The 57,671-nt window shown below is 52.2% G+C and carries 42 protein-coding genes and 1 tRNA gene (1 of these 43 running past the window's edge); 22 read left to right on the top strand and 21 right to left on the bottom strand.

Translation table 11 applies throughout. The features are described from left to right. Positions 1-1,227: the 5' portion of a M28 family peptidase gene (locus H7U12_RS15715; protein ID WP_186639720.1), read on the bottom strand. The gene continues 240 nt to the left of window position 1, outside the view; the window shows 1,227 of its 1,467 coding nt (coding positions 1-1,227); its start codon is at positions 1,225-1,227; the stop codon falls past the left edge of the window. A 274-nt stretch (positions 1,228-1,501) separates the two neighbouring features. Between H7U12_RS15715 and H7U12_RS15710 the strand changes: the two genes are divergently transcribed. Continuing rightward, a complete protein-coding gene (locus H7U12_RS15710) occupies positions 1,502-3,505 on the top strand; it encodes a tetratricopeptide repeat-containing sensor histidine kinase (protein WP_186639718.1) in 2,004 nt (667 codons plus the stop codon). A 2-nt stretch (positions 3,506-3,507) separates the two neighbouring features. Here H7U12_RS15710 and pbpC read toward each other — a convergent pair whose 3' ends face one another. The 3 genes from pbpC to H7U12_RS15695 all read right to left on the bottom strand — a co-directional run bounded on the left by pbpC (position 3,508) and on the right by H7U12_RS15695 (position 12,249). Beyond that, the gene (pbpC, locus tag H7U12_RS15705) at positions 3,508-5,862 is read right to left on the bottom strand and encodes a penicillin-binding protein 1C (protein ID WP_241749465.1); all 2,355 of its coding nucleotides are present in this window, start codon (positions 5,860-5,862) and stop codon (positions 3,508-3,510) included. 166 nt (positions 5,863-6,028) lie between these two features. After that, the gene (locus H7U12_RS15700; protein WP_186639716.1) at positions 6,029-11,467 is read right to left on the bottom strand and encodes an alpha-2-macroglobulin family protein; all 5,439 of its coding nucleotides are present in this window, start codon (positions 11,465-11,467) and stop codon (positions 6,029-6,031) included. A gap of 323 nt (positions 11,468-11,790) precedes the next feature. Next, entirely contained in the window at positions 11,791-12,249 is a 459-nt protein-coding gene (locus H7U12_RS15695; protein ID WP_186639714.1) for a hypothetical protein, read from the bottom strand. Positions 12,250-12,703: 454 nt separating this feature from the next. Here H7U12_RS15695 and H7U12_RS15690 point away from each other — a divergent pair, with 454 nt between their 5' ends. After that, complete coding sequence (locus H7U12_RS15690; protein ID WP_186639712.1) at positions 12,704-13,840, top strand: glycoside hydrolase family 26 protein; 1,137 nt, start codon at positions 12,704-12,706, stop codon at positions 13,838-13,840. Between the two features lie 227 nt (positions 13,841-14,067). On the opposite strand, the gene H7U12_RS15685 is transcribed toward H7U12_RS15690, so the two are convergent. The 5 genes from H7U12_RS15685 to H7U12_RS15665 form a co-directional block, all read right to left on the bottom strand. Beyond that, the gene (locus tag H7U12_RS15685; RefSeq protein WP_186639710.1) at positions 14,068-14,277 is read right to left on the bottom strand and encodes a hypothetical protein; all 210 of its coding nucleotides are present in this window, start codon (positions 14,275-14,277) and stop codon (positions 14,068-14,070) included. A gap of 211 nt (positions 14,278-14,488) precedes the next feature. Next, positions 14,489-15,415, bottom strand: a complete 927-nt coding sequence (locus tag H7U12_RS15680) for an alpha/beta hydrolase fold domain-containing protein (RefSeq protein WP_186639708.1) — start codon at positions 15,413-15,415, stop codon at positions 14,489-14,491. Positions 15,416-15,644: 229 nt separating this feature from the next. After that, positions 15,645-16,664: a YsnF/AvaK domain-containing protein gene (locus H7U12_RS15675; RefSeq protein WP_186639706.1), complete on the bottom strand. Its 1,020-nt coding sequence runs from the start codon at positions 16,662-16,664 to the stop codon at positions 15,645-15,647. A 71-nt stretch (positions 16,665-16,735) separates the two neighbouring features. After that, positions 16,736-17,209, bottom strand: coding sequence for a YsnF/AvaK domain-containing protein (locus H7U12_RS15670; protein ID WP_186639704.1), 474 nt, complete (start codon positions 17,207-17,209; stop codon positions 16,736-16,738). 372 nt (positions 17,210-17,581) lie between these two features. Beyond that, positions 17,582-18,856 (bottom strand): DUF2382 domain-containing protein, encoded by a 1,275-nt coding sequence (locus tag H7U12_RS15665; RefSeq protein WP_186639702.1) that lies wholly within the window; start codon positions 18,854-18,856, stop codon positions 17,582-17,584. Between the two features lie 559 nt (positions 18,857-19,415). Between H7U12_RS15665 and H7U12_RS15660 the strand changes: the two genes are divergently transcribed. The 5 genes from H7U12_RS15660 (at position 19,416) to H7U12_RS15640 (ending at position 23,696) form a co-directional block, all read left to right on the top strand. Further along, positions 19,416-19,628 carry a hypothetical protein gene (locus H7U12_RS15660; protein WP_186639700.1) on the top strand — a complete coding sequence of 71 codons (213 nt, stop codon included), beginning with the start codon at positions 19,416-19,418 and terminating at the stop codon, positions 19,626-19,628. 239 nt (positions 19,629-19,867) lie between these two features. Then, entirely contained in the window at positions 19,868-20,278 is a 411-nt protein-coding gene (locus tag H7U12_RS15655; protein WP_186639698.1) for a hypothetical protein, read from the top strand. 281 nt (positions 20,279-20,559) lie between these two features. Next, positions 20,560-20,838 carry a hypothetical protein gene (locus H7U12_RS15650; RefSeq protein ID WP_186639696.1) on the top strand — a complete coding sequence of 93 codons (279 nt, stop codon included), beginning with the start codon at positions 20,560-20,562 and terminating at the stop codon, positions 20,836-20,838. A gap of 309 nt (positions 20,839-21,147) precedes the next feature. After that, on the top strand, positions 21,148-22,482 hold the full coding sequence (locus H7U12_RS15645) for an NAD(P)/FAD-dependent oxidoreductase (RefSeq protein WP_186639694.1): 1,335 nt from the start codon (positions 21,148-21,150) through the stop codon (positions 22,480-22,482). Positions 22,483-23,096: 614 nt separating this feature from the next. Next, positions 23,097-23,696: a hypothetical protein gene (locus H7U12_RS15640; RefSeq protein ID WP_186639692.1), complete on the top strand. Its 600-nt coding sequence runs from the start codon at positions 23,097-23,099 to the stop codon at positions 23,694-23,696. Positions 23,697-24,117: 421 nt separating this feature from the next. Here the strand turns inward: H7U12_RS15640 and H7U12_RS15635 are convergent, their stop codons facing one another. The 6 genes from H7U12_RS15635 to H7U12_RS15610 all read right to left on the bottom strand — a co-directional run bounded on the left by H7U12_RS15635 (position 24,118) and on the right by H7U12_RS15610 (position 28,713). Continuing rightward, the gene (locus H7U12_RS15635) at positions 24,118-24,609 is read right to left on the bottom strand and encodes an ankyrin repeat domain-containing protein (protein WP_186639690.1); all 492 of its coding nucleotides are present in this window, start codon (positions 24,607-24,609) and stop codon (positions 24,118-24,120) included. A gap of 922 nt (positions 24,610-25,531) precedes the next feature. Continuing rightward, on the bottom strand, positions 25,532-25,783 hold the full coding sequence (locus H7U12_RS15630) for a hypothetical protein (protein WP_186639688.1): 252 nt from the start codon (positions 25,781-25,783) through the stop codon (positions 25,532-25,534). A gap of 193 nt (positions 25,784-25,976) precedes the next feature. Next, entirely contained in the window at positions 25,977-26,306 is a 330-nt protein-coding gene (locus tag H7U12_RS15625; protein ID WP_186639686.1) for a hypothetical protein, read from the bottom strand. 957 nt (positions 26,307-27,263) lie between these two features. Next, positions 27,264-27,770, bottom strand: coding sequence for a YcxB family protein (locus tag H7U12_RS15620; protein WP_186639684.1), 507 nt, complete (start codon positions 27,768-27,770; stop codon positions 27,264-27,266). Positions 27,771-27,901: 131 nt separating this feature from the next. Further along, entirely contained in the window at positions 27,902-28,210 is a 309-nt protein-coding gene (locus H7U12_RS15615) for a putative quinol monooxygenase (protein ID WP_186639682.1), read from the bottom strand. 431 nt (positions 28,211-28,641) lie between these two features. Beyond that, positions 28,642-28,713: transfer RNA gene (locus tag H7U12_RS15610), tRNA-Arg, on the bottom strand. A gap of 179 nt (positions 28,714-28,892) precedes the next feature. Between H7U12_RS15610 and H7U12_RS15605 the strand changes: the two genes are divergently transcribed. After that, positions 28,893-29,312 (top strand): organic hydroperoxide resistance protein, encoded by a 420-nt coding sequence (locus H7U12_RS15605; protein WP_186639680.1) that lies wholly within the window; start codon positions 28,893-28,895, stop codon positions 29,310-29,312. Between the two features lie 159 nt (positions 29,313-29,471). Here H7U12_RS15605 and sucC read toward each other — a convergent pair whose 3' ends face one another. Continuing rightward, entirely contained in the window at positions 29,472-30,668 is a 1,197-nt protein-coding gene (sucC, locus tag H7U12_RS15600) for an ADP-forming succinate--CoA ligase subunit beta (RefSeq protein WP_186639678.1), read from the bottom strand. A 486-nt stretch (positions 30,669-31,154) separates the two neighbouring features. Here sucC and H7U12_RS15595 point away from each other — a divergent pair, with 486 nt between their 5' ends. Then, the gene (locus H7U12_RS15595; RefSeq protein WP_186639676.1) at positions 31,155-31,844 is read left to right on the top strand and encodes an ABC transporter ATP-binding protein; all 690 of its coding nucleotides are present in this window, start codon (positions 31,155-31,157) and stop codon (positions 31,842-31,844) included. 281 nt (positions 31,845-32,125) lie between these two features. Here the strand turns inward: H7U12_RS15595 and H7U12_RS15590 are convergent, their stop codons facing one another. Further along, positions 32,126-33,355 (bottom strand): MFS transporter, encoded by a 1,230-nt coding sequence (locus tag H7U12_RS15590; protein ID WP_186639674.1) that lies wholly within the window; start codon positions 33,353-33,355, stop codon positions 32,126-32,128. Between the two features lie 121 nt (positions 33,356-33,476). Between H7U12_RS15590 and H7U12_RS15585 the strand changes: the two genes are divergently transcribed. From H7U12_RS15585 to H7U12_RS15555, 7 genes are all read left to right on the top strand, one after another. Continuing rightward, positions 33,477-33,785: an HNH endonuclease gene (locus H7U12_RS15585; RefSeq protein ID WP_186639672.1), complete on the top strand. Its 309-nt coding sequence runs from the start codon at positions 33,477-33,479 to the stop codon at positions 33,783-33,785. A 117-nt stretch (positions 33,786-33,902) separates the two neighbouring features. Then, on the top strand, positions 33,903-34,976 hold the full coding sequence (locus H7U12_RS15580; protein WP_186639670.1) for a DUF6687 family protein: 1,074 nt from the start codon (positions 33,903-33,905) through the stop codon (positions 34,974-34,976). A gap of 129 nt (positions 34,977-35,105) precedes the next feature. Further along, positions 35,106-35,504, top strand: a complete 399-nt coding sequence (locus tag H7U12_RS15575; protein ID WP_186639668.1) for a hypothetical protein — start codon at positions 35,106-35,108, stop codon at positions 35,502-35,504. Positions 35,505-35,608: 104 nt separating this feature from the next. Continuing rightward, positions 35,609-36,460, top strand: a complete 852-nt coding sequence (locus tag H7U12_RS15570) for a universal stress protein (RefSeq protein ID WP_186639666.1) — start codon at positions 35,609-35,611, stop codon at positions 36,458-36,460. A 4-nt stretch (positions 36,461-36,464) separates the two neighbouring features. Next, a complete protein-coding gene (locus H7U12_RS15565; RefSeq protein WP_186639664.1) occupies positions 36,465-37,376 on the top strand; it encodes an EamA family transporter in 912 nt (303 codons plus the stop codon). A 467-nt stretch (positions 37,377-37,843) separates the two neighbouring features. Beyond that, on the top strand, positions 37,844-38,695 hold the full coding sequence (locus H7U12_RS15560) for a M28 family peptidase (RefSeq protein WP_186639662.1): 852 nt from the start codon (positions 37,844-37,846) through the stop codon (positions 38,693-38,695). 283 nt (positions 38,696-38,978) lie between these two features. Continuing rightward, on the top strand, positions 38,979-39,941 hold the full coding sequence (locus H7U12_RS15555; RefSeq protein WP_186639660.1) for a WD40 repeat domain-containing protein: 963 nt from the start codon (positions 38,979-38,981) through the stop codon (positions 39,939-39,941). A 94-nt stretch (positions 39,942-40,035) separates the two neighbouring features. On the opposite strand, the gene H7U12_RS15550 is transcribed toward H7U12_RS15555, so the two are convergent. From H7U12_RS15550 to H7U12_RS15535, 4 genes are all read right to left on the bottom strand, one after another. After that, complete coding sequence (locus H7U12_RS15550) at positions 40,036-41,094, bottom strand: NAD(P)-dependent alcohol dehydrogenase (protein ID WP_186639658.1); 1,059 nt, start codon at positions 41,092-41,094, stop codon at positions 40,036-40,038. Between the two features lie 196 nt (positions 41,095-41,290). Further along, the gene (locus tag H7U12_RS15545; protein WP_186639655.1) at positions 41,291-42,226 is read right to left on the bottom strand and encodes a pyridoxal-phosphate dependent enzyme; all 936 of its coding nucleotides are present in this window, start codon (positions 42,224-42,226) and stop codon (positions 41,291-41,293) included. 209 nt (positions 42,227-42,435) lie between these two features. Then, a complete protein-coding gene (locus H7U12_RS15540) occupies positions 42,436-44,043 on the bottom strand; it encodes a catalase (protein ID WP_186639653.1) in 1,608 nt (535 codons plus the stop codon). An 839-nt stretch (positions 44,044-44,882) separates the two neighbouring features. Then, positions 44,883-46,145: an exonuclease SbcCD subunit D C-terminal domain-containing protein gene (locus H7U12_RS15535; RefSeq protein ID WP_186639651.1), complete on the bottom strand. Its 1,263-nt coding sequence runs from the start codon at positions 46,143-46,145 to the stop codon at positions 44,883-44,885. Positions 46,146-46,291: 146 nt separating this feature from the next. Here H7U12_RS15535 and H7U12_RS15530 point away from each other — a divergent pair, with 146 nt between their 5' ends. The 6 genes from H7U12_RS15530 (at position 46,292) to H7U12_RS22995 (ending at position 56,663) form a co-directional block, all read left to right on the top strand. Continuing rightward, a complete protein-coding gene (locus H7U12_RS15530; protein ID WP_186639649.1) occupies positions 46,292-46,918 on the top strand; it encodes a hypothetical protein in 627 nt (208 codons plus the stop codon). 240 nt (positions 46,919-47,158) lie between these two features. Then, positions 47,159-48,709: an amino acid permease gene (locus tag H7U12_RS15525; RefSeq protein WP_186639647.1), complete on the top strand. Its 1,551-nt coding sequence runs from the start codon at positions 47,159-47,161 to the stop codon at positions 48,707-48,709. Between the two features lie 210 nt (positions 48,710-48,919). Beyond that, the gene (locus H7U12_RS15520) at positions 48,920-51,976 is read left to right on the top strand and encodes an amidohydrolase family protein (protein ID WP_186639644.1); all 3,057 of its coding nucleotides are present in this window, start codon (positions 48,920-48,922) and stop codon (positions 51,974-51,976) included. Between the two features lie 58 nt (positions 51,977-52,034). Then, a complete protein-coding gene (locus H7U12_RS15515; RefSeq protein WP_186639642.1) occupies positions 52,035-53,351 on the top strand; it encodes an amidohydrolase family protein in 1,317 nt (438 codons plus the stop codon). 329 nt (positions 53,352-53,680) lie between these two features. Beyond that, positions 53,681-56,608, top strand: coding sequence for a PAS domain-containing sensor histidine kinase (locus H7U12_RS15510; protein WP_317170780.1), 2,928 nt, complete (start codon positions 53,681-53,683; stop codon positions 56,606-56,608). After that, positions 56,562-56,663: a hypothetical protein gene (locus H7U12_RS22995; protein ID WP_369426490.1), complete on the top strand. Its 102-nt coding sequence runs from the start codon at positions 56,562-56,564 to the stop codon at positions 56,661-56,663. Before H7U12_RS15510 ends, H7U12_RS22995 begins: the two co-directional genes overlap by 47 nt. Positions 56,664-57,671: the final 1,008 nt, after the last annotated feature.

The raw sequence follows: 57,671 nt of genomic DNA, 5'->3' as shown, positions 1-57,671 counted from the left end.
GCCCGATGAGCCTCCGGTGGGTATTCCGTGCAACATGAACGGCTGGTGGTCTGAGTGCAGACCCGCGCGCGAACTGAAACTGTTCTTGAAAGTAGTATCAATCTTGGCCGCAATGGCCCCGATGGACTGGAACAGTTCCCGGCAGGACTCCTGGCTGGCGTTGTAGCCTTTGGGGTCGTTGGTCATGTCATAGTTGAGCATGAAGGACAGTTGGTTCACGCTCTTGTTTTTGAGCGCTTCCTCTAAATAGGCCTCAGAACCCAGCAGACCTTCTTCCTCGCCCATGAACATCACAAACTCGATGGTGCGTTTGGGGCGTAGTTTCAGCGTCTGGAACGTACGGGCCATGTCCATCACTGAGAACGACCCGATGCCGTTGTCAATAGCGCCCGAGGCCAGATCCCAGCTGTCCAGGTGTCCGCCTACCACCACTTTTTCGTTGGGCAGCTCCGCCCCTTTGAGCGTGGCGATGACGTTACGTGCCTTGATTTTTCCTGAGTTATTCGTCATGTCGATCTTCGCGCTCAAGGCACCTTTCTGCAGCTGTTCCTTCAACTGCATGCCGTCTTCGCGGCCAATGCACACCGCCGGGATGGAGATGAGTTTGCCAGTGACTGAAGCGGTGCCGGTGAGCAAGGTGCCTCCCGCCACGGTGTTGATGATGATGATGCCTTTGGCCCCGTTGTTGATGGCCAGCGCTGTTTTCTCAGAGCGGTGCAAGCTGCGGGTGCCTTCCGGCGAGCCGGGTAAAACCCCTAAATACACCAGCGCAATCTTGCCTTTCACGGCGTTGGGCTTGGCCGCGTAATCCACTTCCAGACCATTTCCCATGTCCACTACCTGCCCGGTGAGGTTGGCTTTCACCGGCGAGTGCGCCAGCGAAACGGATTTTATATTTTTTAACTGTTTGGCATCTGGCCCCACCTGTAAGGCCAGCGTGCCACGGCTCCAGCTTTCCACCTCAAACGGCTGGTAACGCACCTCAGAAAAGCCATAAGATTTGAAAAGGTTATAGGCAAACTCCTCGGCCTTCTTCCCGTTCTCGGAGCCCGTCATGCGGTGACCAATGGTTTCTGAGGCCGTTTTCAACGAACTGTAAGCTTTTGAGTTGGTTTGCACCTCGGAGTTGATCTTCTGGAAAACCTCCGGCCAGGCTTTGTTTTCCTGCGCCTTCGCCTGCCCCGCGAGCAAGGCGGCCATAAGGCCCAGCGTAAAATACTTTTTCATGAACACGAGTTTGGTAGAATACTTTCAGCCGATAAGATACTGATTGAAGACCAGAAGACCAATGTACTTGCAAACCGCCGTGGGCAACGAAGCGCGTTTTAGAGCAGTTTTCGGGAAAACGGTCCCTAAACGGAATCGTCATGTTTCGAGATGAAAGTGAAGCGATTGTGAAAATATTTAGATAAATTGAATCTATACGAGACAGGCATTGTCCTTTCCTATATATTTCAACAGCCGCAGCTGTAACAGGCCCAACGCTGATTTTTATATCTGTATGAGGTTTCTCTTGATACTAGTGCTCCTGCTGCCGGGGCGTCTGTTTGCGCAACAGAACCAAGTGGAGGAGTTAAAGCAGCGATTGGCCGCTGCCTCCAGCGATACTGCCCGGGTGAACATTGGCTGTGCCCTCAGCCGCGAATACATGCTCTCTGATGTACTCAAGGCCATGCAACAAGCCCGATCCTCCCAGGAACTAGCCAAAAAAGCGAAGTACCTGAAAGGGGAAGCGGAAGCCATCGGGCTGATTGGCCACGGACACCTGGTCTTGGGCGAGTTTGACAAAGCCTTTCCCTATTTCTACACTTCCCTCCGGATTGCCAGTCAGCTGAAAGACACCACTTTGCTGGTAACCACCTACAACAATCTGGGCGTTCTCTGTTACAGAACCAAAGACGAGAAGCGCGCCCTGCAGAACTACCACCTGGCGCAGTCTCTTGCTCTTAAAACCAATAACCAGAACGGCTTAGGCAGAGTCTACAACAACCTGGGCAATATCTATGAGACCAGGAAAGACTTCGCTACCGCTCTCACCTATTATCAGAAAGCCACGAATATCCATCGGCAGTCCGGTAACCGGAAAAGCTACGGCGTTGGGTTGGCCAACATCGGGATCGCCCATAATTTCATGGGCAAACCGGCCCAGGGCTTGCCCTATCTACAAGAGGCTCTTCAGATAGACGAGGAACTAGGCAACAACATGAACAAAACCGTGACGCTGGGCGGCATCGCCAATATCTACCAGAGCTTGAAACAGCCCCAGAGAGCCCTGCACTATGCGCGGCAAAGTTATGAGGTGGCGGTGGGCACGGTTTCCAGCAAGAAGATCATGGCCGCGGCCCAGCGGCTCGCCGATCTTTACGCATCGGTGAAAGATTTTGAGAACGCGTACAAGTACCAGACCATTTTCACCCAGGAAGATCTGAAGCTAAACCTGGATCAGCAGAACCGCAAAGCCGCCGAGATCATCTCCAAATTTGAGAACAGCCAGCAGGAGCTGGAGAATATCAAGCTGAAAGCCCAACAACGCATTCAGGCCCTGGACATCGCGCAGCAGCAGAAGACCATGTGGTTTGAAGGCGCCATCCTGCTTTTGCTTCTGCTGTTGGTCATCGGGCTTTACCTGAGCAAGCAGAAGTTCAAGAACCTCTCACGGCAGCTACAGGAAGCCACTTCGCTCTTGCTCCAGAAAAACCAGGAAATCACTGCCCAGAAAGAGGAAATCACCAAACAGGCCGCTATCCTGGAAAGCAACAATGCGCAGTTAGACCGCCACAACAGCTTTAAAAGCAAAGTGTTCTCCATTGTCTCCCATGACCTGCGGTCGCCGTTCAATTCCATCCAGGGAATTCTACAGTTGGTGCAGAACCGTTCCCTCAGCGAAGGCGAAGTGAAGCGCTTTTTTGCTTTACTGGGCAAGAACATGGAAGTAGTGGTGAAGATGATGGACAACCTGTTGTTCTGGTCGAAGGCCCAGATGCAGGGTTCCAGCCTGGAGTTGCACCCAGTGCGCCTACATGACATGGTCAATGAAACGTTGCACGTACTGGAAGCGCAGGCTTCGGCCAAAGAGGTACGGCTGTTCAATGGGGTTAATCAACAACTCACCATCAACACCGACAAAGAACGCCTCTCCTTTGTCTTACGGAACATGGTCGCCAATGCCATTAAGTTCAGTTTTGCGGGTGGGGAGGTGACGTTGGAAGCCCACGAACAGGAGAAGGGCATTTCCTTCGTGGTTACTGACGCCGGGAAAGGAATCTCGGAATCCAACCTGGCCAAACTGTTTTCCGGCAAGCGGTTCACGACTCCCGGCACCGCCCTTGAACAGGGCACTGGCTTGGGCCTGTTGCTGAGCAAAGAATTGGTGGAGAGCCTGAACGGCAAGATCACGGTAGAAAGCGTGCAGAACCAAGGCAGTACTTTCACCATTTACCTGCCGTGCACAGTCCGGCAAGAAGATGCTGAAGTGGTGCTGGAAGAGGAACTGGAAACGTCGTAAGCTTAGTCTAGGAACCGGACGGTGACATAGCTGTCCGTGTTGCGGCCCTGATCATCCAGGCAGGAGATCTTGAGTTTGCCGGCGTGCTCGGGCTCAAAGAAAACGGGTGCATTACCACGCGAGGCGCTCAGGAATTGGTCGTTGACGTACCAGTACACTTTTTTGACTTCGTTGTGCGGGTTGCACTGCAGCATCAGTTTCTGGTGATCTGCTTTCTCCAACAGGTATTCCATGCCCGCCGTGGGCGACGAAATAAGCGGAGCATATTCCTGGAAAATGCGGCTACAAGCAGGATTATGCGGCGGCAGGCTGACGTAGGGCAAATGCTGCGAAACAAAATACGTGAGAATTTCCGGGGAGTGGTTGGGGTACCATTGCAGCTGATAATCCCCTTCGGGCAGACAACTGGTGCAGTAGGCAAACTTACCGTCTAAGGAAACCGGCACTTTCTTTAAGTGCGTGCACTTTGTAGCCGGAGAAATACCAGGCAAATAGGTGTCCGTCACCAGATCCTGGCAGAAACTATTGCCGGGTAAGCCGCTCGCTACGCACACGCTGCGGGTCCCGATGCTGACCGGGGGAGCAAACCAGTGGTTGGGACTGTTGTAATCAATGGTGTTGAAGATGGAGAACAGGAGCGGTGTGGCGGTATCGGTGCCGTTCAGTTCGGGAACTCCTTCGCCGGAGAAATTGCCTACCCACAAGCCCACGGTATACTTCTGATTGTAGCCAATGCTCCAGGCGTCTTTGCGTCCGTACGAGGTTCCCGTTTTCCAGGCGATTTTCGGTAAATGGGCACTATTCACCGCATTGTGCGGCAGATCGGGGCGTTGGAGCTGGGTCAGGATCTGGTTCACCATAAACGCCGCTCCCGGTGACAAGAGTTGCTTTGCGGCCGAAAGGCTGTCTTGCTGCAACCAGCGCACGGGAACATATTTCCCCTGTCGGGCGAAGGAGGCATACAGGGCGGTCAGTTCTTCCAGTTTCACGCCGCAGCCTCCCAGAATCAATGACAAACCCAGCTGGTCGCCGTTCTTCTTCATTTGCGAGAACTCGGCCTGTTTCATTTTCTGCACAAAGCTGCCGACCCCAATCCGGTCCAGCAGTTTCACCGCCGGGACATTCAGCGAAGTGGCCAGGGCTTGCTCCACGGTGATGTTGCCGCTGTACGTGCCAAAATAGTTCTCGGGTCGATAGCCTGCATAATCAATGGGTACGTCTGAAATGGTGGATTTAGGCGTGATCAGTCCTTGTTCAAAAGCCGAGGCGTACAGCAACGGTTTCAAGGTGCTGCCCGGCGACCGGACGGCCCGCACGCCGTCCACCTGTCCGCCGTGCAGGGCATCGGAGAAATCGGCGGAGCCGAGGTAGGCTTCCACGGCATTGGTTTGGTTGTTGATCACCAGTACGGCGGTGTTGTGGATGTTACGGTACTTGAGCTGCTGAAGGTAATTATAAGCCAGTTGCTCCACCTTTTCCTGCACCGCCAGATTGAGGGTAGTTCGGATGATGGCCTCCTGTGGGTGCTGCCGGTACATGCGGTACGCGAAGTGCGGGGCTATCTTGGGGGCATCGAGCCGTTGGGCGTTCAACGGCTCCTGCAGCGCGTCTTCCAACGCCTCCTTCGGGAAAGCCTCCTGCCGGGCGAAGTACTGCAGCCACTTGTTTCTGAACGCCACTATTTTCTGGTTCTGCCAACCGATGCGGAGCGATGAGGGTTTGTTTGGTATAACCGTCAATGCCACCGCCTGCGCCAAACTGAGCTGCCTGGGCGACTGCTGAAAATACAGCAACGAGGCTGCTTTCACGCCTTCAATGTTGCCGCCGTACGGTACCAGGTTCAGGTAGAGCTGCAGAATCTCGTCTTTGCTGTAGCGCCATTCCAGTTGCAGCGCCCGGAACATCTCGGTGAGTTTATGCCAGTACGTCCGCTCGTTGGGGTACAGCAAACGGGCTACCTGCATGGTGATGGTAGACGCCCCCGAGGTGGTTTTCCCCTGAACCAGGTTCTTTCCCAAAGCCCTCAGCATGGCTACCGGGTTTACGCCGGGATGAAAATAGAAGTACTTATCTTCCTTGAGCAAAACCGCTTTCTGGAGTACCGGACTGATTTCATCGGGTTCCAGTTGCATCCGCCACTTATCGTCTTTGCTCAGGTAGGAGTGGAGAATGGTACCGTCGGCCGCGGTGATGACGGGCGAGTAGGAGAGGTTCACTTCGAGAGGAAAGAGCAAGTTCAACAGCAGGAAGCAGACGAAAACCGCCACCAGACCAACTCCCCCAAAGCGCAGCCAAGCCATGCCTTTGCAGGGTTGGCGCGGGTGCTGGGATGTGGGAAGCAATCTGGTGAGCAGCATTCTTTCTCTAAATGTATTTAGGTAAACCTTTGTCTTCTGCTGTTTTAAGCCGATTTTCTGAAAAGTAGCCCGAAAGCAGCTTCGCAGAAGTCAGAGCATTAACTCGTGTTCAGTGTCTTGGTGTCACGTTCCGTTTCGGGCACATTTACGGAAAACAGCCCTAAAACTAGCGCACCTTCACCACGCCGGCACCGTGGTAGGAATGATACTCGGCGTTGTACATGGCATCTGCTCCCACCGGGCCCATCTGGAAATCACCTTTGGAGACGGCCCGCACCTGATAAAAGAAGTACTGGGATTTGGGCTGGGCCGTGGTGTACAGGTTAATGCGGTCATCCCGGATGTCCAGGTGCTCAGGGGTGGCGGGCACCATAGCCTGCAACCAGCTGAACTCACGGGAAGTCATCAGGCGGGGGTTCTCAATCTCGAAACCGGCGGGCAGCAGATCAGTGATAGCCACGTTGGGAATGCTGCGGCCATCCAGGGTCTGCAGCGCTATTCGTACCACCACCAGGTCATTCTGTTTGAACGTGCGATTGGTGATCTCTTTTCCATCCCGGTTGAAGTAGGTTTTGCGCACCTGCAGGAAATTGTCTTCCTGTGGATAGCTGCCGCTCTGGCTGATGCCTTCGGTCTCCCAGAAGTAATACAGCGTTCCCTGGCCTTTGCTCTGTAGCGTGATAGGCGCCGACTTCAGTTGAGAGGTCAAGGCCAAGTCTTTGCCGTTAAAGCTGCCCACTGGCTTACCTTTCTGCAGAATCTGGGCCGTAATGTTTCCGCCGCTTCTCTTGGCCTGTTTGCCCAGGGCCAGTAAGGCGAAGGCGCGTTCCTGGGTGTTGTACCAGCGGGAAGACCGAAGCTCCTGCGAGAGGTGCCGCACCAGAATAGGAACCTGCGGATGATCGGGATTGGCTTCCAGGAGGCTGTTCAACGCCAGGGCCATGTCCCGGAGCGGAGAGTAGAAAGAACCGTCCAGCGCCCGCACCGAGGTTTCTCCCGCAAAGGAGCGGGGCAGCAGTTGCCGGGAGCTCTGGTGTCCGCCGTTCAGGGCGTAGGTGCTGGCGAGCACATAGCGGGCATCGATGGAAAGCAGCTCGGGTTTGGTTTTGTAGAAGTTCATGGTTGACCAATCGGGTTTACCCGCCAGGCTGAGCACGTACAACGAGTAAGCCGTCTCATGGGCCGCGATCACCTTTTTCTGCAGTTTGCGGGAAACGTCGTAGAAACGGTACTCTTCGGTGCCTTTGGCTTTCACCATCCGCTGGAGATACGATTGCGCGCGATTGAGTACCTGTTGGTTCACGGCGTAGCCAGCCTTTTGCGCTTCCAGCAGGAAATGAAGGGCGTAGGCGCTGCTCCACCAATCGGTGTCTGAGCCACCGGGCCAATAGGTGAAGCCCCCGTCGTACTGCTGCATGCCTTCTATTTTGGTGATCGCTTCCTGTACCAGGTAGGTGGGGTTGAAGCGACGGCCTTTCTGCCCCTGGTTCAGTGATTTTGCTAAGTCAGTATAATACAGCAGCGGGAACGCGGTGGAAGTGGTTTGCTCTAGGCAGCCGTGCGGGTAGCGGAGGAGAAACGTAATGTCATCCGTAAACTGCGCGAGAGGGGAGGAACTCACCACTAACTTAGAAGAAACCGACGAAGGCAGAAAATCATGGGTAGGGTTGATTTGCGCCGAAGCTCCGTTTTTGAGGGAACCTGCGCCCGTGATCTGGGTCAACGGGGCCGTGGGCCGAACGGTGATCTCGGTGCTGTTGCTGAACTGTTCGCCCAGCGCTTTCACCACTACCTTTACCGAGGCTTGCCCAATGGCGGGGGTGGCGACTAATCTGTAGAGCACCTGCTTCTCGGCATTCGCGCCGGAGGTTGATGAAACCGTGGCTGGCCCCACCACTTTCAAAGGTCCGGTGACGGAGAGATAACTGCTGAACGGAGCGCTTTTTGCGGTAGTGTTGCTGATGGTCACGGGTACCAACAGCGTGTCTTTGGGACTCAGGAACCGGGGCAGCGCCGTACTGATTACCACCGGATCGGCTACCCGCATGATCTTCTCCCCGGACCCGAACGCGTTTTCTTTGTAGGCCACCGCCATGATGCGCACCGCCCCCGAGAACTCCGGAATTTTCACTTTCACGGTGGCTTCCCCCTTGCCGTTGGTTTTCAGGCGGCCGCTCCACAGTGAAACCAGCTTCACCCGTTTGGAGGTCAGCGGATTGATGCGTTTCTCCAGGTCATAGCCGTCACCGCCCACGCTGGAGCGGGTGCCGCGAAGTTCTGGGAAAAGGAAGGGGTAAAGGTCAAACGCCTGCACCTCCAGCGCCCGTTTTTGGTAAAAGAACGCGTGCGGATCTGGCGTCTGGAAGTCTTTCAGCTGCAGAATGCCTTCGTCTACCACCGCTAGGGTGACCTCGGCGTTTGGAGCTGTTTTGATGTAAACGGGCTGTAAACGGTTAGAGCGGGAGGTCTCCGGCGCGGTGATGGCCACCTCCAGTTTCGTTTCCTTTTTGGTCACCTGAACCGGTTTAAAGCCGCGGGCGATGGTAAGCGGCATCTGGTTGTCTTTCACCTCGCGCAGGGCTACCGCCGAGATGTAGATGGTAGGCAGGTGTTCGTCCCGGATAGGCAGTTTCAGCGAAGCCGCTTTTTTATCAGTTTTCAGGTAATGGTAGCTAAGCACCTTGTTCTGCTCTACGGTCACCAGAATCTTGCCTGCAAACGGAGACTTGAACAACACCTTGGCAACTTCCCCCACCTCGTAGCTTTCCTTGTCCAAGGCAATGTCCACTTCGCCCTCGGTGTTGACTTCAAAAGAGGTGCTCTCCGTATCGCCCCAGCCATAGGCGTAGAATTCCTGGGCCACGTAGTTGTAGGCGCCGGGGCGCATCACCCGCAGCTCATACTCACCGGAGGTAGACGGCAGAAACTTCACGGCGGTGCCGCCTTTGTCCACGGAAAGAACCGTGTTGAGCAGTACGCTTTCGCGCCGCTGCGATTTGTAGTTATAGTCTTCGCTGCGTCGCTCCATCACGGTTTCATAGGTGTAGCGCACCAACTGCACCTGTACTTTGGTGGCGATGGGCTGCCCCTGCGCATTCAAGGCGATGATGGGGACCTGCATTTCCTGGCGGGTGCTCACATACGAATCAAAATTCTTCAGGCCGTAAAACGCGTATTGGGTGCTCACGTTAATGCGGTTCAGGCGGTTTACGGGGCGGCCCGTCTCGTCAAAGACGGTGGTGAACAAAGAACCCTCCAATAATCCGATGTCCTGAAAGTCGTTCAACTCAAATGTTTCCTGACCTTTCCCTTCGGCATTGGTTTCGCCCTGCCGAACACTATTCTGGAGGTTGGCGTCTCTGGCGTTGTTCAGTTCAAAGGTGTAGTCGGGGTACTTGGGCGCTTCAAAGGTTTTCTTCTTCAGGCTGAGTTGAACCTCATAGGTACGTCCGCTGGCGGGCGGCCCGAAGAGGTTTTGCGAGGTGAGGTTCACGCTGACTTTTTCGCCCGCTGAGAAATCAGTTTTGTTCAGAACAGTGGTCACTTTCAGGCGGTCAGGCATGAATTCCTCTACGCCAATCTTGCGGGTGTTCAGCAGTACATCGTTGCCGGAGTAGACTTCCAGGGTGTAGGTGCCCGTCACAACCGAGGTGCTCAGCACAAAGGTGGCTTCGTAGGCACCTTCCTTGTTCAGGGTGCCTTTCTGGCTCCGGTATTCTTTGCCGTTGGGCAGCAGCAGTTTCACTTTCAGGGGCAAGCCGCTCACAGTTTTCCAGGAGGGCGTCCGCACCACGGTATTCACGTGCACGGTATCGCCGGGGCGGTACAGGTCCCGATCTCCGTAGATGAACGCATCGTAGTTCAGGTCCGCCAGGCGTTTGCCACCCACATCAAAGCGCGAGGTGTTGACCTCGGTCTGGGAATAGGGCAGGTAATTGAAGTCATCGCCCTGGCGCACAGTAATCAAGCCGAGCTTAAACCCGGCAGCTGTTTTGTGCATGTCCGGGAAGCGGGCCACGCCGTCTTTATCCGTGGTGGCTTTGTGCACCACCTGGTTGTTGGTGCTGATGAACCGAACCTCCACCTCGGGCAGCGGCTGGGCAGACCGGATGGAATTGGCGAACACCAGCACTTCGTTTTTGCCCTGTTTGGCAATGAGCCCGATGTCGGAAACCGACACGATTTTGGAATCCTTGAGCCAGTTCTTCTCGGTGCTGGCGACGGTGATCACGTAGAGGCCTTTGAAGTGGCTGTCAAAATCCAGGTCTGCCAGGTCCAGGTTCAGCAGGTGGTTTTTGCCCTGTTTTTGCAAACGGCTGGTTTCGTATTCCCGCTCAAAAATGGTTTTCCCGTTCGACTCGTTCACATCGTAATACGCGTTCTCGTAGTACTCCTCGGTTTCCTCGTCGTAGTGTCCGTCAAACGTTTGCCCTTCCTGCAAGTAGCGCAGAATGTTGTTTTCAAACACCTTGCTGATGGTCACTTTCACGCGGGGCACCTGGTTTAGATTGAGCGCGATGTTTCTAGCTCCCTGGCTGCTCAGGTAAATGCTTTTCTGGTGGATGAAGGAAACGGTAGGTTCCTGGGAGGCAAAGGTCACCGGATGTTCGTAAGCTTTCCCCATAGATTTGCCTACCACGCCGCTCAAGTCACCTGAAATGGCCAGCTTGTATTGTTGGTTCGTGGCAAAATTGCCGCTGATGACCAGGCCGTTTTCCAGCCGCTCCAGATTGTATTCCCTGCCCGGGTTCAGGGAAACCAGGGCATTCAGGTCTGGATTGACGATGGGTTGGGTGGTGAGCACGTAGATTTTATCCTGCCCTTCTTCCTGCACGGTGACCACCTCCATGATCTGCATCTGGTCACGGCCGGGCACTACCACCGTCTGTTGCAGCGGGGCCGGGGTTTGGTAGGTGCTGCCCGGTGTGGAAAGCCCTTTGTCCAGCACTACCCGTACCGGGAGTTCTCCTGCGCCCGGGGTTTGATCCAGGCCTTTGACTTTGATGGAAATGTTGTCGCGGGTGCTGCTGACCAGTTCTATGGGAAGTTCCTGCGGGCCGTTGAACACTTTCAGTTTGTCACGGAGTTTCTGAAACGGAACCGGATAGTTGAAATCGAAGAGCAGGTTGGCTTCCAGTTGGGTGGGGTTGTTCTCGTTCTGGGTCCAGTAAGCTTTGGCGGAGTTCAGGTGAAGGTATGGCGTGTGGAATTTCACCTCCTGGCCCGCCGGAATTTTTAGCGCGACGGAGGAATGCGCAACTAAACGGGAAGTAAGTTCAGTGGTGTAGTCGGTGCTGGGGGCCAAGGCCTGGGCGGGGGAGAACACCAGCTCATCGGGGGCCGTCCACTTGAACTTCCCCTCTATTTTGGGCGTGAAGGTGAGGTAGGGAATGGTGTCCCACTGGTTCAGGAGCGAATCAGGCACCAGCCGTTTGTCAAAGGTGAAAACCAGGTTCTGTTCCTGGGCTACTTCGGTCTCGAAATTCCGGTTTTCCAGCCGCAGTTCATCGCTTTTTCCTCCGCAACCCGAGAGCTGAAACAGAACTACAAAACAAAGGAACTGAAGCAGCAGGAACCAGATAGAGACAACTTTTGGGGGTAGCATAAAGGAGAGGAGGTGACGTGATTTTTCCTCTAAACATACAAATAGTTAAGAGCCTTTACATAGGTTAATAAAAATATTTTAAAAGGAAAGTCTGCACATCTTTCGGCTCCTGATTGCTTTGTTCGGCTAGCCGGAAGACGAAGAATTTAGTTGTTTGCCGGGCAGATAAATGGAGGGTTGGTTGAGCTTGGTGGGAGGAAATGTATTCACTCCTTTGCTGAGTTCTGCCAGTGAAGAAAGGCCGAAACGTATTCTATGTTTCAGGGCTGTTTTAAGCAAAACAGCCCTGAAACGCTTCCGCAACTTTTGCACAAAGAAGCGCACTATTCTTCCTCCGAAAGCTTGTCCTGCTCAAAATCTGAGAAAAGCCAATCCAGGGCAGCGTCTTTGCTCGTGAAAGATTCAAAATGCGTTTTCAGGTTCGGGTCCTGTTCATCGTTCAGGGCGCTGTAGATGCGGTGAATGTCCAGCAGACTGATGCTTTCTTTAGAGGAAATGCGGGCGTATTTCTTCAGGGTAGATTTGATGAGAATGGGTTTCATCTCCCGCAGAACCCAGTTCTGATCCGCAAATTCAAGATAAGGAATTGGCCGCGCTTCGCTCAGCCAGTACTCGCATTTATACTCCAGACAGATCATGCCCGCCAGATGGAATGCCTTTCTGAATTCCTCGGTAGGAGGTGCCTGCAGCCATTCCAAGTAAATGAATTTGGCGTTTTCGTCTACTTCAACCTTTATGTTGTCGTCTTGGTGTACGAGCCGCAGTTGTAGATCAATATGCATGGGTTACCTATGCCATTTATAGGATGAATAAAATAAACCAAAAGAATATTGTCGATGTCTGTACAGCCAATTTATGGATAAAAACTTTGTTTCTTCAGTTTTTTAAAGGAAAAGAAATCTTTTCTTAGAGGACAATTTTATCAAGCCGATGAACAGGTCACCCAATCGCGCTGCAGGTGCTCTCCACCAACTCGTTTGCTGCTTGTCCCGTTCTGCCGGCCGTTGAAAGCCTGCCGGAGCGGCTTGAGCGCTTTCCTTTCGCTTCCCGCGCCAGAACGGGACGTGAGCGGAAACGCAATAATCGGCTGAAACAAAGCTGCTTTTCCATCAGAGAAAGTGCCCGCTCGTTCTGGGTACAGGTGCCTTTGATAAGTTCAATACTTGAGCGGAATAGGATTGAATAACCTTTTATTAGGTGTTATCTTGCAGACAGTTGAGACCTGAATTTTTGAGAATGCAAAGAGTAATCGGCTTAATTGCCATGGGGATGCTGTTTCTGGTGAGTTGTGTGGGGAATAGGCCCATTGACAAAAAAGCGACCCCCGAAACGCGGGCACTTTACAAAAACCTTGGCAAACTGGCGAAGAACCACACCTTGTTCGGGCACCAGCACGCCACCGAATATGGCCATGGCTGGTTCAGCGGCAAGGACCGGTCAGACGTGAAGTCTGTGACGGGCTCGCACCCGGCGGTGATTGGGGTAGACTTCAGCGGTTTCTCCGGCCGCTCCCCGGAGGCCATCCAGCAGGCCAAAGATGAGCTCCGCCAGAACGTAGTGGATACTTATAACCGGGGCGGGGTGACCACGGCGGCCTGGCATTTCTCCAACCCAGTTTCCAAGGGCGGCTTTTACTGGGTGGATTCGCTTTCACTGCCGGCGGTAAAGTACATCATCCCCGGCGGGGAGGCGCATGAGCAATACAAGGAAATCCTGCGGGGGATAGGTGAGTGGGCGCACAGCATCAAAGGAGCCGATGGGAAATTGGTGCCCATTATTTTTCGGCCGTTCCATGAATTTGACGGCGGATGGTTCTGGTGGGGCAAACCGCACACCAGCCGCGAAGAGTTCATGCAGGTGTGGCAATTCACGGTGTCTTACCTCCGCGATAGTGTAGGCGTGCATAATTTTCTCTACGCCTTCTCACCAGACAACAAGTTTAACTCAGAGGCCGATTTCCTGGAGCGGTACCCCGGCGACAAGTATGTGGACATGGTAGGCATGGACAATTATGGCGATATGGGCCGGGACCGCTATGCCATTGATACCGCCGCCTACAAACTGAAGATTATCTCTGATTACGCCCGCAAAGCCGGAAAGCTGGCCGCTTTCACCGAGACCGGCCTGGAGTCTGTTCCCAATGCCACCTGGTGGACGAACACTTTGCTGCCCACCCTCCGGAAGTACCCCCTGCGCCTCTCTTACGTGCTGGTTTGGCGAAACGACACCCAAAGCCCCACCCACTACTATGCCCCCTTCCCGGGGCAGGTGAGCGAGCAAAACTTCCTACAGTTCTACCAGCATCCGTACACGCTATTTGAGAAAGACCTGAAGAACATCTATAAGAGAAGGAAGTTTTTGGGCGTGTTTTAACCCCGTTTTCCGGAAAAAAGGCCTAAAATAGATTACCTGATTCCAAAGCGCTTTTTTGTATATAACCTTCTGATGTTTCTGCTAATAATAGAGTTGAGCAAAGATTGTCGATTCATCGGCTCGCCCGTTTTAGGTGCATTTTCCTGAAAGAAGCCTTAAAACATGAAGCAAACCTGCCGAATTGTAAATGACATTATTTTGCACGTGTTTGATAATACCAACCTGTACTACTTTCGCCTTTGCTGCGTGTTTGCGCCGGCATTGTAAGGCGTCGATGTGGAGAAAAGCGCCGGCGTTTGGATTGTTGGTGATAACACCAACAATGGCGAGTAAAACACCAAATGGCAGTTAGGGGAAATCAAAAACACCAACAGTTGCAGGTAAAACACCAGCATTGGAAATTTATTAGAAGCTAAATCATCAATAATGGCTGTCATCAGTTATCGAATGCCATACGTCGATTATCAAAGACCTTGAATCATATCATAGTAAAGCCCTAGCCCTTGTTGGTGTTATCATCAACAAGCAAGATAAAGTATGAAATAGGTGAATAGTAACCGTTTTCGCCAACTACCCGCAGATGAGATGTCTGAGCTGGTGTTTTCCTGAACAGGTATCATCCTTCAGAAATGATCCGCACCGCGTTCGCTACTCACAGAAAGAATAGGCCTTGGAGCGTTCGTTGGTTTTGCCAGTGGCGATGATCACGTGCTCCTGCGTCTTTTTTCCGGCCAGTACATCGTTCAGGAAATCGACCAAGATCTGGTGGTTTCTAAGAAAGAGTTCGCCGCTGTATTCATGGCCTCCGCCGCAGTAGGTGATCAGGCGGGTGTTGCCGTTCAGTTCCACCAGGTGCCGGTAAATGGAATAGGAGCCAAACAGCATCAGCCAGTTAGACGAATTGGTGGCGCAGTAGTGGTGGGCGGCCGTTCCGTAAGGCACCACCGGATCGGCGTTGCCGTGAAAAAGAAGGGTGGGCACCATGTTGGTAGAGGAAATGAGGTTCAAGTCCATCAATGCCCCGGCCCCCGAGATCACGCCTTTGTACTTGAAGTTAGCGGGCAGCAACGTTTTAGGGTACAGGTTCATGGTGGAGTAGTTCCAGTAAGCGGCGTGTAAAGCAGCTTCGGCCCCGGCGCTGCTACCAGCCAGGAATATTTTTGCAGGGTCCAGGTTAAACTTCTCGGTGTTCTGGAGGAAGAAAGCGGTGGCCAGCCAGAAGTGATTGGCCGCATATTGGAAGGCTTTTATTTTCTCGGGAAGCTGTCCGTTACAGCCATAGTTCTTGCCTTTCATGTACAGCGTGTACGTAAGCGAGGCCGCGGCATAACCGTTGTTGGCCAGGTACGTCCCGAAACTATGGCCGCTGCTTCTTTCCCCGCCTGAGAAGCCTCCGCCGTGTTCAAAGAGCACCAGCGGTAATTTCTGTTTCCCGGGTTTCTGGGGCAGAAACAGATCCAGTTCCAGCTGAAGGGTGTCATCCTGGTAGTAGACCAGGGTTTTGTATTTCTGGGCGTGGGCAAAAGGAACCATACCTAATAGGAAGATGATCATAGGTAGCAGTACTTTTTTCATGAGGGGCTGTTGCTTGTGGTGAATAATGAGATTCAAGCCGGAAGATAGGAAGTTACCCGGTGATCCCGCACTTTTCTCTCATCCTTGGTAAGGGACTTTGCACCCGTAAACCAGCTTCAGTTCTGTTTTTGGCCTGTTTTTAGGAAAACGGCTTAAAAGCACAGAAACAAAGAAGGCGACTACTCCTGAGAGTAGCCGCCTTCTTTAAAGACAAATTAAAGTGCGCTAATTAGATAGCGGTAGAACGATCATTGTCCAGGTCTAAGCCCGTGCGGCCCGTGCGGTCACGGTCACGATCCAGGTCAGAGTCGGTGTCAAGCGAGGTGCGATTGGTGCCAGTGTTCAGGTTGTCCACGTCTACCTCGGTTGAGCGTACGGTGTCTCTGATCACCTCGTCGCGTTCCTCTACTTCTTTGCCTAGGGAAACTTCTTCCACCACGCGGGCTTCTTTGTTTACCACCGGTACCTCGGCATGCTCGGTGAGTTCAATGTCACCTTCTCTGAAGCTGTTGAAATCTGCATCGGAGGCCGGACGGTCCACTGCACGACGTTCCACTCTTACGTGCTCAGAACGGAGACGTAAGTGTTCTTCCACGGGGCGTTCCACAATTCTGCTGCGCAGGCGGGCGCCGCCGGTTTCAATCTCCCGTTTGCCCACCTGCAGATTTTCCTCAATAATCGGAATGCTGGTGGAGTCAGTGGTGTCCCTAATGTCAGTAGTTCTGTCGGTCAGGGAATTATCCGTCAGTGAATTGTCCGCCAATGACGTGTTGGTGGTAGTGCCGGTGTAGGTGGTGTCTGCCCCCGCGGCATAGCTGCCGGTGGTGCCGCTGCGGTAACCGTATTCGGTGGCGCGTTGGTCTACGTCAACTGATCCGTACTGGTCCAGGATAATCGCCGCTCTACGGGCTTCCTCATCAGTTTGGGCGTGTACCGTTACAATGCAGTCTGAGTGACGGGCGACATTAGAATAGGTGGTGGCGCTGTCATCATCGTCGCTGAACAGAGACCGGAAGAAGCCGCCAATGCCATCGTTGTGGTCATGGTCTCTGGTGCTGCTGGTGGTGCTGCCGTATGTAGAATCAGAAGTGGTGGTGCCGCTTCCGTATGAAGTGCTGGAGCTAGAAGAAGAGGAACTAGCGCTGGAAACATCAATGCGGTCATCGTTGATGCCTAAACTCTTCAATTCCTGTACGGCTCTCTGCGCATCTGATGAGCTATCGAAAATTCCAATTACTGTTTGTGCCATAGTTGTATTTCGTTTAGTGTTATAAAAATGAATGGTGAATGTATATAAATAGGTAAAAGGGTAATGCTGGTTTAAGAGGCGCTGCCGTCTGCATGGTCAGCGGAAATACGTTCTACCCGTATCTCTTCTTTGCGCAGGCTTACTTGCTGCACATCATTGGTTTGAACTCTGTTCTTGGTGATGTGCAGTTCTTCCACCACCATGAGCCGTTTCTGAACAACCATAACCTCCTGAACAATGGGAATGATCATGGTGTCGCCTTCATAGCGGATGGGCGGCGGCGGGGAATCCACGTATTCATTGACGGGAACCCGCTGGATGTCGTGTTCTTCCTGGGTCAGGGGGATGTTTACCGGAACTTCCTGCTCTGTTACCATCTTCACCAGACGTACGGCTCCTTTCTCCACCACTTGTTTGCCTACCTGTACCCGTTCCTCAATCACGGGAATGGTGATGGATTGCTGCGTCTCTTGGTTGGCTCGATCCTGTGGCGAGGAGTTCGGTCTTTGGTATGATTCGTTTCCAAAATCTCTTGTCTGATCCATTTGCGTTTCTCTTTGGATAAGTAAACGGGGGAGTGCCTGCGAGGTTTCTGAAAATGTGTTAAAAAATTGTATTTTGTGGATTTGGGATAAAAATTGACTGCTTGATTAATGGTTTTGTAGATGTAATTGTATGTTATAAACGATTGTAAATCAATATTTTTATACTTTGATGTGGAATAGATAGGAAATAGTGCAGGTATGTTGAGATTATAATATATTAAGAATAGGATATAGAGGCTGAATACTGGTTGTTACGTGTTTGTAACAAGGAGAAATGAGAAAATATACGGAGAGAGGGGTCCTGAATGGCGGAGGTAAGGACGCGTGGCAGAGTCCGCCCGAAGTCAGGAATCTGCCACGCGTTTTATGTTGCTATAGTGAAGTAGAGGTGCCGGGAGAGGCATTTCTATCATTGTGTCTTCTCCGCATTTCTTCCTCTTTCAGGTCATCAATCTGGATCTCAGTTTTCCGGACGGTGTCCCGCACAACTTCTTCCCTGATTTCCACTTCTTTGCCAAGGGTGATTTCTTCCACCACGTAAGCTTCTTTGGAGATGATAGGAACCTCAGCGTACTCTTTCAATTCAATAATGCCTTCCTGAAAGCTGGCGAAATCAGCCTCATTGGTGGGGCGGGTGATGGGCACTCGTTCCAGTTGGATCTGTTCCTGCCCCGGGCGTGCATGCTCCTCCAGCGACCTTTCCACTCCAGAACTGGCGAAGTCGGTTCTTTCAGTTTCCGCTCCGCGCTGATCTCCCGCTCTCCGCTCTTCTATCACCGGAATGGCAGGCATACTGGTTCTTGCATTGGAACCCGAAAAAGAAGAGGATGCATCAGTTTTTTCAACCGCTATGTCCAGTTCCGGCGTGCGGTTCGAGTCCAGTAGGTGGGCGGCCCGATTGGCTTCGTCCTGAGAGTAAGCGCGAACGACTACCACGGCCATGCTTTTCTGCATCTTCGCCTGGTGGGTGTGAGCTTCCTGTTGGGTGGCGAAAAGCGAGTAGAAGAATTCCTCGAATTGAGCCGTGGAATAGCCTTCCTGGTTGTCTGCGGTATTGCGCAGCGCCACTTCAATGTTGTCTTTGGAAAAACCGCTGTTCACCAATTCTTGGGTGACCCGCTGCGCGGTACCGGCATCATTGAACAGGCCGATCACGTTTTTGGCTTTCCGATTGCGGTACAGGTTATTTTGGTTGTACTGCTCGTGGCTGTAATCTGGGTTATCTGCCGTACGAAGGGGGGCCGGGGACGTGCCATGCACGTGGTCTCCCACAAAGATGCGTTGGACCAAACGTTCCATGTCCTGGTTCAGTTGGCCGGCCTGATACCGCGGAAGCGCCTGTAGTTGCGCCGGTGACACATTGGGCACTGTTATCAGGTCATCGGAGGCATGCAGCTCGGCTAAGCCGATGGGCACCATGATGTCGCGCGGCTCCAGATCCAGCACGTTTCCCTCCAGGTCTACAATCAGGTACCGTACTTTTAGGGCCTTAGGGTCGCAGAGAAGCTCTTTTACTTTGCCCAGAATGTTGCCTTGGGCATCTATCACTTTCCAGCCTCTGAGGTCTGGTTCGCCTTTGGCTACTTCAAACTTGCTCTCGCCTAATTCCCGCAGATGATAAGTGCTAGAATGATCTTTCCGTTCCATAGTATCCGTATTAAACACACCGCCAGGTGTTCCTTGTTGATGAAAGATTCCGCTTCGGGAGGGTGTCCTGACGGGTGCCTTAACCCGTCAACTCCTTCGTTACTTCTTATAAACCAGAGCGCTTTGCTCCAATTTTTTGCATTGAGCCCTTTAGCTTACGTGCCTATAGCGGAGATGTTGGAGCAAAAGGGAAGACGGCAAGATCTAAACCAGTAGGGTACTTTGAAGTATTAGATGATTAAAGAGAATTATTTTTCGCCTATTTATCTAAAATTTAAGTGCAGGAAAGTGCTATTGTTTAATAAATAATCTATGTTGGTAAAGTTATATGATTATTGATGTGATCTTATGCTGAATCAAACTGAGAGGAGATATTGATTATTGTTGTGTTTAAAAAGTTATATTTTATAATTGTTAAAGAATATGTTTGCAGCATCTATAAGCCCAAATTTACCTTCGGTTTATACTGTAAATGCTTGATTATTATAGTTTTCTGCTTTGATCTGGAATTAAAAACCCTTAATTTGGTTTGACCATGTAAGAAAATCGCTCAATCTGTATGAAGAACAAGATACCCATGGAGACGGTACTCCACGTCATTACGCAGGCAGATCTGGTGGCTTGCTCTGATGCCGTAGAATTCATTGACAGCTTAGATTTCTATCAATACACCCAGGACGAATTAAAGCTCATCAGCGATACCCTCAGCGAACGGATTACCTCCTTGATTCGGCTGGAACTCAGGCCTGCCGTCAGAAGCTATCAGCTGTAATACTCTGATCCGGGCTGTTTCTCGGCCATTTTAGAAAATTAAGGCTTAAAGCGCTTTTCCTCTTTAAGAACACAGAATAGTAGAGGCCTTGGTTAAGGCTACATTGCAGAAGGTGAACCCTCTTTTGTAGCGAAATCTATCAGGTAAAAACAAAGCATCCTTGCTGCCGTACAAATTTCTCAGAAAGAAGGCTGTGCGGTAACGGTCTTCCTTGTTTCAACCCTTAAAAGACATCTACTATGTGGCAACCTATCACCAGGCCTCTGCACGGCATTGCAGACGTGGCCTATATCCCTGCTGTGGCTTCGGCCCCTGAAACAGTTGGTTTCACCGAAGAAGAGACTGCGACCACCCTCTGCCGGGCCATTGCCGGCGGTACGCTGGTTTCAGCGCTGGTTACCAAAGCCGAGTGGGGCGCTGTTCAGGTAATGCCGTACAAGGCGCACCTGGCCATTGATTTCGCGACCAGTGTCTTTTCATTGGCTGCTCCCTGGATTTTTGGCTTCTCCCAGAACATGAAAGCCCGAAATACCTTCCTGGCCATGGGATTGGTGGGACTGGTGGTGGGCACCCTCTCCAGACCTGAGGAGATGGACCCCGCCCGCGTGAGAACTTTGCGCAGGAGAGCAGATACGCATCCGGCCTTGTAAGCACCCCAGAGGTAAAGCGATGTCACTCCCTGTTTAGAGGCTGTTTTCCAGAAATCAGCCCCTAAACAGGGAGTCATTTTTTATCCGTTCCCAGCGCACTTTTCAGCTTTGATTCAGGCCAGGTGATAAGGTTTGCTGTGAAGCAAACTGCTACTACTTCAGGGCGCGCGTTGCTGCCGTAGGTAAGCCTTTGAGTGGCTAAGAAAGCTTAGTCTGTCTAACATATTGTAAAACAAGTTCTTATTGGGCCCGTAATAAAATGAAACCAATCCATGACGCATATGAAACTCTTTTCCTATACTAAGTTAACCACACCCGTTCTGCTTTTCGTTTTAACGCTGATGGTCAGCTGCTCCGTACTTACCGGGGGCGGGTACTCCAGTGATCCGTTGGTGGCCGAGCAGCAGCGGCGGGTAGAATCCTTGAAAGCGGAAGTAAAGCAGGCGGAGCAAGAGACCGAAGCTGCTGAAGAAAGAGAGAAAGCCGCTAAAAGTAGGCTCAAAGCCGCGCAGGACGAACTGAAAGTATTCCAGACCGAAGCCAAAAGGAGAGGAGCCTAAGCTGGTTTTCGGTACACCTACGTAACTGTCTTGCATTGAAACTACTTTCCTTCCGGCGTTTTTTGCCTGGTTTTAAAGAAATTGATTGATTTTGGAAGCCTTTGCCGTTGCCTTTGAAACAGGGCATTGGCAAAGGCTTTTTCTTGTGGGGGAGACATGCAGAATTATTTGCAACTTGGGCCTTCTTGCCGGAAGGTAGAACAGCAATGGTTTCGGTACGTAGACTTTAGGCAACCCAGGCAGGGAATCCAGGCGTGAGGAAGAGCTCACGGGTGGCATCTTTGGAATTGACACGTTTGATAGAGGATCATGGCAGATTACGCAAGAATAGCAAGCACCGGAAAACCCAAGGTAGTCATCATTGGCGGCGGTTTCGCGGGGCTGGAACTGGTGAAATCACTCAGAAACGCCGAGGTGCAAGTCATTCTCATTGATAAGCAGAACTACCACACCTTTCAGCCGCTCATGTACCAGGTGGCCACGGCCGCCATTGAAGCCGAATCCATCATTCATCCGTTCCGGAAAATCTTTGATGACCAGAAGAACTTCTTTTTTAGGTTGGCCGAGGTGCAGCGGGTAGACACAGCGCAGCAGTTTGTGGAAACCAGCATCGGGCTGATCCGTTACGATTATCTGGTCATCGCCACGGGCGCTACTACCAATTACTTCGGCGATAAGCTCATGGAGGAGAACGCCATCGCCATGAAAAGTGTGGAAGACGCCGTGCAGCTCCGCAATACCATCCTGTGCAACTTTGAGAACTCCCTGCAACTGGATGATCACGAGCAGTTGAATAGCCTGATGGACTACGTGATTGTGGGCGGCGGACCTACCGGGGTGGAACTGGCGGGAGCCCTGAGTGAGCTGCGCCAGCACGTGTTCCCCAAAGATTACCCCGAGCTTGATTTCAAGTCCATGGACATTCACCTGATCCAGAGCGGCGGCGAGCTGCTCAAAGGCATGTCCAAGGAAGCCTCGGTGAAGTCGCAGCAGTTTCTGGAGGAAATGGGCGTGCAGGTGTGGCTGAACCGGCGCGTGAAATCGTATGACGGCTACACGGTGACCTTAGACACCGGCGAAACCCTGATCACGCGCACGCTGATCTGGGCCGCCGGGGTCACCGGCAATCCGGTGGAGGGACTCAGGCCCGAAAGTCTGCTGAAAGGAAACCGGCTGCAGGTAGACGAATACAACCGGGTGGCAGGTTATGAAAACGTGTTTGCCATTGGCGACATCGCGGCCATGGTCACTCCCGAGAATCCGCAGGGGCACCCGATGCTGGCTCAGCCCGCCCTGCAGCAAGGGGAGTTGCTGGGCAAGAACTTGGTGCGGCTTTTCGCGGGTCAACCTTTGCAGCCGTTCGTTTACAAAGACCAGGGCAGCATGGCCACTATCGGGAAAAACAAGGCCGTTGCTGATCTGAAACTGTTCAAAAAAGAAATTAAGTCGCAGGGCTTCTTTGCCTGGCTCATCTGGATGTTCATTCACCTGATCTCACTCGTCAGTTTCCGCGACCGGTTGGCGGTGATGCTGAACTGGGCCTGGAACTACTTCACGTACAACTCCGGCAACCGGCTGATTATCGGTAAGAAATCGGAAACCCTTCCTGTAACGGAAACCATCACTCATAAAACCGTCATCTAAAAACACGCGCTACACCGAAGGCATAAGAAGTGCTGAGTTTCCTCCGCATCCGTAAGCGATGCACTGGTTTTGAGTTTTGGTTGGCGATAGCTGCTTCTGACGCTTGTTTCTGCCGTCCTTGTTGGTGTTCCTAGGGACCAACAATCCAAGCCTAGGCGACTTTCCGCTTGCTGGTGAAAACACCAGCAAGGGCAGAGGTAAAACCTTTGGCATTCCTAAACAGGTTGTTCATGACACTTTGATACTTCATGTCCTGTATTTCGGATGTTAGCTGCTTCTGGCGCTGATGTATTCAAACTGAAGCGGAACCCATTTTCAATTCACTAAAGATTTGCTGAAACGGTGCGTGTTTTGCCTTCACAGGAGGATAAACCTTGCGTTTGAATTGAATTGCTCCCATTCGCCGGTCTGCTTTGTTGAAAATGATTGACTTTATGAGGCGTCTCTGGGCGGTCTTCTTTCTAAAATGTAACTCTCTTCTTTCCTGGACGGTCTATAATTGATTTTTCTCTCCAATAAATGCAGCTTCTTTATGAATATGCATGGTTTTTATTAGACTAATTGAAAATGAACTCGTTATAAATATTAGTAATGTCTAACTAATACTTATAATCATGAAAAAATCTTTACTCGTATTCCTTTTTGCGATAACAGTAGTCTTTGGCGCGGCAGCCCAGACGATTACTCCTCCGCAAAGCACTGCACCCGTCTCTGAGACGGCCATCCAGAAGGGCAACTGGATGATTGGGGCCGGTATTGGTTCTATTGGGCATAACTTCAAATCAGAGACGTTCTCGTTAGAGATTGAACCAAGGGCAGGCTTTTTCATCAGCGACAACGCCGTCATAGGTGCGCAGGTGCAACTGGGCCTGGAGGCATATAATGGCGGAGAATTATTCAATTACGGGATTACCCCCTTTGTGCGCTACTATTTCCCCGAGGGAGCCGCGCCTACCCACCGCTGGTTTGGCGAGGCGCTGGTGGGATTTGCCGGCAGCAACCAGGAAGATTCTGAGGGCGATCGGTTCTTCTCCTCAGTGTACGGGGTGAGGGCCGGATATGCCCACTTTGTCGCGACCAACGTTTCGCTGGAAGGAACCCTGAACCTGGTCCGGAGCCACGCGAACATTGATGTAGGGTCTGGAACCTCAGGCTCAACGGGCCTGTCGCTGGGAGTAGCCTTCCAGATTTACCTGCCTTCGCGGGGCCAATAAAGCTCAGGCTGACAGTTGTTCGCTTAGCACTAGGGGTTGAAAAAGCTGATGTCTAGCATCTGCCCAGCGGTAAAACGGGCAACTGCTTTTCAGCGATTAATTTGAACGATAGAAAAGGTGCTTTGGGGGTGTTTTCCGAAAAACAGCCTCAAAGCACCTTTTGCTTTTTCTGCCCGAAGGCTAAAGCGGGAATAGTTTGTTTCTTTGGAGTTGTTGATAATGCTGGAGGTTTCTACTCATTTGCTACTTAGTCGTGCATAGTAAAAGTGAGAGCCCGTGGTTCTGTTTTGGGGCTATCTTGCTGAAATTAGCCACAAAACAGAACCACGGGCTCTCGTGAATTCTATCTATAAAAAGTCTCTGGTGTGCAATCATCCGCAGCAGGTCCAGATCAGGTGACCGTGCGTTGCGGCAGGTTGCCTCAGCCGCCGTGATGAAGCACCTTCAGGGCTTCTTCGTTCCCGATTTTCTCGGCCATCTCCAGCGCGGTGAGGCCGCGGCTGTCGCGCACAGATTGGTCGGCGCCGTGTTCGGCCACCAGGCGTACCAGTTCGTGACGACCGAACATGGTGGCAAACATGAGGGCAGTGCCGCCGCTGTAGTTCTGGATGTTCAGGTCGGCACCGCGGGCGATGAGCAGTTCCGCTATATCGGCGAAGCCTTTAAAGCAGAGGCCCATCAACGCGGTGTTGCCGCTCATGTCCTGGGCATTTACATCTGCTCCGGCATCTAACAGGGCTTTGGTGGCCTCGTAATGGCCTTCATAAGACGCCAGAATCAGGGGCGTGAAGCCTCTCCCGTTCCGGATGTTAATGTCTGCTCCCTCGGAGATCAATTCCTGAATGGTCACCACGTCTCCCTTGCGGGCCGCGTCAAACAGGATATCTTCAATTCTGGTAGATGTAAAGTTCATAGTATTGCTCATAGTAAAGTACACTCACATTTTTCCTCTACGGAAAACCTGCCAGCACGACTGTCTTTTTAAGCTTCTTTGTTGTTCCTGCTTGATTTCTAGGAAGAAAAAATGCCTAGGAAGCTTCTGTTCTGCGCTCAAAAGGGGAAAAGCCCTTTAAAATGATCAGTTTTCGGTCGAAATGCTTTCCCCGGTGGGCTCGGCAAAACCTTTGTTTCTTCCAATTTTCAGTCGGCCAACACTTCCTGACTTTTATCTGAGGAATGGTAAGTGTCAGCCTTTATGAAAGCGGTTGGTGCTTTTTCGCAGCGCAAAAAGACGGGGCTAATTTTTGACCGGTAAAGGGGAAAGGGGAAATCAAAAGCCTCCGATAAAGCTGCATTGGAATAGGTTCCAAGGACCGCTTTACCAGAGGCTTTTGCGTCAATTTACATTACTCTAATCTCGTTTAGAATCCCTTTTCTGCTGCTTTTCAGCTCTTTTTTCTTTCAGGGTTTTCGCGGGTGCCTTCTTTGAACTCTCTTTGACGGGTGACTTTCCTTTGGCCATAATTGTAACGATTAAGTAAGAAGAACTTGATGAAAGGTACTGAATTGTCTAGAGAAACCCTATACCTGATTTCGGGATCTAAGTTTCAGAAAGGCAGGATAAGGAAAGAATTTCTTGGTTACCCGAGTAAAAAGCAGGGTAGGGAGGAGTCTGAGAAAGAGGTTTTGATTTGTTAGAGCGCTTTTCCAGGCATATAAACCAGCGGAAAGGCTTCCGGGCTTAGCGTCACAAAAGTAGGTACACGGACTGTAAACGATGCTTTGAGCACTGCTCGCTTCGCCGTTTAAGGTCCTTTTTAGCCAAAAGAAGCCTGAAACGGGGAAGACGCCCAGAACTTTACTTGTGAATGCCGGGTGGTGAGGGAGGCGGTGCCTTAGCTCAGCAGAATGACTTTGTTGTTGCGGTAGATGTCAATTCCAACCCGGGTCAGCTGTTTGATGCTGATCCGTACTTCGTAGCGAACCAGTTCGCCGTTCTCTTCGCGCTCAAACTGGTGGTTTTCGCCCAGCAAAGATTTTTTCTCGGAGACAATCTCGCCGTTGTACTTGATGGTCTCCTGGCCGGTAAATGAGTTGTCTACTTCTATCTTGACAGTATCAGAAAGGTTGAGAGTTAAGACGTTCATGGCAGTTTTTGCTAATAGTACATCAACACGACAGGGAAGGAAGCATTTTCTCGTTCCTATCCCTTCGCTTTCAGCCTATTAGTATTCCCATCGTTCCATTTATTACAACCCCTGCGGCTTTCTTTGCCAGCACAGCAGTCCTGAGAATGAACGAATGTACCCGCAGCCTTCCTTCCTGGAAGATGCCCGCTGATTAGTCGTACTCTTCGGTTTCCACCGGTACAGCGCCCGCCGAGGTGCCATTCAGCAGAAAGGTGATCACCGATTTGCCGAACCATAATCCGTCCTGCACGCCACCCGCCTCAATCTCCTCTTTGGCCGTGTGCAGCATTTTGGTCAGGAATTCCACCCGCTGGTGAGCCGCTTGTCCTCCAAAGCCTTTCTGGACTTCCTGCAGAATCTGCTCCGTTTCCCGCAGCGAAACCAGAATAGCAGGTACGGCGTCCTGATGATCTGTGGTGTAGGTTTCCAGATCTTCTAAAATATCTTGTAGCTGCTGAACAATCTCTTCCCGAAGTTCCATATCGTTCGTTTCCTTTATTATCACCGGTTTACTGTTTGAAGGGGCAAAGTCCCTTGCTGGTCTGTGTTTTACGTAAATAATTTAAAGCTGATACTTTCTCTCAATACCTTCTTTCTGTCTATGGTGCAATCAACTGGCACATTCAGCAATTCCTGAACCCTAGCTTGTACAAAATAGATGTCAGCCGATGCCTGCTTCCGGGGGGAGAGAAACAGAAATGTCGTGCTGTTGCAGCATGATAGTGAAAAGTACAATATCATCAGCATATTTCCCAATATTTATAGTTCTTTTGGATAAAAATTCGAAACAGCCGTTATTTCAGGCCTTCCTGTTTTGCGCCTCTTTTTCAGAATAGCTCCAGAAACAGCAAAGTGAAGCTGAATATGGTTATGGTGGTCTCCAATACGGTAGAAGAAAGTGCTTCTATGCCCCCGCTGTCGTTATCATTAATTGAATAAGACGGATTTGCTGTCTGGTCTCTGTATTATGCTGATGTTTGCCCATTCAATGAAGTTGAAGTAGCATATTCTGAAGTTGATGGAGGGAATTGTTCTACTGCAGAAAGAGAGAGGAGTTGACTTTTGTGTGAAGCTGCGTGATATCTGCTTTTTCAGATTTAGCATCCTGGCAATGGAAGATAGGTAACCCAATGGAAGTGGTCAGGAAAGCAAACAGAGTAGTGGGTGCTAAGCAGATTAGAGAATGTGCTTGTGAATGAGAAATAGGAAACGTGGATAACTGTTGATTGCTAACATTGTTATCAACATTGGTGCTTTTGTATATAGATTAGCTGAATATATTAGCATTTCTTTCTTGTCCGCTAAAACCCCATACATCGGAAGTTAAAAGATCCAAGAAATTGATTCCTCATACTTGTCCTCTTCGAGACGCTATGTAAGAAGTGCAGAACAAATCATCTGCTTTCAGAAACGAGAACTTACCATTGCCCTTTAACTACTAAAATTTAAGGAAGTTTTTTGGGCCTTTCTGTGCTTGGGCAATCTCTTTAAAGAAGCGTAACTGCGCTGGTGAGAAATCCCTTTTGGGAATAATATTGGCTACCTGAGGCGTTGACCAGAGCAGGACCCACGCTTTGCTCTCAGTGAGGCTGTACACTTTGTCCCAACTCAGTTTTGTCTGAAACGATTCGCCCGTGATCTGGATGTTCTCCCGGTTGAAGTCATATACCATTGGCTCACTAACTCGTTTGTCTGTCTTGTAGCTCTTCTTCGCGGCGAAGTAAATCTGCCCCGGAAACCCCAGTGTGAAGTAGAATCCGAAGAGCAGTCCTACCCAGGGAATATCCGTGAGAGCTCCCGTGAAGTACAGGAAAAGCACGCATAATAAAGTGAATAACCCCATGCCCAGGAAGAATTTCCCCGTCCATTTACGGTACACCAAATAGAGATTGGCTTTGATGTACTCCTGTTCGCTCAGTTGCGTAGTAAGGGAGATTCTATCCATGAAGGTGACCTTTTATGATTCAGAAAAATATGCTGGCAAGTTGTTTCAAGCCAATTTTGAAGAAAACAGCCCTAAAATGACCAGCAAGGTGCCGCCCATGAGATGTCAAAATTTAGTCTGAAAGCTGATGATCAGATTCCCGCTCCACCCAAAACCTCCAGTACCTGACCTTTTTCTGGTTTGCCCGCCAGCAGGGGCATGGCTTGCGAAATCAATTCCCTTACCCCAGGCACAAGCAACGAACAGTCATGGTCTTCTTGGCTGTCCCACACCTCCGTCACCCAAACAGATTCTGCGTCCTTAGGGTCTTTGCTAATCAGGTACAGGTGGCACCCTTTTGCGGTAGAGACTAACTGAGAAGCTTCCAAAAGAATGGAGGCAAGTTTCTCGCCGTTTCCAGCGGTGGCTGATAGTTTTCCGTGAAGTGCGTACTTGTTCATCTAGGCTGATTTGGTTGGAATGGGTAAGTCTTCTCTGCGCCCTGTTTCAATTGTAGATTTCATTGAAGCCAAAGAATGACAGGTACCAGAATCTAAAGGAGCAAGATAAGGTGAACAACTGCTTTTGCCAATCTTTCTCTTGGCTTAAAATGGAATTAACAATCCTTGCTCCCACTTTTCGGGATCATGTCAACACTCTATGAAAAGGCAAAGGAAGTGGATCAGTGAATCCGTGAGAGAGAGAGTACCGATCAACAGGAATGCCTCAACGGGTTAAAAATTAACCGTTGGGCGATTAGTGCCAATAACATTCAGGTAACGTTTAAGTGGCGACATGTTTACGGCTGATAAGCTGCCATGTTGAACAGGATATGAAGTTCTATGCCTTATAAAAGAAAAATCCCCTCAAAACGATGTTCTGAGGGGATTTGTGGCCGCGCCTGGAATCGAACCAGGATCGAGAGCTTCGGAAACTCCAATACTATCCGTTGTACTACGCGGCCCGGAATTGCGATGGCAAATGTAGGAAAAGCCCGCTAAGAATGAAAGCCCCAGTCGCGTTTTTTGCCTCGTTTCTGAAAATGACCTTAAAAGAGGTTAAGAAAGAGCCGCTTCCGCTAACATTTTCGAGTTGAAACAGTTTAGGAGAAGAGAACACTGTTCATCACCAAAGAGAGAAACTATGAAAAGAATGTACACGGCGGAGGTTACCGCCACCGGAGGCCGCAGCGGCCAAATCAAATCTACTGACGGAATCCTGGACATGCCGGTACGCCTGCCCGAAGGCCTAGGCGGCAAAGGCGGGGCCACCAACCCAGAGCAGTTGTTTGCGGCGGGTTACGCGGCCTGTTTCCAGAGCGCCCTTATGCTGGTGGCAGGCAAACAGAAAATCCGCCTGGACGAAAACTCCACCGTCACTGCCCAGGTAGGGCTTGACCAGTTTGAGGATGGCCGCTTCGGGTTGGCTGTGCAACTGGACGTGAAAGTAGATGGCGTAGACAAAGCGAAGGCCGAGGAACTGGTGGCCCAGGCGCACGAGGTATGTCCGTACTCCGTAGGCACCCGCGGCAACATAGACGTGAAACTGAACGTGCTGGACTAACTAATTAGTCTTGAGTTCTGAGTCTAGAGTCCTGAGTAAAACATATTATAAAGAAGCGGTTCCCCTGTTTTAGGGCTGTTTTTCCAAAAAAAGGCTTAAAACAAAAAGGCCTCTCCTGTAGCAGGAGAGGCCTTCTTGTTATTGATAAGAGAAAATCGCTTAGGCAGTAGCCAGCACGTCTTTCACTTTCTGAGCAGCTTCTTTCAGAGCCACGGCAGAGAATACTTTCAGGCCAGACTCGTCAATGATTCTAGCGCCTTCCTCGGCGTTGGTGCCTTGCAGACGCACAATGATGGGAACGTTGATGGTACCGATGTTTTTGTAGGCTTCCACCACTCCGTTAGCTACGCGGTCGCAACGCACGATACCCCCGAAGATGTTGATCAAAATTGCTTTCACGTTAGGGTCCTGCAGGATCAGACGGAAACCGGCTTCTACGGTTTGCGCGTTGGCTCCACCTCCTACGTCCAGGAAGTTAGCCGGCTCACCGCCAGACAGCTTGATGATGTCCATGGTAGCCATGGCCAGACCGGCACCGTTTACCATGCAGCCTACGTTACCGTCCAGCTTCACGTAGTTCAGGTTGCTTTTGCTGGCTTCCACTTCCAAAGGATCTTCCTCGGCTAAGTCGCGCAGGTCAGCCAGGTCTTTGTGGCGGAACAGGGCGTTGTCGTCCAGGTCCACTTTACCGTCCACGGCCAGGATTTTATTGTCTGAAGTCTTCAACACGGGGTTGATCTCAAACATAGACGCATCAGTGTCCAGGTAGGCTTTGTACAGGTTGGTCACAAACTTCACCATCTCTTTGAACGCCTCGCCTTCCAAACCGAACGCGAACGCGATCTTACGGGCCTGGAAGCCTTGCAGGCCTACGGCTGGGTCAATCCACTCTTTGAAGATTTTGTCTGGCGTGTGCTCCGCCACTTCTTCAATGTCCATACCACCCTCGGTAGAGGCCATGATCACATTCTGACCTTTGGCTCTGTCCAACAGGATAGACAGGTAATATTCTTTCGGCTCAGAGTCGCCAGGATAATATACATCCTGCGCCACCAGCACTTTGTTTACTTTTTTGCCTTCGGGACCGGTTTGGTGCGTCACCAGCTGCATGCCAATGATCTGGCCGGCCAGCTCTTTCACCTGCTCCAGGTTTTTGGCCAATTTCACCCCGCCGCCTTTGCCGCGACCGCCCGCATGAATCTGGGCTTTGATTACGTGCCAGCCAGTGCCGGTTTCCTCGGTTAAACGCTTGGCAGCCGTTACTGCCTCTTCAGCAGTTTCCGCCACGATGCCTTCTTGAATTCTAACGCCGTAGCGCTTCAGAATGTCTTTCGCCTGGTACTCGTGTATATTCATGAGGTTAGGTTGATGTTTTTAGGTGCACGAAAGTACAGTATACGGCTAACTTTTCAAAGTAGCGGCCACGGTGCGGCCAATCCGGAGCGCTGTGGCCTGAGTTCTGAGGCAAGGCTATCGTTAAAGGCCACGCTGTTTTAAGCCGATTTTTCAGAAAAGGGACCCAAAGCGCCATCGGCTTAACGAGCCTTTTCAATTCTCGCTTCACTGAACGATTGGAAGGATTATTCGCGATGCCGCCTCAGGCCGACATAGGTGACAACGCAGAACCCGGCTACTCGTTTCGGGGCTATTTTGCTGAAAACAGGCCTAAAATACGACTGTGTTTTTGACGATGAACGCCAGCCGCAGCCTCCGGGATCTTTATAAACAGCGCCCGTTACTTTATAAGAAAGAACCCGTTGAGCATTGTCTGCGTTGAGACGCTGAGGGCTTATTTCAGCGCGAGGTTGCAAATACCGTCCCTTCGTTATTGTTTTGTAGTGCATGAGTATAGAGAAACCAGTATTGCTAGAGGCCCGCGGGCTGTTTAAATCCTACGGAAAACTTCCGGTTCTGAAAGGCATTGACCTCACCATCGGCGAAGCCGAAGTGGTTTCCATTGTGGGGGCCTCCGGGGCCGGAAAAAGTACGCTCCTCCACCTGCTGGGCACCCTGGATGCCCCAGATGCGGGCGATGTCTTTCTGCACGGCCAGCGCATCTCGGGGATGAGCAACAAAGAAGTGGCCCGGTTCCGGAACTGCAACATCGGTTTCATCTTCCAATTCCACAACCTGCTACCCGAGTTCACCGCCCTGGAGAACGTCTGCCTACCGGGCTACCTGGCCGACCGGCCCGAGAAAGAGGTGGAGACCCGGGCCAAGGAGTTGCTGGAAATGCTGGGGCTGGGACACAGGTTAGAGCACAAACCCTCTGAGATGAGCGGGGGGGAGCAGCAGCGCACCGCCGTGGCCCGCGCCCTCATCAACTCGCCTAAACTTATCTTCGCCGATGAGCCCAGCGGAAATCTGGACTCAAAGAATGCCGAGGAACTGCACCAGATTTTCTTCAAGCTCCGCGAAGACCTGGGCCAGACCTTCGTGCTGGTCACCCATAATCCCATCCTGGCCGACATGGCCGACCGAAAACTCACCATGAAAGATGGTTTCCTCCTGAAGCCGGAAGAGGTGGAATAAGAAGAGATGAAAGATAAAGGAGAAAGACACCGTGGGTCCAAAGACACTACCTAGTTAGTCCAGAGACCCTACGTAGTCCGTCTACTTTCCCAGCATCTAGCGTCTATCAACGACCTGGCGCGAGACTTCAGTCTCGTGCCACAGGATGAAGCGAGTCTCCAGACTCGCCGGAAATTCAACGCAGATTCATTTGATTCCTGCTGCCGATTATCTCCGTTTAAGGCCTGTTTTCTCAAAACGACCCTTAAAACAAGATTTCCCGTCCCGCTCCAGACTTCCCGTCAACTCACCTGCTTCAGCTTCATCACCACGCCCATAGATACCAGGGTGAAAACCGTGGCGATGATGCCCACCGTCCCGAAGTGCAGTAACTCCGGAGAGCCCGGCGCATTGGAAATCACCAGTCCGGCTAGGAAGGCGGCCAAACCGGAGGCCAGCTGCTGCACCGATGAGTTCACGCTCATGAACGAACCCCGCAGCCGCGGCTCAATGCTGGAAGTGATCATGGACATGGCGGGCACAAAGCGCGCGCCAAAGAAAATAAAGAAGAACGTGGTCACCACAAACGCCTGCCAGTGCGGCACGCGGGGTAAATGCGTCACCACCAGAATAGGAGCAATGGAAACGAGGGCGGCGATCATGAAAACCTTCTTCTTGCCGTATTTATCAGATAACCTGCCGGCCAGCTGCGAGGTGACCACCGTGGCCAATCCCCCGAAAAGATAGATGTAGCTCAATTCTGCCTCGGCGAAGCCCACGTTGGCCACCATGTACGGGCTCAGGAACGGAACTACGGTGAACCCGGCCAAAGAGAGCGCTACCATCAGGGCGAAGGCCCACAGGCAATTGGCCCGGCTGAAGATGGTGAGCAGCACCTGTGCGGGATGTTGCGGCACGTGGTTTAACAGGTGCTCCCGCATGGGCGGCAACATGCGCCAGGCCAGAAGTAAAACGAGGATGCTCAAACCGGTGAGCAGGTAAAAAGGAGCGTGCCAGCTGGCGTGGCTGGCCAGGTACAGCCCAATGGGAATCCCCCCGATGGAGGCCACCGAGAACGCAGCCATCACCTTACCCGTAGCCGCTCCGCGCCGTTCCTCCGGAATGGAATCCCCGATGATGGCCAGCACCAGAGCGCCCAGAACCCCGCCAAATGCCCCGGCCAGAACTCGGGCGATGAGGAGAAACGTGAACGTAGGCGCCAGGGCACAGGCCAGGGTGCCCAACGTGAAGCCCAGGTACAACCCCAGCAACGCATTTTTGCGATCGAACCGATCAATGAAGAAGGCGCTCGGTAAGCCCGAGATGGCCGCGCTGAACGTATACGCCGACACCAGAAACCCGAATTCGCGCGGGCTAATCTGAAAGACGCGCATCAGTTGCGGACCCAGCGGCATCATGATCACAAAGTCCATGATGTGCGTAAACTGGATGGCCGCCAGAATGAACAGCAGCCATTTCTCGCTCAGGGCGGGGCCAGTGGTTTGGGGGAAGGAAGAAGCTGAAAGTGACATAGAGAGACATGGACAATCGCCCGGTTAGAACAAGAGGCTTACGCGGCACAACCGCAGAGGTTGGTTTCCTGACCCCGCGGGAGGCGCATTTTTGAAAACTGAAGGAGAACCAGGAGCCAGTATGCCGAAACGAATCAGGAAAAAGGAAGAAAGCGCCGATCCGGTTTGCGCACTTTGCGAGCGGGAAGTGGGGTTCACCACGTTGCACCACCTGATTCCGCGGGAAGAAGGAGGACGGCACGGACCCACAGCGCCTTTGTGCCAGCCCTGCCATAGCACGGTGCATCTCACCTTCACCAACAAGGAACTGGCGGTGTTGTACAACTCCATTCCGGCCCTCCGTGAATCTGAGGGACTCCAGAAATACCTGCAATGGGTGCGAACCAAGCGCCTGGATAAAATCACCAACCGCCGCGGGAAACGCAAGTAGCGCCTGAGTTTACTTGCGTTTCAGGGCAGTTTTTACCAAATAGCCCCTAAAACAGGGGATGAGCGCTGGTTGGCCAGCCAACCAGCGCTCATCCCTATTATATGTAGAACCCGTACCATGCAACACTTTACGTACCTTCCGTTTCCGCAGATCAAAGAATACCCAGCCGTCGTGGTGGACAGTTTTCACCCCAACGGGCTCGTTTTATCGCACTGGCGCGAGGCACCCACCCCAGCCGCTCTGCGGGAAGATACCAGCGCCGGCATGGTGCTCCAGGCCCTCAAACAGAACTGGCCCCAACTGCAAAACTACCAGTACGTGACCGCCAACCACTTTGACATTGATGCACTGGTGGGAGTGTGGGCCTTGCTGAACCCCCAACTGGCCCTGCAGCGCGAGGAGACATTGCGGCAGATGGCCGTGATAGGTGATTTCCGAGAGTTAGATTTAGAGGCTCCTTTCGCCAAAGAAGCCCTGAAACTGGTTTGCTGGATAAATGCCGAAGAAAAGGCCCGCTTCTATCCTCCCTTCGGGGCGGAGGACATGGAGGAAAATGAGGTAGTCGCCTCTATCCCTAAATTTCACTATTTTCTGAAGGAGTTCGGAAAAGTGTTGGTTAATCCTGAATTATTCCAAGAGGTTTGGGAGCCGGAGGTGAATACGGTTCTGCTGGGGTATGCGCAGATTTATGGGAAAGAATCGAAAATAGTCCTAAATAATTCCATTGGCCTGGCGGTGATTGAGACCCCGGAGCCCGTCCATTATTATGCCTTGTTCAGCCCTACAGCCGGGTATGACATTGTGGTTGCCTGTTACGCAAACAACAGATATGAAGTGGAATGCAAGTACACCACCTGGGTGGATATTGTGAGCCGACCTACCTTGCCCCGCCCAGATTTACGTCCGTTGGCGGAGCAGTTCAACGCGCTGGAGACGTCTGGGTATACGTGGGTGGCAGATGGCGTCACAGACACCGGTCCGTTGCTGCGGCTGCAGAATAAAAAGTTGAGCAAGGCGCAACGGTACGGACATCCGCTGGAGCGGGAATTCAATTCTTCCTCTATTGAAAAGGACTTATTCTTACATATGCTTATTGAATACTTGCAGAATGCATTTTCTAATATCACTCCCCGTACGTACTGGACCTGGGCCGAGGTGAAGAGTTTAAATCTTAAAAATAAGAAAATTTGATGTTTGTTTTTGAGAATTTCAAAACAGTTTCTAACTTTATAAAAACAAAATTATTTAATATTTTATTTGCCTCTCTCCGGTATCCCCCGTCCAGTTAGTGGTGCATCTGCAGAAATGTCTGACGCTCCTATGAAAAAAATTGCGCACAATCACTTCTACTACATCCAGGTTGATCAGAAAAAGAACATACTCTACTTAGCTTTGACCGGCTGTTGGAACAGCCCGGAAGAGGTCCCTTTTTACATCACCCACATCAAAGAAGCCCTGGCCTTCATGAAACCCGGCTTTTCCATCCTGACCGACATCAGGGAGCTGGAAGAGTATGCGCCATCGGTGCGGCAGGTGCAGGTGATCGCCCAGAAAATGATGGTGGCGGCCGGTATCTACCAGCTGGCCGAGGTGCACCAGTTGAACAATGCCATCAATCAACTGGCTATGGACATGGCCAAGGAGAGTCGGATTCCGCTAAACATCTTTGACTCTTTGGAAGACGCTGAGGCGTGGTTGGAGGAGGTACAGCAGCGGTAAGGGAGCGTTCCGGTATAGGAAAGTATAACCCAAGCCCTATATTCACGTTTTGTAAGGAGGCGTAGGGCTTCTATGCCTGTGCCATGAACCAGACCTGCAATCCTATGAAAAAGATTCTGTGCCCTGTCGATTTTTCTAAGACCTCTAACAAGGCCGCCGAGTATGCCGCGCACATCGCCCAGCATACCCGCGCTTCCTTAACCCTGCTCCACGTCCTGCATTTGCCCTTGATGGACACTTCCGAGTCGGCGTTGATGGCCAGCCAGGTGCTGGATGAGCAACGCCGGGTTTCCGCGGATAAGCTATATTCTTTGTCACTGCACCTACAGAACCTGCACGGGGAAAAAGGGGGTGTTTTCCAGACCGATACCAAAGTGATGGAAGCATTTCTGGCCGATGCGGTGGAGCGGCTGGTGCACGAGGAAGGCTATGATTTCATTGTGCTGGGGACCACCGGCGGCGGCAATACCCTGGAGGAAATCATGATTGGCAGCAACACCGAGAGCGTCATCTCCCAGGTGAAATGCCCGGTATTGGCAATTCCGGCGCAAGCCAGCTTCCCAGACATTCACCGCATTGTCTATGCCTCAGATTACCAGCCCGAAGACACCAAAGCCCTGAAGCAGGTAATGGCTCTGGCCTCTGTTTTCCAGGCCGAGGTGGAGGTGGTGCACGTCACGGACAAGGCCGGCGCCGATGGAGGCCGCCACACCCAGGCATTTATCCAAACCCTGCGCAACGAGTTTGCAGGCCAGCCTATCCACTTCCAGGAACTGGAACACCCTGAAAAAGACGAGGCCCTCAAGGGGTATCTCAAGCAGACCCGCAGCAACATGCTGGCGCTCCTGAAAAAACGCCGCAACTTTTTCAAGGACCTGTTCGGGATGAGCCTCTCCGAGAAAATGACCTACCAAACCAAACTGCCCCTGCTGGTGCTGCACGCCGACGCTGACTAATTTTATGAACGTATCTTCCTCCTCCGGGGCTTCAGGTACCGGCTGGCTTAAAATCGCGGCTTTTGCCGCGATTTACATTATATGGGGCTCCACGTATCTAGCCATCGCCTTTGTCATCGAAACCCTGCCGCCTTTCCTGATGGCGGGAGGTCGGTTTCTATTGGCCGGTGCGCTGATGTTTGGCTGGGCCCGTCTGCGCGGGGCACAGGCACCGTCTCTGCTGCACTGGAAAAACACCGCCATTATTGGAGGCATGCTGATTTTACTGGGGAACGGCGCGGTGGTGTGGGCCGAGCAACGGGTCGCCTCCGGGGTGGCCGCCTTGCTGGTGACTACTGAACCTTTGTGGGTGGTGGTTTTGCAGTGGCTTGGAAAAACCAGGCAGGCTCCCTCCAGAGGAGTAATCCTGGGGCTGTTGATTGGGGCCGTCGGGATGCTGGTGCTGGTAAGCCCCTGGGAGTTGGAGGGGACCGTGGATTTGCTGGGGAGTATCATTGTGTTTCTGGCGGCGGGTGCCTGGGCCTGGGGCTCGCTTTTTTCTTCGCGGGCCAGTTTACCATCTTCGGCAGTGCTTACCACGGGCATGCAGATGCTGTGCGGTGGGGCCATGTTGCTGTGCGTCGGGACGGTTTCGGGGGAGTGGCAAACTACCAATTGGGCTGCTATCAGTCAGCGCTCCTGGCTGGCGCTGGGTTATCTGGTAGTGTTCGGGTCACTCATCGCTTTTACGGCGTATAGCTGGTTGACCCGGGTGGCGCCCCCGTCTCAGGTTTCCACCTACGCCTATGTTAACCCGGTCATCGCCGTTTTCTTGGGCTGGGCCTTCGCGCAGGAAGTAGTCACCGGGCAAACCATCATGGCCACCGTCTTGCTAGTGGCAGCCGTGGTGCTCATCACGCTCAAAGCTAAAAAGTAGATATTGTTGTTCGGGTAATGCTGCTAAAATGAGAAAGGGGGGATCTGCTCTACCGCTTTTCTGCGCTGTTTTGAGGCTGTTTTCATTAGATCATGCTCAAAACAATTTTGATATGAGAGCAGCATCTTTTCTCTGAGGATGAGCCAGTTCAGTGATTCCATTGAGAATAGATCCTTGCTTCTGCTGCGTGAGATTTCAGTAAGCGTTAAGGCTCCGGTATCTGGCTTGTTGGTGAGAACACCAACAAGGGCAGCTGGGATGACAGTTCTTCTGCTTGAAGTACCAAGTGCATTAAAGAACCAAGTGCAGAGATGGAGTTTCCTAAGAGTAGAAAAAACATTAAGAGAATTGGTATCTGAGTATCCAATAGAATGCCGAGCGTAGAAACCGTATTAATTCTCCTTCCTGAAAAGTAACTACCAAGCCCGGTTTCAGTACAATGCAGGAGAAACCAACCGCTGTGTGCCATGCCCATCCAACGCGACCGCCTGTATGCCGATGTCCAGTACCTCACCACGTTAAATCCGCCCCGGAGCATTGGGTACCCTGATTCGCTGAAGAAAGCGGCGGCCTATATAGAAAAGCAGTTCTGTAAACTGAGTGGCCGGGTAAGCAAGCAGGACCTGCACCAGGGCTTCCAGAACTATATTCTTTCCTACGGTCCCACTGAGGGAGCAAGGGTCATTGTGGGTGCCCATTATGACGTGTGTGGCGATACCCCGGGTGCCGATGACAATGCCAGCGCCGTAGCTGGACTGCTGGAGTTGGCCCGCGCGCTCCATGAGGAAAAGCCCGAGGTGAAACACCGCATCGATTTTGTGGCCTTCAATTTTGAAGAGCCGCCGTACTTCGCCACCGAGAAAATGGGCAGCGCCGTACATGCCAAGTCTTTGAAGAAAGACAACGTAGACGTCAGGCTGATGATCTGCCTGGAGATGATCGGGTATTTCACAGACAAACCCAACTCGCAGGAATTTCCGCACGAATCGTTGAGAAGTTTATACCCCAGCACGGGGAACTTCATCGTAGTGGTAGGGCAGAAGGAGCAGGAGAAAACCGTAAAGAGGGTGCAGCAGTTGATACAAGAGCATTCGCGGGTAGATGTCCAGTCCATTGCCGCCCCGCCGGGGTTGCCCGGAGTTTCGCTCTCAGACCACCGCAACTACTGGAGCCAGGGCTATCAGGCAGTCATGATCAACGACACCTCTTTCCTGCGTAACCCTCATTATCACCAGAAATCAGACACCATCGACAAACTTGATTTCGGGCGGATGACCGAAGTAGTGCGGGGCGTCTACGCCGCCATGCTGAACTTCTAAGCAGTAAAGCCAGCGTATTTTACTGTCTATCAGAGTGTAGCGTTTTTGGCCTGATTTCCCAAAAAAGCACCAAATCTGGCGAGCCGCTTCCACACGTAGATGGATGGGGAATGGAAGAGCTGTTCTAGGGTATATGGCTTCCGCGTGCACCCGCATAACTTTGGCCTCAGTCAAGAGCATCATCCAGAAAAAGTAACGAAAAGGTGGTTATTGGTTTTGGAATATTTTAGTAATATTTTGTACTTTGCAGCATGTAAAATATTATTATTCACCCCCATTCTATATGAGTACAAGAAAAAGCATTTTTTACGCCCTAGGGTTCAGCTTACTTTCTACGGTGGCAGTGGGCCAGACCAAGGTGAAACCTTTGGCGTTGTTGAAGCACGAAGAGAACATGATGTTCCAGAACGCGGTTTTCTCGCCCGATGGCAACCGATTAGTGTCGGTGGGGAACCAGGGCATGTTGTATCTCTGGGATGCCTCTCAAACGTTTCCGGTGAGTTTCAAGCAAGTGCACAACGGCACGGCGCTCTCCTGCGCTTATTCTGAGGACGGGAAGTACATTGTGACCGGGGGCGAGGAGAAGTCCCTCAAGATTCTGCTGGCCCGCGACTTGAGTTTGGTCAAGAACATCACCGGCTTGCCGGCCCGGGTGCGGGAAGTGTCCATGACGGGCAACCGGTTGGTGGCCTTGCTGCAGAACAACGAGATCCAGATCTACAACACCGATACCTGGGAGAAAGTAGGCAAACCGCGGTACGCCGCCAAAGACTCTAAAATCGTGTTCAGCAACCAGGGAGACCGGTTTTATGTCTGGTTCTCCACCAGAATCAACGCCATCTCGGCCAAAGACGGAGAGCTCCTGAAAGTGTTCAACACCAATTACGCCACGCCCACGGACCTGGCCATCAGTTCAGATGACCAATTGCTAGCCGTAGGGTACGGGCAAGCCGATGAAATCCTGCGCATCTATGACACCAATGACTTCAAACAGGTAAAAGCCGTGAAGAAGAGCGGCGCGGGAGATTACGCAAGTGGCTTGTCCTTTTTCCATCACAGCAACAAATTGCTGTACCAATCCAACGCGGGAACGCCCAACCTCAAGATTTTTGATCTAGACCGAAACACCAATACCTCGGTGTCCAAAGGGAGCGCCTCGGCCAGAACCTCCATTTCCAAAGATGACTCCAAAGTGATCCTCGCTCCGCGGGCGGTGAATTCCATTCAGTTGCTGTCTATCATGTAGTTCTTGTTTTGAGCCCGATTTTGGGAAAACACCCTTAAAACGGAAGAGCCGCCCTCAATGAAGGCGGCTCTTCCGTTTATAAAAGAAAGGCAGGTTACACGTTGGTGTTTTCCAGGCTGGCCATGTCTATCACGAAACGGTATTTCACATCGCCGGCCAGCATGCGGTCATAGGCGGTGTTGATCTGGTTGATGTTGATGACCTCAATATCGGAGAGGATGTTGTGCTCGGCGCAGTAATCCAGCATCTCCTGCGTTTCCGCGATGCCGCCAATCAAGGAACCGGCAATGCTGCGGCGCCCGAAGATGAGGGTTCCGGCGTGCAACTCGGGGGCTTCCGGCGGAACGCCCAGCAAGATCATCGTTCCATCGCGGCGCAACAGACTGGCGTACATGTCCAGGCTCACCTTCGCGGAAACGGTGTTGATGATGAAGTCAAAGTAGCCGCTTACCTGTTTGAGGGCTTCGGGGTCTTTGGTCACCACAAATTTATGGGCACCCAACGCCTGGGCATCAGCTTCTTTGTTGGGAGAAGTGCTCAGAACGGTGACTTCGGCACCCATGGAGGCCGCCAGTTTCACCGCCATGTGGCCCAGTCCGCCTAAACCCACTACGGCAACTTTGTGGCCTTCGCCCACGCCCCAGTGCCGCAGGGGAGAATACGTGGTAATACCGGCGCACAGCAGCGGGGCCACTCGGGCTAAATCCTGATCTTCCCTGATTTTCAGGACGAAGTTCTCTTTTACCACAATGTGGTTGGAGTAGCCGCCGTACGTAGGCGTGTCTAATCCGGGCTCAGGGCTGTTGTAGGTGCCGGTGAAACCTTGCTCGCAGTATTGCTCTACGCCGTCCTGGCAGCTGGGGCACGACTGGCAGGAGTCTACCATACAGCCCACGCCCGCCATTTCGCCCACGGCGAATTTAGACACATGGTCGCCCACTTTCACAATGCGGCCCACAATCTCGTGGCCAGGTACCACCGGGTACATGGCGCCGCCCCATTCGCCTTTGGCGGTGTGCAGGTCAGAGTGGCAAACGCCACAGAACAGGATTTCAATCAACACATCGTGCGGACCTACCTCGCGGCGCTCAAAGTTGTAAGGAGCCAACGGTGAGTTGGGGTCGAAAGCGGCATACCCTTTGGTTTCTATCATATTCGTAAATTTAGTTGTAAGTGAAGGAGTCTTACCTCAAAGATACGGGAAGACGCTCCTTAGGATATGTTGCATTTCTCGGTTCTTCTACCGGCGGCGGTAAAGGCCTGGTGGTCAACTGCTGTTCTCGGGGATACCAGCTGCCGGGAAACTCCGTGAGCAATCCGGTTTTACGCCTGTTTTCCGTAAAAGAGGCTTAAAACGGCAAATTGCCCAGGTCCACATTTCCACCCGATAAGATTACCCCAATTTTCTGCCCGCTATACATTTCTTTCTCGCGCAGCAGAGCGGCCAGGGCCACGGCGCTGGAAGGTTCCACAATGATCTTCAGGCGTTCCCAGATGAGTTTCATGGCAGCGGTGATCTCGGTTTCTTCTACCCGGATGATCTGGTCTACGTACTGCCGGATGATGGGGAAGTTGATGTCGCCCAGCTGGGTTCTCAGGCCATCGGCGAGGGTGTTGGTATTGTCATTGGACTCAATCTGGCCGCTCTGCAGTGAACGGTACGCGTCATCCGCGGCAAAAGGCTCGCCCCCAATTACTTTGCAGTTCTGCCCGAAGAAATGAGCCGCCAGCGCGGTGCCGCCAATCAGCCCGCCGCCGCCCACCGGGGAGAAGATGTACGCCAGATCCGGGTGGTCTTCCAGCAGTTCCATGGCGGCGGTGCCCTGGCCTAAGATCACGTCCAGGTCATTGGACGGGTGGATGAAGTAAGCGCCGGTTTCTTGCTCTACCCGAGCCGCTGCTTCCTCGCGGGCGATGGGGTTGGAGGCACTTTCAATGATCTGTCCGCCGTAGCCTCTCACCGCGTCTTTCTTCACCTGCGGCGCATTCTCAGGCATCACGATATACGCTTTCACCCCGATGTTCTGGGCAGCCAAAGTCAGCGCCTGCGCAAAATTCCCCGACGAATGCGTGACCACGCCCCGGGTTTTCTGCTCCTCTGAGAGCGCCAACACGGCGTTCATGGCGCCCCGCATCTTGAAAGCCCCCATCCGCTGGAAATTCTCACATTTGAAGAATAGTTCTGCCCCGGCTATCGCGTTGAGCAGGCGCGAGGTAAGGATGGGAGTACGGTGGATGTACGGTGTGATTCTGGCCTGGGTGGCCAACAAGTCTTCTTTTTGCATGACGTAAGTACCGGAAGGGGCTTCCGTTTGGTTTCTTGCCTCAAGGTACAAAAGAAGCAGCTCCCCCGGAAAGATGGAAGATGAGCAAAAAGGAGAAAGATAGAAATCTCAGGCCGCTTCCTGCAAAACAGGGAAGAATAGAACAAAAAAACGCCACCTCAGGGAGGTGGCGTTTTTGACCTGTGTTTCAAAAAATAATAAAAAAACGATTAATAAGGCTTGGCCGGGTGAGAAACTTCTTTGGCTTGATCAACGCCTTCCTGCGGAGAAATGGCCCCGATGGGTCCTTTGTCTTCCTGAGACTTTCTGGTTTGGGCCAGACCTTCAGCCACTCGCCGGCCGTAATCTTCATCGGCTAAGGTAAAGTGCTCGATCATCTTGTCCTGAATCCGCTTATCGGCGGTGGCCAGGGTGTTCACCAGGTTGGTGATCAGGTCATCTTTCTCCCAGTCCTGGAAGTTGCGGTAAGTGTCACCGGCCTGTTTGAAGTCATTGGTGCGGTCAATTTTCTGACGAACCAGGTTGGCTTCATACCGTGGGGTGTACTCTTTACCGGCTTTAGGGGCTTCTACGATGTTTCCTAACGTAGACGGCTCATAGTTGATGTGCGGGTTCTGACCTTTCCCGAAATCGGAGTGGAAAGACATCTGGCCGCCTCTCTGGTTCGTGACCACCTGGTTTTTAGGCGCGTTGATAGGCAATTGCAGGTAGTTGGCGCCTACGCGGTACCGCTGAGTATCTGAGTAGGAGAACGTACGTCCCTGCAACATTTTATCGTCTGAGAACTCCAGACCGTCTACCAGAACACCGGTACCAAAAGCCGCCTGCTCTACCTCGTTGAAGTAATCCACGGGGTTCTGGTTCAGGGTCATCTTTCCTACGGGCAGGAAAGGGAACTGCTCCACTGGCCACAGTTTGGTGTCGTCCAACGGATCGAAGTCCAGTTCTGGGTGCTCGTCATCGCTCATGATCTGCACGCAAAGCTCCCACTCTGGGAAGTTTCCTTCTTTGATGGCCTCAAACAGATCCTGGGTGGCGTGGTTGAAGTTTTTGCCCTGGATTTCCTGCGCCTCGGCCTGCGTTAAATTGCGGATGCCTTGCAGCGGCTCCCAATGGTATTTCACCAGCACGGCTTCGCCCTCGGCGTTGACCCATTTGTAGGTGTTCACGCCGGAACCTTGCATCTGGCGGTAGTTGGCCGGAATGCCCCAGGGCGAAAACAGGAACGTAGCCATGTGCGTGGACTCCGGGGTATTGGCGATGAAGTCAAAAATACGCTCGCCGCTCTGGATGTTGGTCACCGGATCTGGCTTCTGCGAGTGAATCAGGTCCGGGAATTTCATGGCGTCCCGGATGAAGAAGATCTTCAGGTTGTTTCCTACTAAATCCCAGTTACCGTCTTCGGTATAGAATTTAACGGCGAAACCGCGCGGGTCGCGCAAGGTCTCCGGCGAGTGTCCGCCGTGGCCTACGGTAGAGAAACGCACGAAAACCGGCGTCTGCTTTCCTTTCTCCTGGAACAGTTTGGCACGGGTGTATTTGGCGATGGGCTCATCACCTACTTTTCCGTACGCCTCAAATACGCCGTGGGCGCCGGCACCCCGGGCGTGCACCACACGTTCCGGAATCCGCTCCCGGTCAAAGTGGCTGATCTTCTCAATGAAGTGGTAGTTCTCCAGCGTAGCCGGACCCCGATTGCCAACCGTTCTGATGTTCTGGTTGTCGGTTACCGGATGACCTTGCCGCGTGGTGAGGTTCTGTTTTTCCTGACCATTGCTTCCGGCCTGACCGTTTGATTTATTCTGATCTTTTTCCATAGGATAACTGGTGATTAGGATGATACTTCTATTAACGTGCCCTTGCAGTGGAAGTTATGTCCCCTGAAAGTTCCTTTTGCTTCTCTCAAGTTAAAGAAATATTCGCCTTCCGGCGACTTCTTTGCTGATTTGATGGCCTAAAGGTGCTGGGTTTGTGAATATTTATCAAATTGATAATTGCTATTCCTTTATAGACGGAAGCTATAATCAGGCGTAGAGGTGCCGAGCCCTTCTTTTACTTCAAAAAGAAATCTGCTGAAGAAGTAGCGTACAGGTAAGGACCAGTCATTGGCGTGTACACCCGGAGCTGGCGGAAAACGCGCTACACTGCGGATTAGCTATGAAAGAAGCTTAATAAAAGAATGAGCAAAGGCTAGGCAGATTCATTTTCCAGTAATCTGGTTTACTTTTCCAACTTACCTAATCTGTCTGGATGTTTCAAAATAGGTGAGGCGAAATCCCCCAATCGTCTTTCTCCTCATCAGTTTTAGGCACCAAATAGTTTGGAAGAAAGCAGACCGGCAGGAATATGGAAAAGCTGTTTCGCGGCTCATTTCACGAAATCTGCCCTAAAACAGTAATCCTGATTAAAAAACCTAAAGTAAGATCATCTCCCTTGCTGCGTGTTTTCACCTGCAAGCGGAAAGGCGTTCTTGTGTAACTTGTTGGTGAGAACACCAACAAGGGCGGGAGTGGTGATAAAAGGTGCCGTGATCTGGATTGTTGATGAGGACACCTCCAAGGGCGAAAAAAAAGAAAAGCTGTTTTGAGGCCCTTTTGACGAAATCGGCCTTAAAACAGGACAAGCCGTAGAGCTGTCCCGGAAATCAGCGGTGTGGTTACTCCGTTAGTTTCACTTCGGCCGAGGAGATCTCCAGGGCATCTTCCTGTAGTTGCGGCATCAGTTCCAGTAGTTCATCAAAGGTGGAAACCAGGCTTTGGTAGCTGTCTGCCTCCAGCGCCTCCTCGCACTTCTTCAGGAAAACCTCTTTGGGTTTCAGGTCGGTCAGGTTTTGGTCGGGTTGCACTTGCTGGTCCAGGGTTTGGGTATCAATGGTGCGCAGCGGACGGTGGATGAGTAACTGCACCTGCGGCTGAAGCGCAAAGGCCTCGTGCAGGCGGTTGGTGTGGTCCTGCAGGTTGTGCTCGTACTGAAGCTGCACCTCGGCCCAGGCGGGGTAAGGGCGATCTGCGTTGTCAAAGGCGATGATCTTGGGGAAGACTTCTTCAATGGTGCCCTTGAACCGAACCAGCTTGCGCCAGCACGGAATCTCTACCTCCTGGATGTTCTGGAGTTTGCCGTCCTCAAAATCCAGGATAACGATCTGCTTGCGGTCCGCTATCTCAGAAAAGCTCAACGGAATAGGGGAGCCGCTGTAGCGGATGTGCTCCATTTTGTGCACCACCTGGGGGCGGTGTAGGTGACCCAACGCCACATAGTCAAAATCCTCTGGGAACTGGTCGCCGCAGATCTGGCCCAAGTTGCCTACGTGAATTTCTTTTTCGCTGTCTGAAGCGCTGCCGCCCGCGGCAAACAAGTGGCCGGTGGCCAGCACCGGTATTCCCTGCTGCTTGAACTCCTGAATCAAGGGCACCAGTTGGCGGTAATGATCGCAGATGCCCTGCTTGAGCCGCGCCTCGCGTTCTTCGCCGGTTTCACCGGGTACCGAGAGGCGCACGTCTTTGTCGCGGAGGAACGGCACGGCACAGACCACGGCTATGGGGGTGTTTTCCGAATCGGTGAGCACAATCACCTGGTCCTGGGCGTTGGCAGGAGCGCCGCCCACCACGTGCACATTGAAATGGCGCAGCAATTCGGCCGGGGCATTGAGGGTAGAGACAGAATCGTGGTTTCCGCCGATGATGACCAGATCGCGGCAGCAGCTGCCTTTCACCTCACGCAGGAAATCATAGTAAAGTTTGAGCGCCGTGTTGGAGGGGAAACCCGTGTCAAAGACATCGCCGGCAATGAGCAGCAGGTCTATTTTCTGGTCACAGATGGTCTGGCAGAGCCAAGAAAGGAAAGCGCGGTGTTCCTCGGTGCGCTCCTGGTTGGCCAGGCGCTGCCCCAGGTGCCAGTCTGCTGTATGTAATACTCTCATCTTGCCGGTTCAGGTCTGCTCTGGATCATTCTACCAGACGAAGATACGAAATGGGAACGGCTTCCCGGAGCTGCCCTGGAGATCAATTTCTTACTGCTTGTTTCTCAGGGATTTTACGTAGCTTATGTCCAAAACAACCCCTCGTCATGCGGCTCTCCAGAACCATCGCTCTGCTGTTTGTCTGTTTCATGCTGGTGCTCCTGGCTCCTTGTGGCTTTGCCCAGGGAACGGAAGAAAAGAAGAACTACCTGCAGGTAGGGGCTGGGGTGGTGTCTCTGCAGGAGTTAGGAGTCAGGCTGGGCAATAGTTTCACTTTGTTCTTTCCGGTGAGTCATCGCGTGGAGCGAGTGACGGGACCTCTGCAGGTAGGCTATCTGCGGGAAGTACACCCAACCTGGAAGGTGGGCATCATCTCATCCTATACGTACCTCCGGTCCAGTTCCTTTGACCACACTGTGGAAAAGGGAGTGGTGGAGAAAACCAAGTCTGGAGAAGAACGATTGGAGTTCTATACCTTCATGCCCTCTGTGGAACACACCTGGGTGAAGTCCCACATCGCGCAGCTGTATTCAGGGCTTTCCCTGGGGCTGTTCGTCACGAAAGCGGAAGATCGGTACTTTGCCGAGAACAGCACCCAGCATCGGACCAAAGCCGGGTACTTCGGGCACCTGAACCTGATTGGCCTGCGAGCCGGGAAGCGGGTGGGAGGCTATCTGGAACTTGGGTTCGGCGTGCATGGGCTGCTCTCGGGAGGCGTGTACGGCACGTTGTAATCTCTACTACAACTGTATTATTTGTAGAAATAAAAGAGCGGTAGACTTGGCCGGTTTTGGGGCCGTTTTCGGGAAAACAGCCTTAAAACGCCGCTATCCTTTTCTGGGGGAGTGTTTTGCTAAAAACAGGCCTAAAACGCAGTAGCCGCATGGCTTCTTGCGAAAAGTACTTATATTAGCCCCTTCAAGCCTTTTACAAACGAACTACAAACAAACTATTCCCTAACTTTTACGCATTCTATGGCAAACCAACTTTTCGCGAGGAAGTCAATTGACAAGCTGAGCGCAGACGCCTTTAGTGAAGGGGCGCATAACCTGAAACGAACCCTGGGGCCGGGTAACCTGGTCGCTTTAGGGGTAGGGGCCATCATTGGTACCGGTATTTTCGTGTTGACGGGGAGTGCGGCCGCGCAGTACACCGGGCCAGCCATTGTGTTGGCTTTTATTTTGGCTGGTTTAGGCTGCGCGTTCGCGGGTCTTTGCTACGCTGAGTTCGCTTCCATGATTCCAATTGCCGGTTCTGCCTACACGTACGGCTACGCCACCCTGGGCGAGTTTGTGGCCTGGATCATTGGCTGGGACTTGATTCTGGAATACCTCTTCGGGGCCGCTACCGTGGCCGTGGGTTGGTCTGGGTACGTGGTTTCCTTCCTGCGTGACTTCGGGATCAACATTCCGCCGGAGTGGAGCAATGCCGTGGGTGTGGAGATGATTCAGTTGCCCGGTACCAGCTCTTGGGTGCGTATCACCGAACAATTAACTGCTTCTTTAGCCGAGCAAGGGGTGAACATCGCTACCTTGCCGCACGCTACCGGTATCTTCAACCTGGTGGCCGCCGTGGCCATTGCCCTGGTGACCATCCTGTTGGTCATAGGGATGAGTGAGTCTGCCAAATTCAACAACATTGCCGTAATCATCAAAGTGGGCGTGGTGATTTTGTTCATTTTAGCCGGTGCCAACTACCTGTTCGGGCACAGCGCAGAAGCTGCCGAGAACTGGACTCCTTTCATCCCCGAGAACAAAGGCGGCTTTGGGGAATACGGTTGGAGCGGGATTATCCGGGCAGCCGGAGTAATCTTCTTCGCCTACATCGGGTTTGACGCCGTTTCCACCACGGCTCAGGAAGCCAAGAATCCGCAGCGCGACATGCCCATCGGTATACTGGGTTCTTTGGTGATCTGTACTATTCTTTACATCCTGGTGTCTGGTATTCTGACCGCCATGGTGCATTACAGCCAGCTGAACGTAGCCGAGCCTATTGCCGTGGGTATTGAGAAAACGGGTTACACCTTCCTGCGTGACCTGATCAAGATTGGCGCAATTGCCGGTCTTTCTTCCGTCATGTTGGTGATGCTGATGTCGCAGCCGCGTATTTTCTACACCATGTCTAAAGACGGTTTGTTGCCTCCTATCTTTGGTAAACTGCACCCTAAATTCAAAACCCCGCACGTGAGTACTATCTTAACTGGTACTATCTGCGCCGTGGTGGCCGGAGCTTTCTCCGTAGACGAACTGGGTCACTTGGTGTCCATTGGTACGCTGTTGGCGTTCGTGATTGTGTGCGCCGGAGTTTGGTACCTGCGCGTGAAAGAGCCAAACCGTCCGCGTCCGTTCAAAACGCCGTTGGTGCCGTTGGTTCCTATTTTGGGTATCTTAGTGTGCGTGGGCATGATGGCCGGCTTACCCGCCGAGACCTGGTACCGTCTGCTGGGCTGGATGGCCATTGGTATCGTCATCTACTTCGCGTATGGTAAAAAGCACAGCGTCATCCGTCAGGAAAACAACCTGTAACCTACCTTTCTGTAACACATGGGAGAAGCCCGGTTCCGTCTTGGACCGGGCTTTTTCTTTGCCATTTTATCTCCGTTTTAGGCCTCTTTTTGGAAAAGTGGCAGCGAAACAGACTATCTCCTGCCAGTGCTTTTTTTAGGCCGATATTTTTTATACTTTCCCTTTTTAGATCCCAACCTATCTCACAAACAAACCTTTATTTAAGCTCCCATGAAGAAAGTAGTTCTCTCCGTGCTGGTGGTGGCAGCCATGTCGCTGCAAAGCCGGGCGCAGGAGACCTTCCCCCGAAATGGCGTCTACGATGAGCGCTCCGGACTCCGGGCCTTCACCAACGCCACCATTTTCGTGGATTACCAGACCAAAATTGAAAACGCAACCCTGGTGATCAAAGACGGCAAAGTAGTGGCCGTTGGAACCAAAGTAGCCGTTCCCCAAGGCGCCATCGTTACTGATCTGAAAGGTAAAACCGTTTACCCGGGCTTCGTAGACCCGTACACTAGCTATGGAGTGCCCACCCCGCCGCCGCGTACCTTCAGCTTCAACAATCCGCCGCAGGCCGAGACGAAGAAGGAGGGAGCCTACAATTGGAACCAGGCCATCCGGCCCGAGACCAATGCCGTGGAGCTGTTTAAGGTAGACGCCAAAGCCGCCGAGGAATTACGTAAATTAGGCTACGGCGCAGTATTAACCATCCACCAGGACGGAATCTCCCGCGGAACCGCTTCGTTGGTTTCTTTGGCAAACAAGCGCGAAAACCAGGTAATTCTGCTGGACAAAGCCGCGGGCGCACTGTCCTTAGACAAAGGTTCTTCTACCCAGGAGTATCCCAACTCATTGATGGGTTCCGTTGCGTTGCTGCGCCAAACGTATTTAGATGCCCAGTGGAACGCCAAAAACCAGGACCGGGAGCAGAACATCTCCCTGAAAGCCTTCAACGAAGCCAACCGCCTGCCCCAGATTTTTGAGGTAAGCAACAAACTGAACGCCGTCCGCGCCGACAAAGTAGGCGATGAGTTCGGGCAGCAATACATCTTCAAAGGCCAGGGCGATGAGTACCAGATGCTGCCCCAGATCAAGGCCACCAAAGCCGCTTACATCCTGAACGTGAATTTCCCGGACCCTTACAGCGTGGAGGACCCGTATGAGGCCCGCCGCATTGGCATTGAGGACATGAAACACTGGGAAATGGCCCCCGCCAACCCCGCCATGCTGGTGAAAGAAGGCGTGGCCATCGCCTTCACCTCGGCAGATCTGCGCGATAAAACCAAGTTCCTCCCCAATCTCCGGAAAGCCGTTTCTTACGGTTTGCCTGAGCAGGAAGCTTTGAAAGCGTTGACCTATTCCCCGGCGCAATTGCTCAAAGCCGATAAAGTGGTGGGCAGTCTGCGCGAAGGCATGCAGGCCAACTTCGTGGTCGCTTCGGGTAATCTGTTTGACCCCACCACTGTCTTACTGGAGAACTGGGTGCAAGGCCAAGGATTCAAAGTGAGCGAAACACCAGCTGATTTCCGGGGCGTGTATTCCCTGAAAGTAGGTTCTCAGCCAGAGCGCCGGATGTTGATTTCGGGCACACCTGAAAAACCAGAGCTCAAAGTGATCGCGGCGGATACCTTGAAAGGAACGCTTTCCTTGAGTGGTGAAATGCTGACCATGACTTTTGCTCCCGCTAAAAACGCGAAAGAAAGCATACGTTTAACGGGTTGGTACACCGGCAAAGGCTTCCAGGGCGAGGCGCAGCTGCCCGATGCCCAGTCTGTGAAATGGAACGCGGTGCTCTCCGAAGCCGCTACCCAGCAAGCTAAACGCGATACCGCCCGTTCCCGCTCCAATGAAGCCCTGAACCTGGGGAAATTGACGTTCCCGTTTGCCGCCTTCGGGAGAACGGAATTACCAAAGGCTGAGACCGTTCTCATCAAGAATGCCACCGTCTGGACAAACGAGAAAGAAGGCAAACTGCAGAACGCCGATGTGCTCCTGAAAAACGGGAAGATAGCGCAGGTTGGTAAAAACCTCTCCGCCAACGGTGCCAGGGTAATTGACGGCACCGGCAAACACGTAACGCCCGGCATCATTGATGAACACTCGCACATTGCGCTGGACGGCGTGAACGAAGGCACCCAAGCCGTCACCGCTGAAGTACGCATGGCCGATGTGGTGAACCACGAGCAGGTGAACATCTACCGCCAATTAGCCGGTGGCGTGACCACGTCTCAGTTGCTGCACGGTTCTGCCAACCCCATCGGGGGGCAGTCAGCGATCATCAAACTGCGCTGGGGACAGGCACCCGAGAAACTGATGTTTGAGGGTGCAGATCCGTTCATCAAATTCGCCTTGGGCGAGAACGTGAAGCACTCCAATCGCTCTCCGCAGTACAACGTGCGTTTCCCGCAGACCCGCATGGGCGTGGAGCAGGTGATGGTGGATGCGTTCCAACGCGCCAAAGAATACCAGAAAGCCTGGGATGGCTACAATAAACTCTCCAAATCACAGAAAGGCAAAACCGTTGCCCCGCGCCGCGACCTGGAACTGGAGACCCTTTCCCAGATCCTGAAAGACGAGCGTTTCATCACGTGCCACTCCTACGTACAGTCGGAGATCAACATGCTCATGAAAGTAGCCGATCAGATGGGCTTTAGAGTGAACACCTTCACCCACATTCTGGAAGGATACAAAGTAGCCGATAAAATGAAGGCCCGCAACATTGGCGCTTCTACGTTTTCTGACTGGTGGGCGTACAAAATGGAGGTGAAAGACGCCATTCCGTACAACGCCGCCATCCTGCACAACGTGGGCGTGACCACCGCCATCAACTCGGATGACGCCGAGATGGCCCGCCGCCTGAACCAGGAAGCCGCCAAAACCATGAAGTACGGTGGAGTTTCTGAGGAAGACGCCTTGAAAATGGTGACCTTGAACCCCGCCAAACTTCTCCATTTGGATGACAAAGTAGGCAGCCTCAAAGCCGGAAAAGACGCTGATGTGGTGATCTGGAACGAGCACCCGCTGTCTATTTACGCCCGCCCGGAGAAAACTTTTGTGGATGGCATCGCTTACTTTGATCTGGAGCAGGACAAGCAATTGCAAGACGAGCAGGAAAAAGAGCGCGTGCGCCTCATCAACAAAATGCTGGCCGCCAAAGCCCGTGGTGAGCGGACCCAATCGCCGGCTGCGCCTTCCAGAAGAGGCGGGCAGCAAGTGCTGCACTGCGAAGACCTGGACAACGGCACGGAAGAAACCTATCAAGAATCTGAGTATCAACAAAAATAAGGAGACCACTTCCATGCAAACGATAAAGAAATCTGTGGTAGCCTTTACCTCTAAAAATATGCAACAACGTCTTCTGCTAGCGGCAGCGTTATTTGTAAGCACCACGGCGGCCTGGGCCCAGGTGCCGGTGCCAGCGGCCAAGCAAACGAAAGCCACGGTGCTCACCGGAGCTACCCTGCACGTGGGCAACGGACAGGTAGTGGAAGGTGCCACCGTAGCCTTCAACGAAGGAAAAATTACCTATGCGGGCCCTTCGGCGGGTTTCAATGCCGGAGGCACCGCCTATGAGGCCGTAAACGTCAGCGGGAAACACATCTACCCGGGCATGATTTTGCCCAACAGTCAGCTGGGGTTAACCGAGATAGAATCCGTAAGGGCCACGCTGGACCAGCAGGAGGTGGGCATGTTCAACCCCAACGTGCGGGCGGTGGTCGCCTATAACACCGATTCTGACATTACCCCCACGCTTCGTTCCAATGGCGTGCTGATGTCGCAAGTGACGCCCATGGGTGGCATGATTTCGGGTACTTCCTCGGTGGTGCAGCTGGATGCCTGGAACTGGGAAGATGCCCTGGTGAAAGCCGATGGCGGTGTGCACCTGCGTTGGCCGGCCATGGTGCAGCAAACGACAGACAATTCGCCGCAGGTACAGCAGCGCCGTCAGGCCCGGCAGACCGGTTTATCGGAATTAGAGGCCTTGCTCGCGGAGGCGAAAGTGTACAAGAATCAGAAAAACGACCGCCGAAACCTGAAGCTGAGTTCTCTGGGAGGCTTGTTTGACGGTTCCAAGAAACTCTTCATCCATGCCAACTACGGGAAAGAGATTGTAGAATCCATCCGCTTCGCGCAGAAAGCCGGCGTGAAGGAAATGGTGATTGTAGGCGGTGCCGATGCGCTGGTAGTGGCGGATTTTCTGAAGGAAAACAACATTCCGGTGGTGTATTCAGGCGTGCATGCGTTGCCGGCCCGGGCCGAGGATGACGTGTATCTGCCGTACAAGATGCCTGGTCTGCTTCAGAAAGCCGGAATTCTGTTCTGCCTGGACTATGATGCGAGTTTGCACGGAACGCGTAACCTGCCGTTCATTGCGGGTACCGCCGTGGCCTTCGGGTTGCCCAAAGAACAGGCGCTTTCATCGGTTACTTTGAATGCCGCCAAGATTCTAGGCGTAGACCAGCAGGTAGGCTCAGTGGAGGTAGGCAAAGATGCCAGCATCGTGGTGTCAGAAGGTGATATCCTGGACATGCGGACCAACAAGATCAGCCACGCTTTCATTCAGGGCCGCAAGCTGAACCTCACAGATAAGCAGCAGTACCTGTATGAGAAGTTCAACGGCAAGTACAACTCTGCAAACAAAGCCGAGGTAGGTAAATAACTGTCCCTTTTATGTTTTTAGAGAAAGGCCATCTGCGTAGATGGCCTTTCTGTTTTAAGGCTGGTTTCCAGAAATCAGCCTTAAAACAGGTAATGGAACCATCCTGATTCGTTTTGTCTAATTTTTGTTTTTTCGGCCGCAAAGCTTGTCCTAAGTATCATTATTCATGAGGTAAATAGCTATCATGCTTTGGGTTGTCTTCTTTGATTGAAAATATCTAAATGTGGTGTACTTTTGTAAAAGCCTTTCCTATGGGTTTTCAAAGAGGCTCTATTATGGGTTAAGTCCACTTTCATGAAGCAGGATTTTTAACTTAGAATGCTTACGTGATGAATGAGAATGACAGGAGTGCGATGAACCCGGAGTTGCCGGATACCCTTGCTTCACAGGTGAATTTCGAATTAATGTATGCCCTAGCTGAACACAGCCAGGAGCCTATGCTGCTCAGTTCATCCCGCGGAGACATTTTATACGTGAATCCAGCTTTTTGCGAGTTGGTGGGGCAGCGCCGGGAGGCGGTGCTGGAAATCGGAAGTGCGGGATGGATGCATCTCCTGGCAGAAACCCGGGAAATAAAGGAACACCTGCGAGCAGATGGTAGGGATGCCAAGCTTGAAGCGAATCTGTGGCACAAGTCTGGCCAGAAAATACCAGTGGAGTTGGTTTCCCGCTCTTTTTCTACTTCAGAAAATCACTCTTATATAAGTGTGCATGTGCGGGATCTTCGGGCCCAGAAAGATGCCCATCAAAAACTGGAGGCCCAGCAGCAGGAACTGAAGAAGGCAGTGCGTGAGCTGCAATTGGTCATGGATTTCTCCGCTGACCTTATCTGTACCTTTTCCCCGGACGGGGAGTTTCTTCATGTAAACAAAGCTTGTCTTGCCATTCTGGGGTATACGCCTGAAGAACTGATCGGTAGAAACTATCGTGCCTTTATCCATCCGGAGGATCATGCCATCACCGAGCAGGATGCTGTTGAAGTGATTGCCATCTCCAAAACTCTCAATTTCAAGAACCGGTATTTGCATAAAGACGGTTCCACAATTTACCTTTCCTGGTCTTCTTCCCTGGTTAGAGAGGAAAACAAAATTTACTGCATTGGGCGCAACATCTCCAATGAAGTTGCCAACCAGGCCAAGGACAAGCACAATGAATACAGATTGCAGGCCTTGTTGCAGGAAGGGCAGGACATGGTCTGCATTCTTGATAAGGAGGGGAGCTATTCTTTTGTGAGTGGCAGCGTGATACATGCGATGGGCTATGATCCCCAGGAATTGATTGGGCGCAAACCCTTCGAGTTTATTCACCCCGATGATGTGGTGGATATCCTGGATGAATTTGAGCAGGTATCGGCTGGCATGGACGCCAAAACGCCACCCTTCCGCTTTAAAACCAAGGCCGGAGAATGGCGCTGGCTTGAAACCAAAGGCGTGAACTGCTTCCACCACCCCGCCATCAACGGCATCATTGTTAATTCCCGCGATATCACCGAGCGATTGCAAGCCCAGCGCCAATTGGAACTGAGTGAGAAGATGTACAAGGCTGTTTTTGAGAAGAACCCGGATTTTGTCTACTCCCTTAGCCCCAGTGGATATTTCACCTCGGTGAATGCCGCCGCCATCTCCTGCATCGGCTATTCAGAAGAAGAGTTCCTGAAGATGAGGCCTCGGGATTTGCTCCACCCAGACAAGTTGAAAGAGGCAGAAGAGAACTTTGTCAGGATTAAGGCTGGTGAATCCATGACCACTGAGACCACTGTGTTTAACGCCAACGGCAACAAGGTGCACCTTGCCGTAACCAAGGTGCCGGTCATAGTGAACGGCGAGTTGATTGGCGTGCATGGTATTGCCAAAGATATTACCGCAGTAAAGCGCCAGCAGCGGTTACTGAAAGATACAGCCAACCGGCTGAAGAACATCCTGGAAAGTATCAAAGATGCCTTCTTCACCTTAGACAAAGACTGGTGTTTCACGTACATGAACCATCAATTTGAAAAGTCTCTGGGAGTGAAGAGTTCTGACTTGATTGGGCGAGACGTCCGGGAAGTCTTTCCTTCAGAGAGATACCAGAAATTTTACGCCAAGTTCCAGAGGGCCTTCTCCCTGCAACACCCCACGCACTTTGAGGAGTACTCCTATATCTTGAATGAATGGTTAGACGTGAGTGCCTATCCTTCTGAAGAAGGTCTCTCGGTTTTTATTAAAGGAGTAAGCGCCAGGAAGCAGGTTGAGGCTGAACTGAAAAAGTTATCCCTGGTCGCCAGTAAGACCGTGAACTCCGTTTACATCACCGACGATGAAGCCCGGGTGGAATGGGTTAACGATGGGTTTACCCGGTTAACGGGCTATACCCTGGAGGAGATTAAGGGCCGCAAGCCCGGCGATCTGCTTGCCGGGCCAGAGACCAACTTAGAGAAGGTATCGGTTATCCGGCAGAAGTTAAACTATGACAAACCCTTTGTGCAGGAAGTGCAGAACCGCAGCAAAAGCGGAGAAGTGTATTGGTCTAAACTGGATGTGACTCCTATTATTGATGACCTCACCGGCGGAAAGAAGAAGTTCATTGTCATTGAAACGGATATCACCGAGCAGAAACGGGCCGAGGAGGAGCGCACCAAGCTGACGGAAGAGCTCCTGCGGCGCAACAGGCACCTGGAGCAATTCACTTATATTGTCTCCCATAACTTGCGATCCCCCGTCGCCAATATCATAGGTCTAACCTCGCTGTTAAGCACGTCAGATAACCCCGACATGCAGAAAGGGATTATCACCAAGCTCAAGCAGACCTCCCAGAACCTGGATTACATCATCCGGGACCTGAACGAAATGTTGAGCCTCCAGGCAGGCGTGCTGGAGGAACGCGAGAAGATCATGCTCCCTACGGTGATAGAACAAGTCTTGCAGGAACTCCCGCTTGACGGCGGGAGTACTATAAGAGTGGAATTGAACGGAGTAGGGGAGATTGGCTCTATCCGAAGCTACGTGAGCAGCATCATCAGCAATCTTCTGACTAACGCCGTCAAATATAAATCCCCCGATCGTCCCCTCTGCCTCACCATACAAGCGGAGCACCACCAAACAGAAGGAATGGTTTGCCTCATGGTGACCGACAACGGTTTAGGCATTAATTTAAAAAAAAGAGGGCAAAAACCTGTTTGGCCTCTACAAACGATTCCATTTCCATGTCTCTGGCAGAGGATTAGGGCTATACCTGGTAAAAACCCAAGCCGAAGCCCTGGGAGGATATGTAACCGTTGAAAGCAAACCCAACATTGGCTCAACGTTCAAGGTTTGGATAAAGAACTACAAGTAAAGCAGAGTTCAGTTTTTAGGAAGGAGGGGCAGTGCGGGAACGCACTGCCCCTTTCTCTTTATTTGATGAGGCTGAGCAACTGTTTAGGCGTTTTAAGCCTTGTTTTATGAAAAGCCCCCGAAACGTTTTCCCTACAAGCATCTATTCCCAGGTACTTCCCAGCGCCCGAATACGGTTATTCCCCAGTCTTGATCCTAGAAACGAGCTCTAGAGAGCCGCCTTGGAAATAAACTCAAAAATATTCCGCTCCGGGAACTCGCTGGTCCTGAATACAGTTACCCATCAGGCTGCGCAGTCAGGCGCATGAAAAAGCCCCATCTCAGCAAACGGCGCTTGTTTCTTGGGGGAAGATCCTTACCTTTGCAGCCCGCTCAACAGGAGAGGGGGAGAGAAACATAGTGTAGACGGAAAGTTGAAGAAAAAGTTTCCCCTGCCCCTTGCGAGTTCGGGAGTTCTTCTTACCTTTGCACTCCCTTCCAGAGAGGGCCTGCCGCACCGACCGGGTGCCACGGAAAAGGAAAAAAGTTTTGCCTGGTGCTTGCGAAGAGGGAAAAGCTTCTTACCTTTGCAGCCCGCTTCAACGGAAAGCCTTCGGGCTTGGGGACGGAAGCATCTCCCGGCTGGTTGAGCCGAGGGAATCAGAAAAAAAAGTTTTTCGAAAGTGTTGCAGAGAGGAAAAAAGTTCTTACCTTTGCACCCGCTTCCAGAGAGAAGCTAAGGAAAGCAGGCTCAGCTGATCGGGTTGGGAAGAGAAAAAAAGAAAAAAAGCTGCTCAGGCTTGCGGAATCGAAGAAAGTTCCTACCTTTGCAGCCCCTACCGGAAGGGAGGGAAACGGAAGCCGAGAGGGTTCCGCCAGTCACTAGCGACAGGCTAGTGGGAAGTTCTTTGAGTGAATGGGAAGATAGGAAAAGAGGACATGCAGTAATGTTTGTCCAGGAAAAACGAAGCGTATCGGCGGTCGATCGTCTTGAAGCAATCGACTGTCTTTATTATTATTAATTGAGATA

This window comes from Rufibacter sediminis (genome assembly GCF_014269285.1).
Taxonomy (GTDB): Bacteria; Bacteroidota; Bacteroidia; order Cytophagales; family Hymenobacteraceae; genus Nibribacter; species Nibribacter sediminis.
Note: the sequence above shows the minus strand (reverse complement) of the source record. Positions and strands in the feature narration are given on the sequence as shown.

Coding starts and splice junctions, on each gene's coding strand:
- H7U12_RS15710 (WP_186639718.1), top strand. CDS start 1,502: ATGAGGTTTCTCTTGATACTAGTGCTCCTGCTGCCGGGGCGTCTGTTT.
- pbpC (WP_241749465.1), bottom strand. CDS start 5,862: ATGCTGCTCACCAGATTGCTTCCCACATCCCAGCACCCGCGCCAACCC.
- H7U12_RS15700 (WP_186639716.1), bottom strand. CDS start 11,467: ATGCTACCCCCAAAAGTTGTCTCTATCTGGTTCCTGCTGCTTCAGTTC.
- H7U12_RS15695 (WP_186639714.1), bottom strand. CDS start 12,249: ATGCATATTGATCTACAACTGCGGCTCGTACACCAAGACGACAACATA.
- H7U12_RS15690 (WP_186639712.1), top strand. CDS start 12,704: ATGCAAAGAGTAATCGGCTTAATTGCCATGGGGATGCTGTTTCTGGTG.
- H7U12_RS15685 (WP_186639710.1), bottom strand. CDS start 14,277: ATGACAGCCATTATTGATGATTTAGCTTCTAATAAATTTCCAATGCTG.
- H7U12_RS15680 (WP_186639708.1), bottom strand. CDS start 15,415: ATGAAAAAAGTACTGCTACCTATGATCATCTTCCTATTAGGTATGGTT.
- H7U12_RS15675 (WP_186639706.1), bottom strand. CDS start 16,664: ATGGCACAAACAGTAATTGGAATTTTCGATAGCTCATCAGATGCGCAG.
- H7U12_RS15670 (WP_186639704.1), bottom strand. CDS start 17,209: ATGGATCAGACAAGAGATTTTGGAAACGAATCATACCAAAGACCGAAC.
- H7U12_RS15665 (WP_186639702.1), bottom strand. CDS start 18,856: ATGGAACGGAAAGATCATTCTAGCACTTATCATCTGCGGGAATTAGGC.
- H7U12_RS15660 (WP_186639700.1), top strand. CDS start 19,416: ATGAAGAACAAGATACCCATGGAGACGGTACTCCACGTCATTACGCAG.
- H7U12_RS15655 (WP_186639698.1), top strand. CDS start 19,868: ATGTGGCAACCTATCACCAGGCCTCTGCACGGCATTGCAGACGTGGCC.
- H7U12_RS15650 (WP_186639696.1), top strand. CDS start 20,560: ATGAAACTCTTTTCCTATACTAAGTTAACCACACCCGTTCTGCTTTTC.
- H7U12_RS15645 (WP_186639694.1), top strand. CDS start 21,148: ATGGCAGATTACGCAAGAATAGCAAGCACCGGAAAACCCAAGGTAGTC.
- H7U12_RS15640 (WP_186639692.1), top strand. CDS start 23,097: ATGAAAAAATCTTTACTCGTATTCCTTTTTGCGATAACAGTAGTCTTT.
- H7U12_RS15635 (WP_186639690.1), bottom strand. CDS start 24,609: ATGAACTTTACATCTACCAGAATTGAAGATATCCTGTTTGACGCGGCC.
- H7U12_RS15630 (WP_186639688.1), bottom strand. CDS start 25,783: ATGAACGTCTTAACTCTCAACCTTTCTGATACTGTCAAGATAGAAGTA.
- H7U12_RS15625 (WP_186639686.1), bottom strand. CDS start 26,306: ATGGAACTTCGGGAAGAGATTGTTCAGCAGCTACAAGATATTTTAGAA.
- H7U12_RS15620 (WP_186639684.1), bottom strand. CDS start 27,770: ATGGATAGAATCTCCCTTACTACGCAACTGAGCGAACAGGAGTACATC.
- H7U12_RS15615 (WP_186639682.1), bottom strand. CDS start 28,210: ATGAACAAGTACGCACTTCACGGAAAACTATCAGCCACCGCTGGAAAC.
- H7U12_RS15605 (WP_186639680.1), top strand. CDS start 28,893: ATGAAAAGAATGTACACGGCGGAGGTTACCGCCACCGGAGGCCGCAGC.
- sucC (WP_186639678.1), bottom strand. CDS start 30,668: ATGAATATACACGAGTACCAGGCGAAAGACATTCTGAAGCGCTACGGC.
- H7U12_RS15595 (WP_186639676.1), top strand. CDS start 31,155: ATGAGTATAGAGAAACCAGTATTGCTAGAGGCCCGCGGGCTGTTTAAA.
- H7U12_RS15590 (WP_186639674.1), bottom strand. CDS start 33,355: ATGTCACTTTCAGCTTCTTCCTTCCCCCAAACCACTGGCCCCGCCCTG.
- H7U12_RS15585 (WP_186639672.1), top strand. CDS start 33,477: ATGCCGAAACGAATCAGGAAAAAGGAAGAAAGCGCCGATCCGGTTTGC.
- H7U12_RS15580 (WP_186639670.1), top strand. CDS start 33,903: ATGCAACACTTTACGTACCTTCCGTTTCCGCAGATCAAAGAATACCCA.
- H7U12_RS15575 (WP_186639668.1), top strand. CDS start 35,106: ATGAAAAAAATTGCGCACAATCACTTCTACTACATCCAGGTTGATCAG.
- H7U12_RS15570 (WP_186639666.1), top strand. CDS start 35,609: ATGAAAAAGATTCTGTGCCCTGTCGATTTTTCTAAGACCTCTAACAAG.
- H7U12_RS15565 (WP_186639664.1), top strand. CDS start 36,465: ATGAACGTATCTTCCTCCTCCGGGGCTTCAGGTACCGGCTGGCTTAAA.
- H7U12_RS15560 (WP_186639662.1), top strand. CDS start 37,844: ATGCCCATCCAACGCGACCGCCTGTATGCCGATGTCCAGTACCTCACC.
- H7U12_RS15555 (WP_186639660.1), top strand. CDS start 38,979: ATGAGTACAAGAAAAAGCATTTTTTACGCCCTAGGGTTCAGCTTACTT.
- H7U12_RS15550 (WP_186639658.1), bottom strand. CDS start 41,094: ATGATAGAAACCAAAGGGTATGCCGCTTTCGACCCCAACTCACCGTTG.
- H7U12_RS15545 (WP_186639655.1), bottom strand. CDS start 42,226: ATGCAAAAAGAAGACTTGTTGGCCACCCAGGCCAGAATCACACCGTAC.
- H7U12_RS15540 (WP_186639653.1), bottom strand. CDS start 44,043: ATGGAAAAAGATCAGAATAAATCAAACGGTCAGGCCGGAAGCAATGGT.
- H7U12_RS15535 (WP_186639651.1), bottom strand. CDS start 46,145: ATGAGAGTATTACATACAGCAGACTGGCACCTGGGGCAGCGCCTGGCC.
- H7U12_RS15530 (WP_186639649.1), top strand. CDS start 46,292: ATGCGGCTCTCCAGAACCATCGCTCTGCTGTTTGTCTGTTTCATGCTG.
- H7U12_RS15525 (WP_186639647.1), top strand. CDS start 47,159: ATGGCAAACCAACTTTTCGCGAGGAAGTCAATTGACAAGCTGAGCGCA.
- H7U12_RS15520 (WP_186639644.1), top strand. CDS start 48,920: ATGAAGAAAGTAGTTCTCTCCGTGCTGGTGGTGGCAGCCATGTCGCTG.
- H7U12_RS15515 (WP_186639642.1), top strand. CDS start 52,035: ATGCAACAACGTCTTCTGCTAGCGGCAGCGTTATTTGTAAGCACCACG.
- H7U12_RS15510 (WP_317170780.1), top strand. CDS start 53,681: ATGAATGAGAATGACAGGAGTGCGATGAACCCGGAGTTGCCGGATACC.